Source organism: Delftia sp. PE138 (genome assembly GCF_018320755.1).
GTDB classification, from domain to species: domain Bacteria; phylum Pseudomonadota; class Gammaproteobacteria; order Burkholderiales; family Burkholderiaceae_C; genus Comamonas; species Comamonas tsuruhatensis.
Genome location: NZ_JABEPN010000008.1, coordinates 54,679 through 107,464, shown reverse-complemented (window position 1 = coordinate 107,464; position 52,786 = coordinate 54,679). Strand labels below are relative to the sequence as shown.

Sequence of the window (52,786 nt, the reverse complement as noted above, 5' to 3'; positions counted from 1 at the left end):
GTGACGGGGCTGACTGTCGTGCAGATCGATCGCCGCCTGCCGGAACTATTCCGTAACGGAAAAGCCCGCGTACAGCAGCTGGATGGCGCCGATGTGACCCGTGGCGGCTTCCGCGTCTGGGAGGCTGTATGACCGAGAGCCAGTTCTCTGTTGTGCCTCTGGAGGTCGTTCTAGACCGCCGCCTGACGCTGGAGCAAACGCGCGTCCTGATCGCACTGTTCTCGTTCCGCAACAAGGTCACCAACACCGTCTGGCCTTCGCGCGCTGCCATTGCTGAGCGCACAGGCATGCACCCATCCAACATCAGCAGTGCAACGACTGCATTGGTGAACCTTGGATGGCTGATCAAGGACGGTGTTGGCGGCCATTCCAAGGCCACGCGCTACACCCTTTGCGTTCCTGATTTCAGCGATGGGAAAGTAGCCCAACAGGCTACCGTAGCCGATTCGGCAACCGTAGCCCAATCGGCTACTCAAACGGTAGCCCAACAGGCTACTACCCCCGTAGCCGATCAGGCTACACGCAAAGAACAGTCCATTGAACAATCCAAGGAAGAGAAGAAGAAGCGCGTGACCGCGCCCGCTCTTGCAAAGCCGGATGACGTCACCGACCAGACCTGGGCGGACTGGTTGCAGTTGCGCAAAGGCAAGAAAGCCGCGGTTACCCAAACTGTTCTGGATGCTGCGCGGGACGAGTCCGTGAAGGCCATGCTTCCGCTGGAAAGCTTTCTGCAAATCTGGTGCTTCCGTGGCTCTCAAGGCTTGCAGGCTGATTGGCTCAAGCCCGCTGAACTGCAGAAGTACGGCCAACAAAGCGCGCCGGCCCAGAAGTACGCCGCAGCAGCCGCGACGATTTTTGATGGGGTGTGGGAATGAAAAACCTCGCTTCGATCGCAGCTGGTGCCGTGCACGCGTCCCAGGCTCACGCTACTGGAGAGGACGCTGCAGAAGCCTCTTTGCTCAACGTCAGCCCCGTGATCCGCAAACTGTTCTTGCTGTTGCACGGCTCCTACGGGACGTTGTTCACAAGCAAGTTCTCTACAGGCCAGATGGCCGGAAAGCATGACAAGGGGTCGATCTCCGCAATGCGGGTGTGGGACGCAAAGCTGTCTCGATTCCCTGCTGATGTTGTCGAGTCCGCGGCTAACCGCCTGTCTGCATCGCATCCCAAGCACCCGCCGAATCTCCCGGAATTCGAGGCTCTTTGCGACGCCGCAATGCCGCGCCAGACCTATCCAGAGCAGCAGGCGTGGCCGCGTCTGGCCGCGCCAGTGATTGAGCCCATCAAGGTCGATCTGCAGTCGAAGAACGACGGCAAGGATTGGGCGCGCCGAATCCTCTACCGCGTCGAGCGTGGTGACAAGAGCGTTGACAAGTACTCGGCACGAGAGGCCCGCATCGCTCTTGGTATGGAGGGGAAACAGAAATGGCAATGACCCTTATCCAGTCCCTGCAGGCTGGAGCAGTCCTCCGCTACCGCCGCAGCTTCGGCTTTTACACCGTCCACCAGGGCAAGACCACAGCAGTGGACCAGAACGAAGCAGAGAGAGCAGTCCGCACAGGCCGCGTCAGGCCCGAAGCAAAGGACGCAGACAAGTTCGGGGTTTGGCACTTTTCACTGATCAACAAAGGAGTGGGGCAATGAGCAAGAAAGAAGGGAAATCTGGCGTGCAACTGCCTGAGCCGGATGCATTTATGGATGTTGAGGATCAGCACCTCATGGGGACATCGGGCGAATGGTGCGTGAGCGGTCGTCGCTATGACTACGAAGACCTCGCGCTTTTCAGCCAGAAGACTATTGAGGATCTGCTTCAAAAGCAGCGTCAGGACATCGCCATTGCGCTGGCCGAATACGAAGAACTGCGCGATGCGATGAGAGCGCAATCGGGCTGCAGGGACGGTGGCTGTTTGGTGAAGCGTCCGCAGGGCATGCACACGAACGGCGGCTGCAAGTGCCACCGCGATCAGATTGTTTCCCAGCGAATGATGTACGCCGGCCAGCGCCTGGCTGATGTCGTCCGCGCTTTCGTTCAGGAGGCAGCATGAAGCCCCGCATTCAACGCATGGACGGACGCTGGATGTGCTGGACACCATCAATCCTGTGCAGCCGCATCGTGGGCTGGGGCCGCACTCCACGCGCTGCCTGGCTGGATTGGACGGTTGTGAGGTATGGGCAGAACATCCCGCATACAGCTGGCATCGCGCAAGGAGGCGACCGTGGCTGATCACCTCAACCTTTCCCTCTGGGAACCGCAGCAGGCCCACCGCGCGCTCACACACGTCTGGACCAATGCCAAGGCCGCGCTAATGGCCGGACACCGCCTCACCCTGGAACTGAGGCCAGAGAAGCGCAGCGATGCGCAGAACCGCCGCCTCTGGTCGATGCTCGCCGACATCAGTGCACAGGTGAACTGGCACGGCCACAAGCTGACCAGCGAGGAATGGAAGGACGTGTTCTCAGCCGCGCTCAAGCGCACAAAGGTGGTGCCCGGCCTGGATGGCGGATTCGTCGTCTGTGGGCAGTCCACAAGCAGGATGACCAAAGCCGAGATGTGCGAGCTGCAGACGCTGATGGAGGCGTTTGGCGCGCAACAGAACGTTCAGTTCAAAGCATGGGAGGGCGGGCAGTGAGCGACTATCTAGAACCCATCACAAGCCTGGATGAGTTGAATGACGATGAATGCCTAGCTGGCTATCGCGCTGGCCTCGGGTTCATTGAGGTTGACCACACGCAGAAGAGCCGCAGCTACTGGCACGGCTATAGCAACGGCCGAGCAGATCGCAGACTGGAGCCCATCAGCCCAGCCGCGCACGCGATCGCGCGCCAGATGGTGTCTGAACGCCGGGCGAAAGGGATGCACTGATGACCTTCCGCCGCACACGCTGCGCTCACTGCAGAACACGCTTCGAGCCCAAGCGCTATGGGCAGGTCGTGCATGAGGAATGCGCTGCAGACTGGGCCATTGCCGAGCGCGAGAAGGAAGCGCGCAAAGAAGAGAAGCGCCGCCAGGCCGAAGCCAAAGTCCAGCGCGCGCTCGACCGAAAGAAGCGGGAGCAGCTGAAGACCATTCCGCAGCTGACCAAGGAAGCGCAGCTGGCCTTCAACGCCTACATCCGCGCCAGAGACCAAGCGGATGGCCACGACTGCATCAGCTCTGGCCGCCCACTGGACTGGTCAGGCAACGCTGTGGACGCAGGCCACTACCGCTCAACGGGTGCTGCGCCACATCTTCGGTTCAACGAGGACAACTGCCACGCCCAGAGCAAGCACGACAACCAGTTCCTCGCGGGCAACGCCATCGACTACCGGATCGGGCTGATTGGCCGTATCGGCTTGGCACGCGTAGAGGCCCTGGAAGCCGACAACCAACCCCGCAAATGGACCCGCGAAGAACTGATCGCCATTCGCGCCAAGTACCGAGCAAAAGCCAAGCAAGCAAAGAAGGAGCCCACATGCTGATGAAAGCCTACGTTGACTACAACCTCATCAAAGCCGAGCACGAAGATATCCACGTCAGGCTCCAGAACTGGGCACGGTGGGTCCGAGGTGGCAACACAGCCCTATCGCACCCCATGTGGAGGTTCTTCAAGCAGAAAGAGGCCAGCGAGGCCGCACCGTTGGGGAGCATGCCTGTCAACAGCCTGGATGCCCACACGATAGAAAAGCTTGTCGTGGACTTGCCGGAGAAGCACCGCCATGCCGTCCGTTGGTGGTACGTCTATGCCAGCAACCCCAAGGGCGCAGCGAAGCTTCTTGGCATCACGATGGATGCGCTGAACGAGATGGTCCACGACGCGCGAACGATGCTGAAAAATCGCGCAAAGCCAGTTGCAATCCGAAAATGAGTGTGGTAACGTTGCGGTGACCGTTAGCAATAGCACTAGAACGTCCCGGTATGCGCCGGGATAGGTGCGAGCAACACAAAGCCCTGACCAGAAATGGCCGGGGCTTTTTCGTTTCCGCAGGGCGGCACTAACCCCTCAACTGCCCCTCCTTCGAGTGCTTAGCCCTGCACCCGATACCTCGACGCAACCGCAGGCGCGACCTGCTAATGACCTCGCTAGCCATGTTGGATCAGGCCCGGGTGAGCGGGAAGCCGCAACAGCCGTCCAAGACGAAAGTCTGAAAGCCGACCAAGGTAGTGGAAACAACCAACTGGCAAACCCGGGTTCGCATCCGGGCGTTGAGACCAATTGAAAGAGAGACATGGCCCTGACCATTAAGCAGGAGGCCTTTGCCCTTGCCTACGTGGAAACGGGCAACGCCTCAGAAGCGTACCGGCGCTCATACAACGCCGAGAACATGAAGCCCGCTGTCATCGCGGTGAAGGCCAGCGAGTTACTGGCAAACGGTAATGTCGCGGTAAGGGTGGCTGCGCTCCAGGCGTCTCACGTTGAGCGCCATGAAATCACGGTGAGTGACCTGATCCGGGAGCTTGAAGAGGCCCGGGTCGCTGCAAGCACTTCTGAGAAGCCACAGGCCGCCGCAATGGTGGCCGCAACGATGGGCAAGGCAAAGCTGCTTGGCCTGGTCACTGATCGCCAAGAGCTTTCTGGCAAGGATGGCGGTCCGGTCGAGACCATCACGAGAGTAGAGCTAGTCCCCCTGAAATGACCACTGCGCAGATTGCCATCCCTGAGAAGCTGATTGAGCTGTTCTCGGGGGAGGCAGACGTGCGCGCGTGTGATGGTGGTCGTGGGTCTGGTAAGACGCGCAGCTTCGCGAAGATGGCTGCGGTCAAGGGCTACCAGTACGGCAAGGCTGGTGTCACTGGCATCCTGCTGTGTGCGCGGCAGTTCATGAACTCGCTTGAGGACAGTTCTCTCGAAGAGTGCAAGCGCGCGATTGAGGATGAACCTTGGCTTGCTGCCTACTACGACGTGGGCGACAAGTACATCAAGAGCCGTGACGGTCGGATCACATTCGCCTTCGCTGGCCTGGACCGCAACATCGCGTCGATCAAGTCCAAGGGCCGTCTGCTGCTGTGCTGGGTGGATGAGGCCGAGCCAGTTACGGATGAGGCCTGGACAACGCTGATCCCCACGCTGCGGGAGGAGGGCACGGACTGGAACGCCGAGCTCTGGGTGACATGGAACCCGAAGCGCAAGAGTGCGCCGGTCGAGAAGCGTTTCAAAGGGTCGAGCGATCCGCGCATGAAGTACGTGCGCTGCAACTGGAAAGACAACCCGAAGTTTCCCGCGCTGCTTGAGCGTGTGCGGCTGCGTGACCTGGCTGAACGCCCAGAGCAGTACGCGCACATCTGGGAGGGCGACTACGCCACGGTGATCGAGGGTGCGTACTTCGCATCGCACATCGTCAAGGCGCGCCAGGACAACCGGATTGGCCGTGTGCCAGCTGACCCTCTGATGACGCTACGAGCATTCGTAGACATCGGCGGCACAGGCGCCAGGGCTGATGCATTCGCTATGTGGATTGCCCAGTTCGTCGGCAAAGAGATTCGGGTGCTCGACTACTACGAGCAAGTAGGCCAGCCGCTGTCATCGCACTTGAACTGGATGCGAGAACACGGCTACGACAAGGCTCAGATCTGGCTGCCACATGATGGCGCCACGCAAGACAAGGTGCATGACGTGTCCTACGAGTCCGCGCTACGCCAGGCGGGTTACACGGTAACTGTCGTGCCGAACCAGGGCAAGGGCGCTGCCAAAGCGCGTATTGAGGCTGGAAGGCGCCTATTTGGATCCATGTGGTTCAACGAGGCCACGACTCAGCCAGGCCTTGAGGCGCTGGGCTGGTATCACGAGAAGCGAGACGAGCAGCGCGGCATTGGGCTTGGTCCTGAACACGACTGGTCCAGCCACGGCGCTGATGCATTCGGGCTGATGTGCGTGGCGTACGAAGAGCCACACGCGGCCAACAAGCCCATCCAATACAAGCGAAGGATGCTCGCATGAACGAGACACACACCTATCCCGATGGATCGGCCCGGGTTGGATGCCCGCCGTTCCCCAAGCTCTCTCCTATTGAGCAAGCCTCTGGCAAGCAAGAGCCAGAAGCCCAGACAGAGACCCTCGACAAACCGAAGCGCGCACCGCGACAACCAAAGGCTGAGTGATGGCAAAGATGGACAACGACACGCTGCTGAAGCACCTGCAGTCGAATGAGCAGGATGCCGCCCAGTACGTCGAAGCCATTGGAGACACTCGCCTTGCTTCGATGCGCGAGTACTACCGTGAGCCGTACCCTGGTGATGCAGACCTTGAGGGTTGGTCCCAGATCGTTACGTCTGAGACTCAGGACACGGTTGAGTGGATCTTGCCCGAGCTGCTGGACGTGTTTACGTCCACAGATGAGGCGGTTTCCTTTGAGCCGCGCACAGCCGAGGATGTGACCGGATCGTCCCAGGCCACGGACACCTGCAACTACGTCTTCTACAAGCAGAACAATGGTTTCCTGACGCTGTACACGGCGTTCAAGGACGCGCTGATCGCCCAGAACTGCGCTGTGCAGTGGCGCACGGTGGTTGACCAGGTGCGCGAGAGCCAGGAGCTGCAAGGCGCCCCGGCCGAGATTCTGGCGATGCTTGAGGAGGAAGGCTTCGAGATCGAGGCGGCAGAGCCGATCATGGGCGCCATGGTGCCGCTGTTCAACGTGAAGGTTGCCAAGACTGTCGAGAAGCGCAAGATTTGCGTTGAGGCCTTCCCTCCAGAGCAGTTGATGGTCAAACGCGGCTGGACTTCACCACTGCTGTCCGACTGCCCCTATGTCTCGCGCGTGATGGAAGTCACGCTGTCCGATCTCAAGCAGATGGGCTTCAAGGATGTGGAGGCCTCTGACCTGCGCGCCTCCGAAGACGCCTTGCCTCAGGGTCTGGAAGAGGACTATCGCCTGCAGCGCACTGATGGCCGCTACACCAGCGCAGATGACACCATCGACAACGCAGACGAGAGCCTCGCCACTGGATGGCTGCGCATCGAATACGTGCTGGTGGACTTCGACGGCGACGGCATTGCAGAGCGCCGGCTGATCTATCGCCTGGAAAACAAGTTGCTGTCCAACGAGGAGACCAGCCACGTACAGATCGCCACGACCAGCCCCATCCTGAACACGCACCGTTGGGACGGCATGTCCATCGCTGAGGCAGTGGCGGACCTGCAGCGCCTGAAGACGGATTTGACCCGCAGCATGGTCAACGCTGCGAACCTGGCTGTGAACCCGCGCAAGACCGTCCTGATGGATACCAACGGCACGCCATACGCCGACATCGATGATCTGTTGGACTTCCGCATTGGTGGAATTCTTCGAGTGAAGAAGCCTGATGCGCTTGGCATCGAGCCAGCCCCGTTCAATGGCAACCAGATCCTGCCAGTCCTGTCCTATGTGGACGAGATGGCCGAGAAGCGCACAGGGGTCTCCAAGCAGCAGCAGGGCCTGGACCCGAACAGCCTGCGCCCTGATCGCACGGCTGCCGAAGTGATGATGACGGCCACGGCGGCCAAGCAGCGCGTTAAGCTGATTGCGCGCATCTTCGCTGAGACGCTGGTGAAGCCCATCTTTCAGGGCATCCTGAAGCTGCTCACCGATGGCGACATGGAGCCATTGGCGTTCCGTCTGCGTGGCGAGTTCGTGCGGTACGACCCGAACGAGTGGCGTGACCAGTACGACATGACCATCAATGTCGGCTTGGGCACGGGCGACAAGTCCCAGCAGATCGGCTTCTTCCAGAACCTGCTGCAGTTGCAGATGGGCCTGGCGCAGTCGCCTTATGGGCAACTGATGATCCAGCCTCAGAACATCTACAACACCTACGCCAAGCTGGTGGAGTTGGGTGGGCAGAAGAACGTGGGTGACTTCATTGGAGACCCGCAGGGCAAACAGCTGCCGCCGCCGCAACCCCCGCCACAACTGGCGCTGGAACAGGCCAAGATGCAGCAGCAGGCCCAAGCGACCCAGATGGAGCTGCAGTACAAGGCCCAGGCCGACGAGATGCAGCGCAGGCAGCAGGCTGAGCTGGAGATCATCAGGCAGCAGGCCCAGCAGCAGACGGACACGAACCGGCGTGAGCTTGAGGCGCAGATGCACCGGATGAAGCTCACCCAAGAGGCAGAGTTGAACGCGATGCAGGCTCAGTACGAGGATGCCAGGCACCAGCGCGAGATGGCATTCCAGCAATGGAAGTCCGAGCAGGACATGCAGTTCAGTCGATGGAAGGCTGAGCTTGATGCCGCAACCAAGATCGAGTCTGCGAACATCAGCAGCAAGGCCAAGATCAACAATCCCGCCACACAAGCGGCCACGGACGAGTTGGGCCGGGAGATCCAGCCATGACAGACCAGCAGATTGCAGACATGGGCGAGTACGCAAAGCAGGTGCTGTCGAATCCAGCATTTGATGAGGCGATGAAGCGCCTGCATGAAGTGGCGCATCAGGCGTTCAAGCAAACGGACATCAGGGACGCGGAGGGCCTCAAGCTGGCCCGTCAGTTCGCCGCGGTGACGGATGATTTCGAAGTCATCATCAAACGCATGGTGGAGGGCGGGAAGCTGGCTCGCATCAACTTGGACAAGCATCGAGACGAGGGCGCGGTGAAGAAGCTGGCCCGCAAATTCCGGTAGTCGCCTACCTCATCGGGCGCTGCCCACAAGCCACCCTGGCGACCTCGGGTGGCTTTTTTGTTTTAGGAGCATCAAATGGACGGACAAGCCGATCAGGCCCCGATCTCTAACGATGATCTGGCTGCCTTCTTGCTCGACAACCCGGAAGCAGACCGGGCCGAGAATCAAGAGGAACAACAGCCAAACGCTGAGCCCCCCGATGAGGACAAGGACGAAGCGGAAACCACAGGCGACAGCCCGGATGATGGCGGCGAAGAGCCTGCCGAGGAGCCCGATCCGACAAGCAGTCGTAAATTCAAAGTCACCGTCAAGGGCGAAGACGGTGCGGACCTCGTGCAAGAGGTTGACGAAAAAGAACTCGTGGCGGGCTACCAGCGTCACTCCGACTACACGCGGAAGATGCAGGGCCTGTCGCAGCGAGAAGAGCAGGCGGCAGAGATTGTGCGTACACGGGTGACCGAGGCGCAAAACCACTACGTCCAGCAAGCGCAAATGGCACAGGCGCTTGTGGCCCGGCTCGCTGGGTTGAGGTCTCCCGAGGAAATGTTGGCACTGTCGCACAGCGATCCAGCTGCTTACGTGGCCGAACAGGCTCGCACGCAGCAGATCCAGGGCGTCATCGCACAACTGCAAAACCAGTGGCAGCAGGAGCAATTCCAGCAGCAGCAGGCTCAGCAGGCAGAAATGCAGAAGAGCTTCGCGCGTTGCTGGGGCGTGATCGGCCAAAAAGGCATTGATCGCCCCAAGCTGCAGCACATCTTCGAGACGTTCTCGAAGGAATACGGCGTGTCGCAGGACCGGTTCTCTACCCTGAACGACCCGGCTGTCGTGCTGGCCATGGCTGATGCAGTGGCATACCGGGAGCTACTCAAGAAACGCGATGAGGTGAAGAAAAAGGCTGAGGGCGCCCCTCGCCTGCCTCAGAAGAACGGCGTGCCCCGCAACGAGTCGATGGACAAGCGACGCGTTGATCGGCTGCGTAGTGGCAAGGGATCGCAAGGCGACCTGGCCGCATTCATTGCACAACACAATCTGTAAGGAGCTGCCAAGATGGCCGTCCCAACCAACACCTACACCCGCTACACGGCGGCAAACAACGTCCGCGAAGACCTCGCCGACTTCATTTCGCGACAGGACCCCGAGAGCACGCCTATCGTGTCTGGCGCCGGCCGTGGCAAGGCCACCAACACGCTGCACGAGTGGTCGCGTGACGCCCTGCGCGCCCCCAACGCGGACAACGCGGCACTGGACGGCGACGACGCTGCCGCCTCGGCTAAGACGCCCCCCCAGCGCGTCGGCAACATCTGCCAAATCTTCCAGGACACCGTGTTCATCTCGGGCCGCGTGGAAGCTGTGGACAAGGCCGGCAAGAAGTCCGAAATGGCTTACCAGAAGGCCAAGATGTACAAGGAGCTGCAGCGCGACATCGAGAAGATGGTGGTGTCGAACAACCCCGCTGTGGTGGGTTCTGGCGCCGTCGCGGCCAAGTCTGGGGGCCTGGGTGTTCTGCTGTACACCAACGCCAACCACGGCGCAGGTGGCTCGACTGTGGCCCACACGTCCGGGGCCCCCACGACGGCGCCGACTGCTGGCACTGCGCGCGCTCTGACGGAGACCATCTACAAGACGACGCTGCAGACCACATACACCACGGCCGGCAAGATCCCTCGTGATGTGTTCTTCTCGCCTGCCCACAAGGTCGTGGCATCCAGCTTCGTCGGTATCGCGCAGATCCGCCATGAGGCCAAGGGCGAGAGCCAGGGCACCATCGTGGGCGGCGCCGACGTGTACGTCTCCGACTTCGGCGCGGTCAACCACATGCCGCACTACATGATGGCTGGCGGCACGAACGTGTACGGCCTGGCCCTGTCCGAGCTGGACACTGTGTATCTGCGCTCGTTCCAGAGCAAGCCGCTGGGCCGCACTGGCGACAGCGACAAGGAACAGATCCTGGTTGACGCCACTCTGCGCGTGAAGGCCGAGAAGGCCAACTTCAAGATCGCCGACCTGTCTGGCGGCTGATCCATCCAACTGAGCACAGAGGCCCTTCGGGGCCTTTTTCTTTGGAGTGAACATGAGCTTCGGCCACTTCCAGATTGATGAGGGCGTGAACCCAAATACCGGCGTTCGGACCATCTACCACTTCGAGGGCGATCAAGTTGTGGTGCAGAAGGTATACGACGCTGAGCCCTACATCCTGCGCGCTAAAGAGATGCGAGCCCGCAATGAGGGCAAGCGCTGGGGCGAAGGCAAGGAGGTCGGGGTTCTTCCCCCGTGGGTTTCGCACAAGATCACCGCCATCGAAGACGAGGCAGAGCGCACCAAGGCCACAAAAGCCTTTTTCCGCGAGAACCCCGTTTTCCTGGCCTACGACGCCTTCCTGCAATGAACTACGGCCAACTCAAAGCGGCCATGACGGCCTACACGCATAGGTCGGATGCGGCAGCCATGGCGGATTCGTTCTTACCGATTGCTGAACAGCGCATCTACTTCGGTGAGGCCAATTCGCCCGCGATCCGCGTGTCCTCGATGCTTTCCACGGTCACGATGGCTGATGGCATCAGGCCTGCGGGCTTTCTGGAGGCCAAGAAGGTGTTTGAGCTGGACACGCCATGGATGCCGCTCGAGTTTCGACCGATGGAGTTCATGGATCACGAGTGCCGTGCGTTCTCGTGGGATGGCGAAACCATGGTCCTTTCTCGCGATATGGCATTCCCGCTCCAGCTGACCTACTACGGACAGTTTGCGACGCCTGCATTGGATACGGATACGAATCCAATCCTCACCAAATTCCCGAACGTCTACCTCACGTCCATGCTCGTTGAGTTCGCACGCTGGTCGCGCGATGACGAGATGCTGGTGCGTGAGGCGGGCAACTATGCAAGCGCTGTTTCATCTGCGCAATCTGCTGATCAACGAGCCCAGCACTCTGGCTCCATGCTTGTGATGAGGCCCAGGCCATGACAGTTGAAAACGCACAGTTCATCAATCAGCTCAATACGGCTTGGCCGTTGTCCTCGGACATGGTGAGCGAGGGTGATGACCACATCCGGGTCTCAAAGCTGGCCTCAAAACAAAGCTTCCCGAATGTGGGCGGCGCAGTCAGTGCGTCGCATATCGAACTGTCCTATGTCACGGGCGTCACATCGTCGATACAGGCCCAGATCAACACTAAGGGTGCTATAGCTGGGCAGACATGGTCTGGCACCCACATCTTTCCGAACACAACGACGGTAGGCCCACTCACACCGACCATTCAAGGCTATCTATCGACCGCCACAAGTGACATTCAGGTCCAGATCAACGGCAAGGGCGCGATATCCGGTCAGACGTGGAGTGGCGGACAAAACTTCACCGGCGCGACCGTAACTGTCCCGACCCGTTTGACGGGTGACAACACGCAGAACGCCGCTTCGACGGCTTTTGTGCAAGCTACTGCTACTGCGTTGGACAACGACGTGCAGACTAGGCTGGATGCCAAGGGGAATATCGCTGGCCAGGTTTGGCAGAACGCCCATGACTTCCGGCCTGGTTCCTTGCTTGCGCCAACGCGCGTGACAGGAGATGCAACTGAAAATGTTGCCACAACGGCATTTGTTGCAGCCGCTGCACTTGCCACGGCCCTCCCAGGACAAACGGGGAACGCGCGGAAGTTTGTCACGACAGATGGCACAAATGCATCCTGGGCGTATCCGTTTCCTTCTTATTTGGCCGTCTCTGGGACTTCTGCAACTGCCACTCTAGGTTCTTTGCATGGCCTGCAAAATGCATCTGCCACAACTTTGACGCTTCCAGCATCTCCGGCAAATGGAGATATTGTTGGGATACGCGCAGAGAACCTCAGGATTGATAACGTTATAAACAGAAACGGAAATCTTCTGATGGGTCTCGCTGAAAACATGACCATCGACAACCCATATTTCCCAATAGTTCTCCAGTTCCAAACTGGATATGGCTGGAGGCTTGTGGCATGAGCGTACTTACTCAATTCATTGGTGGCGGCGGCAAAGTGCGTTATCAGGAATTTCTCGCGTCTGGCGTTTTCACGCCATCCGCTCAACTTGTTTCTAAAGGCGGGGTTGTTTATGTCGTCGCTCGTGGCGGTGGCGGCGGTGGCGGCGGCGCACAGTCCAGTGGCGGATCTGGCGGCGGTGGCGGGGGGGGCGAGTACTTCGAGGGCTACGTGACCGTGCCGAGCACATCCAGCATCAGCGTGACCGTTGGCAACGGCGGTGCAGGTGGTGCATCTGGCGCTGTGGGCTCGGATGGCGGAGCGACATCGTTCGGGGCTCTGCTTTCAGTGCTTGGCGGTGGCGGAGGGGGCTTCGGCGTGTCAACTGCGGCCGGGGGGGGCGCGGGCCGCCCTGGCGCCTCTGGCGGCGGGGGGGGCGGCAGTGCAAATGGCAATCAAGGCCCTGGCGGCGGTGGCGGCGGCGCAGCATCTGCCGGGATGCCGACGAACGTATCGGGAGGGGGTATTGGAGGGGCTGGCTCTAAAGGAGGGTCTGGCGCTTACGGTTCCGTCCTAAATACTGGCATCAACTTTGGTTCGAATGGCGGCATCGGAATCAATGGCAACTGCGGCGGCGGTGGCGGCGGCGGAAACAATGCGGTGCTACAGGGTTATGGCTCAAGCGGCGGAGGAAACGGAGCAGCCGCAGGTACTGCCGCTACTGCAGGGCGGGCGAATTCTGGCGGTGGCGGCGGCGGTGCATCTGGGGTTACTGGAGCACAAGTTGGCGCCGCTGGGGGCACGGGCTATCTCATTGTTATCTGGAGCGAATGATGCTCTCATGTGCGCAAATTGATGGGGCAGCAACCCCCGAAATCGTGGTCAACATGATCGTTGTCAGGGAAGAGGACTACGACTGGCTCAGTGACATTTGGGACTCGCTGTGGCCAGGTCAATATCTGGCGCTTGCGGACGATTTGGTGCCTGATGATGGATATATTGGACCGGTCTGGATTAATTGGCTGAAACAGCCAAACGGGAAATGGATCCCCCCAGATGAATCAGGGGCGATTGATGCCAAATAAAACCTTTGCAGATATCGGCAAGGTCGGCATAGTCAAGGATGTCCAGCCTCAGGAAATACCGATAACAGCCTGGTCGGATGGCGCAAACATCCGCTTCAGGGATGGCGGCGTTGAGCGAATGAAGGGCGAGTTGAAGGTTTTCGACACGCCGACGACGATCCCATACTGGCTGCAGCCGTACTATCAAGGCGGAAAGCGCTACTGGATACATGCTGGTCTCAGTGCGGTGTTCGCAGACGATGGTGTTTTGCGTACGCCGATAACTCCGAGCCCGGCGCCATCTGGCGCTGTTGACGACCGGTGGACTGGCGGCGTGCTCAACGGAGTGCTGATTGCCAACAACGGCAAGGATGTGCCGTGGTACTGGGGTGGAACTGGCGTGCTCACAGTCCTGCCAGGATGGCCGGCGACGATGCGAGCCATGAGTGTGCGGCCCTTCAAAAACTTCCTGGTGGCACTCAGTGTTCTCAAAGGTGCGAACCGCTTTAGCCAAATGGTGAAGTGGAGCGACGCAGCAGTGCCGGGAGCGGTCCCCCAAAGCTGGGATGAGACGGACAAAACAAAACTGGCAGGTGAACTGGATTTGGCCGAGGAGCCGTCCTTGCTGGTGGATCAGTTGCCGCTTGGTGATGTGAACATCATCTACAAAGAGAACAGCATGTATGCGATGCGCGCGACTGGCGGATCGGATGTGTTCTCTTTCCAGCGGCTTCCCGGAGCGGTCGGCGCGTTGGCTCGCGGGTGCATGGCTCAGACACCGATGGGCCACGTAGTGTTGACGCATGGCGATGTGATCTTGCACTCTGGCCAAGGCCCTCAGTCGATCATCAGCGGGAAGATGCGGGCATGGCTGTTTCGGCAAATCGACAGCGTGAACCGCTCACGCGCTTTTGTCGTGGCAAACCCCCCCTTCAAGGAAGTTTGGATTTGCTTCCCAGAGCTTGGTAAAGAGTCGTGCACCCTGGCATGTGTCTGGAACTGGGAAGAAAACACATGGTCGATCCGAAGCCTGCGCAATGTCACGTGCGGGGCTATTGGGCAACTTGATCCTGGCACTACTAACACGTGGGAGTCGCAGAACTACGCATGGGCAGATGCCGCCCAGGCCTGGAACGAGGACCCCTTATCCCCAGCCCAGGAGCGCCTGCTATTGGGTTCAACAGCCCCGATCATCAACGCTGTTGAGATTACAGGGACCATCAATGGTACTGCGTATACGAGCGTGGTCGAGAGGACTGGAATAGCGCTTGATGGGCCTGACAAGGTGAAGACTGTGCGTGGTCTAAGGTTCCGCGCGCAAGGCGCTCAAGGAACGCGAATTCAGGTAGAAATCGGTGGTCAGATGAGCGTAGAGGATCAGGTCCAGTGGTCCCCTGCCGTAACTCACACGATAGGCAGCAATCCATACGGGCAGATCGATTCTTTTGCTAACGGGAGATTCATTGCTTTGCGTATCACATCGCTTGACAACCAGCCGTGGCGCTTCCAGTCCTATGACTGGGACTATGCGATCACTGGGAGATATTGATGTACGTGCCCCGCAATGTCCCATCCAACCCGGCAGAGTTGCCGGGCTTTTTGCAGCAAGAGCTACTCAACCTGCAGATGGCGTTGAATGACTATCTAAGGCTGCAGGAGCTGCACAAGGAGCCGGCAAAGATCAGCGTGGGGATGGTGGTCTTGGCGGACGGTGTTGACTGGAACCCCGGTAGTGGCAGCGGCTACTACGGCTACCGCGCAGGCGGGTGGAAATTTCTCGGATAGGAGCAAAGATGCCTCTCTACAAATACCCTGACGGATCTACCGGATCGACGCCCTATCAGCTTGGCGCGGATGGCCAATACATGCGACAAGGCTCAGGCCTTGTAGAGGGGACATGGCAATCGGGCCAACCCGGCTCCGGCTATACCGCCGCGCAGATGTCTTCGATCATGGGAGGTCCTGCGGCCCCGAATGCATTTGCGAACTCTGGCTTTGGTCAACCAACGCAGCCCTCGTTCGGCGGGACGGTGCCAGGCGCCGGCAATGGCTCTGGTGACGGCTTCACGGTGTCGAACGGACAGACTCCTGGATCTTCTGTGGGCGGTGGACAGCAGGGAGGTACTCCCTACTATGCCCAATCCACAAATCCATACCTGCAGCAGCAGGGCAATGCGATGTTGAAGCAGTTGACCGACAACTTCAAGACGAATGTGATGCCGGGCATCTCGTCGCAAGCTGTTGCGTCAGGTGGATATGGTGGTTCTCGCCAGGGCGTCATTGAGGCCAACGCTATGAACGACCTGAACGCACAGGGCGGCAGTGCGCTGGCGAATCTGTATGGCAATGCGTTCGGGCAGCAGTTGCAGTACGACCTGGGCCGCAGGAACAACGATCTCGGGAATCTGCAAGCCAACCAGAACTACAACCTGGGCATGGGCAATTTGGGTCTCGGCTACTACAACGCGGGGAACAACTACAACCTGGGGCAAGGAAATCTGGGGCTGGGATACGCCAACCTGGACCGCAACATCAACAACGACAACAACCAGTGGGCGCTGCAGGGTGCAAACTTGTCCAACAGCGTGTGGAACCAGTTAATGGGCAACAACCAGACTGGCATCAGCGCTGGCACGAACATCCAGAACAACCCGCTCAACTACCTGAACCAATTCGGCAACCTGTTCAACGGTATCGGCTCCGGGTTCGGCACTTCCACTGGCACAACGAACGTGAACGGCAACCCTCTGCTGGGTGCGCTGGGTGGTGCACAGCTGGGCGGCCAGATCGGCAATCTGTGGGGCGGCGGCCTGAAGTCGGGTGGCGGTGGGATCATGGACCAGCTCGGCGGCCTGGGGGTGTTCTAAGTGCACTTCCTGCCAAGCACCATCCCCGACGAGGCGGCTGCTGCCCTGGCGCCCGCATTGCTCAGGACGCACACAGACACCGTCGAGATGTGGCTGGAACGCTGTCGTGCCGACCTCGCTCAGCTATGGGAGCACCAGGGCTACTGGGCGATCAGTGAAGTCATCGACGGCAAGACGTGCCGCGTGCTGCACCTGGTGGCGAGTGCGGGCGTATTCAACAATGAGCTGGTGGACGAGATGGAGGCATGGGGCCGGTCCATTGGGTGCAAGAAAGTGGTTGCTGAGGTGAGGCGGGGCATGACCCGTCGCCGCCCCGGCTATCGGATCAAATCAGTTTCAGTAGAAAAGGACCTCTGACATGCCAGATGCAATTGGATCAATCGGCGGCGCATTGGTTGGCGGCCTGTTCGGCGACAGTGGTGGCGGCCAATCTCAGACCCAGACGCGCGAACCATGGGGGCCAGCTCAGCAAGGTCTGAAAGACGTACTCAATGACGCGACGAAGCTGCGCGAGTACTACAAGCAGAACCCACTGAACCAGTTGCAGCAGACAGGCTATCAGAACCTGTTTGGTGACCTGGACAACTACCGCCAGAGCATTGCGCCATCGAACATGGCACTTGCTAATCGGCTGATGAATAGCAACTACCAACGCGCGCCTGCTGGCTCGGAGATGGGTGGATACCTGCAGCCCGAGCGGAACATGGGCGCCGGAACGTACACCTACGGCGCAGCACCAGCGCCGGGAGGCATGGGGCAATCGGCGGGTGCTGGACAGGGCGGCGCTCTTGCTGGGCTACTCGGCCAGGCTGGACAAGCTCAGACGCCACTTATGCAGGGCGGCGGCCTGTTGGGTGGTGGCGGATTTGCAGGCGCTTTGGGAAGTGGCGGCGTGATGGCAGGCCAAGGCCAGGACATGGCGCAAGGGCAGGGTGTGGCCCAGGGCATGCAGTCGGCCGGCATCCGTCCTAGCCCGCTCATCCCCACAATGATGACGAACCCAGGCACGAACTATGGGCAGATCGACTTCGGAGCACTGAACCCATGGACCAGCGGGGCAATCCCTGAGCCCAAGGGGCCTGAGACAAACACGGGCAATCTGAACGATGACGAGTTGGAGTTCCTGCGCCGACAGTACGCTCAGGACAAGTTCCGGCGCGATCAGTACGGTGATTTCGGCGGTGGAGGTGCGTGATGGCTGGACTACTCGATTTCCTGAGCAGCCCTGAGTCTCAGTTGGGCCTGGGTCTGCTGGCTGCGGCTGGCTCTGGTCAACGCTTCGGGCCAGGCCTGTTGGGTGCTGTGCAAAGCGTGCGCGCACAACAGATGGAAGACATGAAGCGTGGCCTGCTGCAGTCTCAAGTCGATGAGAACAAGGCCCAGGCTGCACAACGCCAAATGGCAGTGGACATGGCTCGTCGTGAAGGCGAACTTGCGCAGAAGTTCTACCAGCCCGCCCAGGCCGCCATGCCTCCCCTGATGGGGGACTCTGCATCCGGTATCTTGCCCAGCCAAGGCCGCGCCGCAACGCCTGGTAGCTTCGATATGCAGGGGTATGCCAACGCGATGATGGGCGTGAATCCAAAGCGCGGTATGGAGCTTCTGGCTGCGATGCAGAAAGAGATTCCTGTGGACAAGATCGACCCAACCAAGTTCACACCCGCATCTCTGGCGAAGTTCGCGCAGAGCCGCAACTATGGGGATCTGGTCCCGCGCAGCAAACTTGAGTTTGTGAACGATATCGCTGTTGATCCATACGATCCTGCGAACATCAACCGCTCCATCCCGAATCCGAACAAGCCGTTCCAAGTGGATGCACAGGGCAATGCAGTGCCCAACAAGGCGTATCAGAACTACGAGATCAGCAAGGCTGCAGCAGGCGCGGCACGCACCAGCAACAACATCAGCGTCAACACGGAGAAGTCGTTCCTGAACGAGATCGCAAAGGGCGCCGGAAGTCAACTTGATGCATCTCTGGCTGGCGCCAAAGGAGCACAATCAACGATTAACACCCTGAATAACCTTGATGCAGCGATCAATAGTGGGAAGGTGATGGCCGGTCCGTTGACTGCTCCAGCGCAGGTTTTGATGCAGGTAGGGACGCAACTTGGCCTGGGCGGGAAAAGCTCCAGGGAAACCTTGGAGAAAACCCGAGCAGCCATGCAAGCGATGGCTCAGTTGGAGCTGGACGCTGCAAGCCAAATGAAGGGACAGGGCCAGATCACGGAGAGTGAACGCGCAATTCTGCGCAAAGCGGCTTCTGGTGACATCAGCATGTCCATCGATGAAATCAAGACGCTCTCTCAAGTCGCTCGCAAGACCTCAGAGAACCGCATCCGCCAGCACAACCAGAACGTTGCGCCGTTGCTCAGCAACCCCAATGCTTCTGCCTTGGCGCCGTTCCTCACCGTCCCATCTCCTGAGGCCGCGCAAGCTCCCGCAGGCGGTGGTGTTGTTGACTTTTCGAGCCTCAAATAATGGATGTACGTCTGCCGGATGGCACCATCATCAGCAATGTCCCAGACGGCACGACAAAGGCCGACTTGGTCACGAAACTGCAGAAGAACGGTATGGCTGTGCCTGCTGAATGGCTGCAGCAGAGCGCGCCTGCTGCGCCCGCACAACCTGTGCAGGAAGTAGGCCAAGCGGTAAACCGAGGCATCTCCGGCATACCGCGGCAAATCGGGTTGACGGGGCGCTATGGTCTTGAGGGCGCGGCCAATGCGCTGCAGGTCTTTACCGAGCCGGTGGCTGGTTTGATGCGGGCCGCTGGCATCAAGACTGCTCCATTGGGAGAGGTGGCAACTAGCTTGGCAGACGCGGTGGGGCTGCCTAAGCCGGAGGGCTCGCTTGAACGGGTGGTTGGTGACGCCTCCCGCCTTCTGGCAGGCGCTGCAACGGGTGGCGGCGCATTGAGCGCTACTGGGGGCCTGCTTGGGAAGGCTGGTTCTGCACTTTCGCCTAACGCGGCTGGCTACACAGGATGGGCGCGCGATGCAATGACAGCCGCAAAGCCAGCTCTTGCTGAGGCAGGGCGTCTGACTATGCCTGCTGCTACATCAGCTATTGGCGCTGGCGGGCTCTCCAGCCTGTCGCGCGAGGGCGGCGGGGATGAGTTGCAGCAAGCATCAGCCGGCCTTGTTGGCGGCCTGGTCGGTGGCTCTATCCCATCTGTTGCACGCGGAGCTGCTGCATTGGGCCGTCGTTTGGCGCCGGTCTCCATGACGCCTCAGCAGTTGGACGCGCAGATCAATGTCATCTTTGAGCGGGCCGGCGGCGACTATTCCACAGTCCCAGAAAAGGCGCGCCAGGCGCTAAGGACCGAGCTTGCCAAGTCTCTACAGGCTGGGAAAGAGGTGCGCCCTGATGCTGTGCGCCGTTTCGCTGACTTTGAAGCCTTGGGCGCAACGCCAACGCGTGGCATGGTCACATTGGACCCTGTACAAATCACGCGAGAAATGAACCTCGCCAAAATGGGGGCCAACAGTGGCAATCAGGAGTTGCAAGGTCTGGCTCAAATCCAGAACCAGAACAATGCCCGGCTTATCCAGGCGCTCAACGAACAGGGGGCCGGTCGTGGCGATCTGAACCGTGCTGGAGAACAGATCGCATCGTCCATTCTTGGCCGCCGCGACAGTCTCCGTTCTGCCGAACAAGCAGCATGGGATGCCGCGAAATCCTCGCCTGGCTACCGTCAGCCGATCTCGCCCAAGGTGATCAGCGACATCAACCAGACGCTAGGTGAAGAAGGATTAATGCCCTTCATGAACCCAACGATTTCCCAATACATGGGAGCGTTTCAGCAAGGCAAGCAACCGTTCACACCACAGGACTACCGCAACCTGCAGTCCATGCTTTCGCGCGAAATCGCTAGGGGCGGCAATGAGGGCGCTGCAGCCAGCGCGGCCGCGCGTGTTCTGAGCCGGTCCGAAGTACAACCTATCACCAACCCGGGAGGTATTGATTTCGGAAACACGGTACTCACTGGCGACATGGCCCAGCGCCTGCGCGCGATGGACGCGGCTCCAGGAGCGGCGATCGATGCGGTGAACCGTGCCAGAGGTGCGACGCGGGCTGCCTATGCCTACGAGGACTCATCGCCACTAGTGCGGGATGCACTGGCTGGCAGTAAATCATCGGATCCCGCCAATCTTGCTCAGCGGTATGTAGTCAACGGGACAACCACGCAAGCCAAGATGCTTGCCAAAGAGGTTGGCCCAGAAGGCGTGCCTGTTATCAGAGATGCCATAGTCTCGCATTTGCGAGACAAGGCCTTGGGCGCTGGCACAGCAGATGAAACTGGGAAGTTCAGTGGCGCAGCTTACAACCGAGCCCTGAAGGCAATCGGCGATGGGAAGCTTTCTCAGTTCTTCTCGACAGATGAGATTGAGTCTTTGAAGCGTATCGGTCGAGTCGCCTCTTACACACAGGCCCAGCCAGTCGGTAGCGCCGTGAACAACAGCAATTCTGGCGCCCTGGTGCTTGGGCGCGGGGCCGATCTTCTTGGCGGGTTCGCCAACAAGCTTCCTTTTGGAGAAGAGGTGATCACGACCCCCTTGAGGAATTTCAACGTGATGCTTAGCCAAGGGAATGCGCAAAACATCCAGCGCGGTCTTCTTGCGCCGGTAGAGCGCGATCCTATGCTCCGTGGCCTACTTACGCCAGCTGCTGCCTATTCAGGCGGCCTACTTGCGCCCCCTCCATGAGCTGATGATGGCCATGATGATCAGGGCGCCAAACCAACCGATAGCGCCTGGTGAGTAGCCGCTATCTCTGATCATCTGATTGATGGTCTCACGCAAATTTTCCATAGTCCTATGCCCGCCTTGAGCGGGCTTTTTGTTGAGAAAACATGGCAGGTGAATACGACCCCACAAGCGGCATGAGCCCGCTTGAATTGCTCGTTGCTGGCATTGGCCAGGGCATGAACAACACCAAGTCTGGGATACAGCAGTCGCTGGGTCAACTGTCGAAGCAGGACATTCGTGATCTGCGCGATCTCGACTCGCCGCTGCTGTCTACCGGTATGGGGCGCGCGGGCTCAGTTCTGGGTAGCACGTTGAGCATGGTCCCCGTCGCATTCGCACCTGGCGCAAACACATTGGCCGGTGCTGGCCTCCTGGGCGCCGGGATGGGGCTCCTGCAGCCCAGCGGGTCCACTGATGAGACCCTGCGCAATGCGGCGGTGTTCGGGCTGCTCGGCCCGGCTAGCCAACTCTCCGGGCGTGCGCTTGGCGGCCTTCTTTCGATGCCGGGCAAAGCCGCCGCTTACTAGCTTGGCGATCAGCAACAGTCCGAGCGCTGCAAATGGCACGAGGAAATAGGACAGATAGGACCACACAGATGAGAACCTCCCTAGAGCCGTCTGGGCCGGCGCAGCGAATCATTGAACTGAAGCTCCCGCTTCCTTACTTGCTTTCTGTGCTGGGCACGATCTCCATGCTGATCGTGACGATGTACTTCAAGGGCGAGAAAGCAGCGGAAGAGATCGTGGCCCTGCGCGGCGACATCCGGGAGTTGCGCGCAGAACTCAAGGTGAAGGACACCACGACCAATGGCCTTTCAGGCGCGCTGACGCTCCTGCAGTTCCGCCTAGAGACTGCTGAGTCCGACATCCGCGTCCTGAAGCAGAGCGACCCCATCCCAAGGAAGACCAAATGAGCGAGTTCCTACCAGCATTCGAGGCCATGATCGTGAATGAGGGCGGCTACAAGCTGACCAACGTGTCCGGCGACAGGGGTGGCATGACCTATGCTGGCATCGCGCGCAATCGCTGGCCGAACTGGAGCGGATGGGATGCCGTCGATGCTGGTGGCCGGCCTGCTGCTGACGCGGTGCGCGCCTTCTACAAGCAAAACTTCTGGGATGTGATGCGGCTGGATGACGTGTCGTCCCAGGTGATTGCGCGGCACCTGTTCGATTTCGGGGTGAATGCCGGAACGGGCACGGCTGTGAAGATTGCCCAGGTGGTGGCTGGAGTCACGCCCGATGGGGCAGTTGGGCCGCTCACCCTGGCGGCGCTCAACATGTCAGACCCCGAGCTTTTCAGCGCGCGGTACACCATTGCCAAGATGGCCCGCTACCGCGACATCGTGACGCGCGACAGGAGCCAGAGCAAGTTCCTGCTGGGCTGGCTGAACCGTACTCTCAAGGAGGCAGCATGAATCCGTTGATCCTGGGGGGCATTGTGGATGCCATCGGCAAGATCGCCGACGACCTTTTCACGTCCGACAAAGAACGGCTTGACGCGCAGATCGAACTACAAAAGGTCAGCATCGAGGCGGCCAAGATCGACGCCAGCCTGGCGACGGGCCAAATGGAGGTCAACAAGGCCGAGGCCACGAATGCAAGCCTGTTCGTCGCTGGCTGGCGCCCTGCCATCGGCTGGGTTGGCGCTGCTGCACTCTTCTACCAATACCTGATCTATCCGTTCTTGGTTTGGGCCTGGGCGCTGATGCAAGCCAAGGGTTGGGTCCCGGTGACGATGAACGCCCCTCCAATGCTGGAGGCTGAGGCACTGTGGGTGATCCTGTCCGGCATGCTGGGCATTGCAAGTCTGCGCACGGTCGAGAAAGTCAAATCTGCAGGGGCGTCCAAGGGGTGAAGGTGGTGGGGGGATTTTTGACACAGACCCCGCACAGGCTTCACAGAATGCGGCTGCCGCACCTGCCACACCCCATGTAGATCAACAACTTGCGGCATCTGCAAGGACTGCGTACAAAACTCGAAATCAGGCGTACGTGCGAACGTACCGAGGGTTCGAATCCCTCCCTCTCCGCCAGAAACATGAAACCCAGTGCTATGTGAATAGCACTGGGTTTTTCTGTTTCCGGCATTGCCTGGCGAGAGTCCGGGCGATTGGGGCCGCCATAAAAAATGCCCGCGTTGGCGGGCCATGCTCAGATCTCGAGGGCCTTGCGGTCCTTGCCTTCGATCCAGCGCGGCGGCTTGCCCCGTCCCGTCCAGGTGGCTCCGGTGGCGGGGTCCCGGTATTTCGGCACGCCAATGTTGGCGGACTTGGATTTGCGGGCGCTGAAGATGTCGTCGTGGGTCAATCCGAACTCATGGACGAGTTCTCGGACCTTGGCGATGACTCCGCCTTTCTCCGCCTTCAGCGTTTCGGCAATCCGTGCCTCAAGCTCGCTCTTTTGCTTGAGCAGGGTTTTGTAATCTGCTGTCATATGTTCCTCATGGATAGTGTGCTACACAATGACGCATTTTATGGAGACAGGGTCGATGTCGCATGTGGGACATCGTCGGTGTTTGCACCTAGGTTTTTCAATATTCCGCCATTGTTCGGGATTGAGCGCGAGGCCTTTGTCTACGCCTCGACAAACTCCCGGTGGCTGCTGAAGTGCAGGATTTCGGAATCCTGCGCTCCGCCCTGTCTTTGAATGACGATGGTGCCATTGGCATGCAGATAGATGCGGATGCCCGGCGTGGTCTCCGAATCCCAGTAGCAGGGGCTTTTGTCGAGGTTTTTCCAGCCGTGCTCTGCGCACAGCGTGCGCTGGCGCATGCTGTTGAGCAATTGCCTGCGCGCGCCTGCGCCTTCGCAGATGCGCATCCACAGCAGCAGGAGCATGTCGTGCGCTTCCTGGCGGGATGAGCAGGGAGGCATGTGCTTCAACTGGCCCAGGAGGGTAAGGAACCGCTGTTCTATGCTGATGTTCAGTGCCATGCCCATCTCCTTTGTGCGTGGATATGCATCAAAGTGTAGGCAGCGCCGAAGGCTGCCGATATAGGGCGGATGACGACAGCGCCGGTGGCTTTTTTTCCTGCCGGTTTGCAGGATGGGCGCCTGGCCGGCTGTCGTGACAAAGGCCAGCGGCGTCAGTGCGATTGCATGCCCATGAGATTGCAGGACATGGCGCATTGCTGGCAGGCTGCCGCGCAGGTCTGGCAATGGTCGTGGGAATGCTTGCCGCATTCGTCGGCGCAGGCCTGGCAGATCCGGGCGCACAGGCGGCAGATGTCTGAGACATGCGGACTTTGGCGCGCCATTGAGGCCACGGCCAGTTCGCAGACCTGCGCGCATTCAAGATCCTGGGCAATGCAGGCGGCCATCATCTGGACGTCTGTTTCCTTCAGGCAGGCGGCGGCACAGGTATTGCAGGCAATGATGCAGGCCTGGCAGGCATCCATGCAGGCCTTGTAGTCGATGGCCGGTGGGGTGGTATTCATGGGAGTTCTCCTGGAATGAGGGAGTGAAGTCGCGCAAGGCGTTCTTCCTTGGCCAGCTATCCGCACCAAAGAAAACGCCCCGCGAACGGGGCTGTGTCAAAGACCGCAAGGGTCGGGATTTACAGGTAGGGCACGCCGTAGTAATCGTTCACGCGGCGTCCATATTCATCGGTGTAGGCCGGTGCCGTGTCGCGCTCATAGCGGGGCGCGTTGTCCAGCTGCTCGCGCGTGAGCGACACCACGTAGCCGTTCATGTCGGGCTCGTACTTGAGGGATTCCCAGGGCAGCGGATAGCGGTCCGTGCCGATGCCCAGAAAGCCGCCGAATTCCATGACGGCGTAGCGCACCTTGCCGGACAGCTTGTCGATCATCAGCGTGTCTATGCTGCCCAGCTTGTCGCCCGCGGGGTTGTAGACATTGGTGCCGCTGACGGTTTCGGAAGAAATGACGCTCGATACGGTGTTGGGTGTGACCATGAGGCTCTCCATTGAGTGGGTTGGTGCTGGCACGCCGACGCTGTGCATCTGGCGGCTGGGCGATGCGGCATGGGAAAAGGCGCGGGAGGCGGCCCCTTCAAAGCCCGTGCATCGCCTAGCGAAGTCGAAGCCTGTGTGCTTCTGGGTTCCAGCTTAGGACCGCAATGAAGTGCTCCGGGTAGTCGGTGCGCCGCGACCGGCGTAGGAGGGTCCTTGGGCGCCGGAGGCCAGGTCCTACGAGCCCTTGTAGTCATGGTCTGCGCAGCTGCGGCCCTTTGCTGACGCGGCAGCGCAGCCTGGGCCGGCGTCGGTCTGGCGGGCACAGGCGTACAACGAAAACTGCAAGAGGGATGCAGCGGATGCAGTCCCGCGTCCACGGTCCATCCCCGAAGGAGATTCCCATGAATGCAAGCAACAAGCCATCCATCCCGCCGGTGTCTGCAGATGCGGTGGAGGACGAAGACCTGGCCGAACAGGCACGACCGGGCCACGGCGTACCTTCCCAGGACCCCGAGGCAGCTGCCCAGTACCAGCTGTCGCCGCAGGATGCGCAGCGCGAGTCACGCTCGGTGTTCATCGGCGGCGGCGTACTGGCCGGAGCCGCTGCCGGCGCTGCCGCCGGTGCGGTCATTGCAGGCCCGGTGGGCGTGGTGGTGGGCGGCACGGTAGGCAGCGTGGCCGGTGCGCTGGGCGGTGCGGCCGCAGGTGCCGTGGCGCCGGCAGAGAGTGCGCAAAAGCCAGTGGAAAAGCCCGTGCCACCCGGCAGCAAGTCTTCCGGGTGATACGGGCAGGCCGTTGCAGGCCATGTGTGGCGCGGCGGGCATGGACGGCGGCGGATGCATCCCGTATACAGGGGCCTGTCCACTTTCCTATCCACCCAGATGGCCAACGTTCTCATAGGCATCGTCGCCGCAATCCATGTCTACATCCTCGTGCTGGAGATGTTTCTCTGGGACCGGCCGGCTGGCAGGAAGGCCTTTGGGCTGACGCCGGAATTTGCGCAGCAGACCAGGACGCTGGCCGCCAACCAGGGGCTTTACAACGGCTTTCTCGCCGCAGGGCTGATCTGGGGGCTGGCGCAGGGCGCCGACGGCCTGGCGTTCAAGTACTTTTTTCTCCTGTGCGTGCTGGTGGCAGGCCTGTATGGCGCCGCCACGGCCAGCCGCAAGATCCTCTGGGTGCAGGCCGTGCCGGCCGCCGTTTCGCTGCTGGCCCTGTACCTGGGGCTGTGAGAACGCCCGGGCACCGGTGGGCGAAACCGCTGCAGCTGCTGCTGGACCGTGGCCCCGGCGTGCGAGGCGCGGGCCGGCATAGCCGACATGGCCGGCGTCAGCCCATCAGCGCCTGTATGGCCTGCAATTGCGCCGCCAGCCCGGGCCGCGCGGCCGGAAAAGTCTCCTCGAAGGCGGCAGTGCCTATCGTGAAGCCCGCTGCGCCGCCGGCCAGCACGGCCGCGATGCGTTCACTGCGATCAATGGAGCCGGCCACGACCACGGGTTTGTCCACCGCATCGCAGACGGCCTTGATCAAGGCCGGCACATCGCCGTGGAAGCGGTAGGCCAGCAGGTCCAGGCCATGCACGCCGTCCAGCCCCGCCATGCGGCGGGCGCTGGCCACAATGTCCTGTACCGGGCCTGAAAGCACGCTCGGATGCCCGCTCACCTTGCCGGGAAACGGGTAGTACGCAATGCCGCTGCCGCGCAGCACGGGCAGCACCGCCTCGGGCCGTGTGCCACCCATGAGCACGTCCACCCCGATGTCGACCGCCGCGCGGGCCGAGGCCACTTCGCTGGCCTCGTCCAGGCTGACAACCTCCAGATAGACCCTGGCGCCGCCCGCCCGGATGTCCCGGGCCAGGGCATGCAGCTCGGGCAGGGGCAGGCCGATGTCCTTGAAGCCCACATGGCGAACGCCCTGGGCCAGCACCTCGCGCAGCCGCTCGCGCGCATCGGCAATGGTCCTGTCCTGCTGTGTGAGCATGAAGATGAAGTCCGGGCGCTGCGTTCGTGCGCTGGCACCGGTACGGGTGGCCTGCACCATGGCTGCCGCCTGGCGCAGCGCGCAGGCCAGGCTGGCGTGGTCGGCGCGGCCCGTGCCCGCGATGTCGAAGGCCGTGCCATGGTCCACCGAGGTGCGCACAAAGGGCAGGCCCACGGTGATGTTCACGCCTTGCTCCACACCCAGGTATTTCACGGGAATCAGCCCCTGGTCATGGAACTGGGCGACCACCACGTCGAACTCGCCCCGGCGCGCCCGCATGAAGACCGTGTCGCCGGGCCAGGGGCCGCTGGCGTCGATGCCTTCGGCGCGCGCGGCGGCAATGGCGGGGATGATCACCGAGCGGTCCTCGTCCCCGAACAGACCGTTTTCACCGGCATGCGGATTGAGCCCTGCCACGGCCACCCGGGGCCGGGGGATGCCGAACGCGCGGCAGGCCTGGTGCGCGAGGCGAATGGCGCGCAGCTCGTTGTCCATGGTCACGGAGGCGATGGCCTGCTGCAGCGGCACATGGATGGAGACCAGCAGCACCCGCAGCTCATCATTGGCGAGCATCATGGCGAAGTCGCGTGTGCCGGAACGCTCGGCCAGCATCTCGGTATGGCCCGGATGCGGGCAGCCTGCCGCGCGCAGCGCTTCCTTGTGGATGGGGGCGGTCACCAGGCCCGAGACGTCGCCAGCCAGGGCCAGGTCGATGCCGCGCTGGATATAGGCATGGCAGGCCGCGCCGGCGCGTGCATCGACGCAGCCCCAGGGCAGGTCCGGCGGCAGGTCCTCGCCGGCCTGCAGCACGAAGAGCGTGGCGGGCGGTACCAGGGCAGGGACCTGGGCCGGTGTCTCGATGGCCCGGATCTGCGGATGGACGCCCAGCCCATCGGCCGCCCGCTGCAGCCGGGCGATGTCGCCGATGACGAGAAACGGCGTGCAGGGCCGCGCAGGGTCCATTGCCAGCTTGACGATGATCTCGGGCCCGATGCCCAATGGATCGCCCATGGTGATGGCCAGGGGCGCGCTGGCCGGGGTGCTGGCCGAGGGGTTGGCGGAGTTGGGGCTGGAGTGCTTCATGGTTCTTGCTGAAACCTCAATCGATGGGCTTACTTTGCATGAAGATGCTCCAGTAATAAATCGATATAGACTCATCATTCAATTGAGCAATGTTCAACTGAAAGTCCGCTGTTCCACCTGTCTAGAGCCGCCATTGCCATGCCCGCACCCGTCCACATGCCACCGCTGTCTGCCCTGCGCGCCTTCGAGGCCACGGTGCGCCATGGCAGTGTCTCCAAGGCCGCGCGCGAGCTGCACCTGACCGATGGCGCCGTGAGCCGTGCCGTGCGCGACATGGAGGAGGCGCTGGGCTTTGCGCTGTTCCAGCGCAGCAACCGCAGCATCATTGCCACGCCCACGGCCCGCGTGCTGGCCGAGGAGGTGGCCCTGGCGCTGGAGCGCCTGCGCGGCGCGCTGGGCCGCGCGCGGCAGGCGGCAGGGCCGGACCGGCCGCTGGTGCTGTCGTGCGAGCCCACGTTTTTGATGCGCTGGCTGATTCCGCGTCTGGGTGGTTTGCAGGAAGCGATCGGCACGCAGCGCGAGCTGCGCCTGGTATCGGCCGGCGGCTCCGTGCCATTTGCGCGCGAGGGCATTGATCTGGCCATACGCCGCGCGGATTTCGACATGGGCGCCGATGTGGTGGCCGAGCCCTTTCTGCAAGAGCGCGTGGGGCCCGTCTGCAGGCCCGCGCTTGCCAAGGCGCTGGCACGCTCAGGGCCGCTGGGCGGGGTGCTGCTGCATACGCAGTCGCGGCCGGACGCATGGCGGCATTGGAGCGAACTGACCGGCGTGCCGCTGCGGGCCGGTCGCGAGGTGCGCTTCGAGCATTTCTACCTGAGCCTGCAGGCCGCCGTGGCCGGGGCCGGCGTCGCCATCGGCCCGCTGGCACTGGTGGCCGATGACCTGGCCAGCGGCACGCTGTGCGCGCCGCGCGGCTTCGTGGCCGATGGCTCGCACTACGTGCTCATGTCGCCCCGGCCGGTGCTGGACGAGGCCAGCTTCGCCCTGGTGCTGGACTGGCTGCGCGCGCAGACCTTGCCGCTGGGCCTGGCGCATGCACAGGCACATGCACAGGCCCCGGCGGCCGGCTGAGCGTCGATCAACCGGGCTCCTGATCATGCTCCGACAGCTCGCGCCAGTGCGTGCGTGTGAAGGCGTAGGCCGTGTCCAGCGCCGGTGACAGGGTGCGCGCGGCCATGCGCGCCATGCCGTAGCGGCCGCATCGGCGGGGATCGGCGGGCAGGGGCACTTCGGCCATGGCGCCGCTGGCGCGCTCCTTGCGGGTGATGGACAGCACGCCGAACAGCAAGGTGTCCGTGGCCAGGGTCACGCCGCGCAGCAGGTCCAGGTCGTTGCAGTGCAGGGTGAACAGCTTGTCGGGCTCGGCGCCTTCGCCCCACAGCTCGGCCAGCTGCCGCGCCATGGCCGTGCTCAACGTGGTGGTGGCCAGCGGGTAGCGGCGGATCTCGTCCATGCCGGGGTTTTGCAGCACGGGGTGGCCCGCGCGGCAGACCAGGCCGGCGGGCAGCTCGCCCAGCAGTTCCATCTCCACGTCATCGGCGGCGCGCAGCACGTAGGCGTCGCCGACGATGGCATCGATGGATTCGTTGCGCAGCAGCTGCAGCAATGCGCTGGTGGCACCCATTTCGGCGCGCACCTTCACGCGCGGATGCGCCTGCGCCATGTGGATCAGAAAGGGCTTGAGCAGCAGCGCCGCGGGCGCGGGCGCCACGCCAATGGCGAGCGCGCCTTCCTGGCCGCCGCGCAGCAGCTCCAGGTCACGCCGCAACTGGGTTTCCTCCAGCCGCATGCGGCGTGCACGCTCGGCCACGAGCTCGCCAAACACTGTCAGCCGGGCGCGCCGCGCGCCCCGGTCGAACAGCTGCGCCCTGAGTTCATCTTCCAGCGCGCGGATGCTGCGGCTGAGCGCCGGCTGGGTGAGATGCACGGCGCGCGCTGCGTCGGAAAAGGTGCCGTGCTCGACGATGGCCAGCAGGTGCCGCAGCTTCTGTGTATCCATGCGGAGTCCTCATGGTTTGTTGGCAAATTTTTCATTTGAATTATAGGTAGGCGCTTCCTAAGATTGCATCCAGGGACATTGAAATGTTCTATAGAGCGGCCACAACCGCCAACTCTTTCATCGGAGCAAAAGGAGACAAACCATGCTCAAGCTGTTCATCGGCATAGGCATCCCGTACATCGCGGTGATCGGCCTGCTTCCCTGGGTCGCGTCCGTCGATCGCTTCGTGTTCGGCGTGCCCTTCATCTACCTGTGGATCTTCATGTGGTTCGTGCTGACGTCGCTGTGCATGCTCGTGTGCTGGCTGATGTTCGACCGCCACGAAGCCGACGACGCGCAGTCCGCCTGAAGGGAGCACCGCCATGACCACCGCAGTCTTTCTGGGCTTCATCGCGCTGTCCCTGTACCTGGCCATCCGCTCGCGCACGGGCAAGGGTGCGCAAAGCGTGCATGACTTCTTCGTCGCCTCCCGCCAGTTCGGCGCCTACCTGGTGTTCTTCCTGGCCGCCGGCGAGATCTACAGCATCGGCACCATGGTCGGCTTTCCGGGCGGCATCTACGCCAAGGGGCCGACCTATGGCGTCTGGTTCCTGGGCTACATCCTGCTGGCCTATCCGCTGGGCTACTTCCTCGGCCCCATGATCTGGAAGGCGGGGCTGCGGCACAACGCCATCACGCTGCCGGACCTGTTCAAGGGCCACTTCGGCAGCCGTGCGCTGGAGCTGATCGTGGCCGGCTCGGCCATCCTGTTCCTGCTGCCCTGGGGCCAGCTGCAGTTCACGGGGCTGGTGGCCGCGCTCAAGGGCCTGGGATGGAATTTCCAGCCGCTGCACCTGCTGCTGATCTCTGCGGGCCTGGCCTTCACCTACATCGCCATCTCGGGGGTGCGCGCCTCGGCCTATATCGCCATCCTCAAGGACATCCTGATGGTGGTGGCCATCATCGCCACGGGCGTGGCCGTGGGCTGGCATGCGGGCGTGGGCGATGTGTTCACCGCCGCCAGTGCCAAGGTCAGCAACCACATGACCGATACGCAGCTGCGCTTTTCCATGAGCACCATGCTGTTCCAGGCGCTGGGCTTCTACATGATGCCGTTCGCCGTGCAGAACTTCTTCACGGCCAAGAGTTCGCACACCATCCGCCGCACCCAGATCGCCATGCCGCTGTACATGCTGATGTACCCCTTCCTGGTGCTGGCCTCGTACTACGCCATCAGCCAGAACCTGCAGCTGGCATCGCCCAACGAGGCCTTCTTCGCGGCTGCCGTGCGACTGCTGCCCGACTGGCTGCTGGGCCTGGTGGCCGCAGGCGCCGCGCTGTCGGGCCTGCTGGTGCTGGCGGGCATCTGCCTGGCCATCGGCCCCATCGTGGCCCGCAACCTGCTGCCCGGCCTGCCCGAGGCCAAGCAAAAGCAGGGCGCCAAGGTGGTGATCGTCATCTACCTGGTGCTGTCCATCGTGATGACGCTGCTCACGCCCAACCTGATGCTGACCCTGATCAACACCACCTACTACGGCGTGACGCAGTTCTTCCCCGGAATGATGGCCATCCTCTTCGGCTGGCGCATCCGGCCCATGGCCGTTGCCCTGGGCATTGCCTGCGGCCAGGCGCTGGCCATTGCGCTGTACATCCAGCAGCCGGATTTCGGCGGCATCAACCTGGGCTTCATCAGCCTGGCGCTGAACCTGCTGGTCACGGCCATCGTCCACTATCTGCCCGGTGCCGCGCGCGTCAAGGCCGCCTGAAAAAGACCACCACCATGAACCACGACGAGAACGCGCGCACGCAGGTTTTTGTGGCGCGCACCATCCTCACCATGAACCCGGCCCAGCCGCAGGCCACCCATGTGGCCGTGCAGGGCGGCCGCATCTTGGCCGTTGGCCAGGAGGCCGACATGGCTGCCTGGCCCGAGGCCGAGCGCATCGACCGCCTGTGCGACAAGGTCCTCCTGCCCGGCCTGATCGAGGCGCACAGCCACCTGATGGAAGGCGCCATGTGGGAGGCCGTGTACCTGGGCTACTTCGATCGGCGCGATCCCGAGGGCCGCCTGTGGCCCGGCCTGCGCACGCTGGACGCCGTGCTGGCGCGCCTGGCCGAGGCCGAGCGTGCCCTGCCCGATGCGCAGGCCACGCTGCTGGCCTGGGGCTTCGATCCCATCCTCTTCGGCAGCAGCCGGCTGTCGGTGCGCGAGCTGGACCGTGTCTCCGCCACGCGGCCCATCGTCATCCTGCACGCCAGCGTGCACCTGATGAATGTGAACTCGGCCATGCTGGCGCTGGCCGGCATCGACGAGGACACCGACATCGACGGCATCCACAAGGACGCCGAGGGCCAGCCCACGGGCGAGCTGCAGGAATTCGCCGCCATGTATCCGGTGCAGAAGGTGATCGGCAGCGCGCTGTCGCTGGCCGCTGCCGAGCAGCGCGAGGCCATCTGGAAGTTCGGCCGCGTGGCCCAGCTCGCGGGTGTGACCACGGCCACCGACCTGGTCAGCGATCTCTCGCCCCAGGGCCTGGCCGCGCTGCGCGAGGTAACGGGCGACGCGGCCTATCCGCTGCGCATCGTCCCGGCCTTCGCGCCGCAGCGCAACCCGGAAGGCGGTGCCGCGCGCGTGCATGCTGCAGCGGCGTCCTCGGCCAGCGACAAGCTGCAGTTCGGCCCCGTCAAGTTCATCGTGGACGGCTCCATCCAGGGCTTCACCGCGCGCCTGCGCGCTCCCGGCTACGCGGGCGGGCAGCCCAACGGCCTGTGGCTGATTCCCCCGTCGCAGCTGCCCGCGCTGTTCGAGCCCTTCCACCTGGCCGGTCTGCAACTGCACATCCACACCAACGGAGACGAGGCCACCGAGGTGGTGCTGGATGTGATCGAGGACCTGCTGGCCAGGCACCCGCGCGCCGACCATCGCCACACCCTGCAGCACTGCCAGCTGGCCAGCAGCGCCCAGCTGCAGCGCGCCGCGCGCCTGGGAATGTGTGTCAACTTCTTCTCCAACCATCTCTATTACTGGGGCGATGCCCACGCCGAGCAGACCGTGGGCATGCAGTGGGCCTCGCGCATGAATGCAGCGGGCACGGCGCGGCGCCTGGGCATGGATTTCGCCATGCATTCCGATGCGCCCATCACCCCCATCCACCCCCTGTTCACCGCATGGTGCGCGGTGCAGCGCGAAACCGCTTCAGGCCGCGTGCTGGGCGAGGCCGAGCGCCTGTCGGTGGACGACGCCCTGCATGCCATCACCATGGGCGCGGCCCGCACCCTGAAACTGGAGCAGCGCGTGGGCAGCATCGAGCCCGGCAAGCTGGCGGACTTCGCCGTGCTGGAGGACGATCCCCGCGCGGTGGCGCCCGCCGCCCTCAAGGACGTGAAGGTCTGGGGCACCGTGCTGGGCGGCCGCATCTTCCCCGCGCCCGGGTCAGCGCCATGAGCACGCCGGCCGCCGCGGCGCAGCGGGCGCCCGTTCCCATGGTCGTCGTGGGCGGCTATCTGGGCGCGGGCAAGACCACCTTGCTCAACCGGCTGCTGGAGCGCGCCGATGGCCTGCGCGTGGCCGTGCTGGTCAACGACTTCGGCGAGATCAACATCGACGCCGCCCTGATCCGCACACGCAGCAGCGACGTGCTGCAGCTGGAAAACGGCTGCATCTGCTGCTCCATCGGAGGCCGGCTGGCCGAGGCCCTGGCCGCCGTGGGCGCGCGGCCCGACCGACCGGACCTGCTGGTCATCGAGGCCAGCGGCGTCTCCGACCCCGTGCGCATCGCCCAGGTCGGCATGCTCGACCCCGCACTGCAGCTCAACGCCATCCTGGTGGCGGTGGATGTCCAGGACGTCGATGAGCAACTGTGCGACCCGCTGGTCGGCGACATGGTCCGCCGCCAGATCTCGGGCGCGACGGCGCTGGTGCTGACCAAGGCCGATCTGGCCGGCGCATGTGCCACCGAAAAGGTGGCCGCGCGCGTGGCCGGTATGGCGCCCGGTGCTGTGGTGCTGGCGGCCCGCCATGGCGAGATACCGCTGGCCGTGTTCATTGATGCGGCTGCCTCGCCACGCCGCCCGCAAGGCCTGCTGCAAGCGGGCGGCTCCTGGAAAAGCCAGGCGGGGAACATGGCCGGCATGGCCGATGTGGGCAGCTTTTCCTACGCAACGCGCCGCTGCTTTGACCGGCAGCGGTTGCGGCAGGCGCTGCGTACGCTGCCTGTCCCCCTGTTGCGGGCCAAGGGCATCGTGCGGCTGGGCGGGCAGGACAGCGTCCAGGAAGTCCACGTGGTGGGTGGGCGCTTGCGCATTGCCAGCCTGCATGGGGCCAGGGTCTCGGAGTCCGTGTTTGTCTTCATTGGCTGTTTCACGGCGATGGGGCGGGAGGCGATACTCCGCTGTCTTGAGGGAGCCCTGGCCGCGCCATGAAGACAACTTTGGCGGTGTCGAAATTTTTGGAATTTTGGATTTCGGGCCAAAAAAACGTATTAGAATTTAGGTCTTCTAGGGGAGTCGCCAAGTTGGTAAAGGCACCGGATTTTGATTCCGGCATGCGAGGGTTCGAGTCCTTCCTCCCCTGCCAGATAGACAAAGGCCCTGACAGTTTTGCTGTCAGGGCTTTTTTGTTTTCGGGCTGCAGGCCAGGCTCAGGCCGCGGCCAAGTGTGAGTCGGCACTTGCCATGGCGGCGTTGAGCGTTGCGCGTATGCCCTGCGCATAGGGCGTCTTGGCGATGGGGCCCAGCAGGGCGTGCAGCGCGGAGTCCTCCATGATCAGCGGATCGGTCAGCAGGTAGTGCATCTCGGCCAGCTCGCGCATGAAGGGGTTGAACAGGCCGGCCAGGCGCAGCGCGGTCTTTCCTGCAACGCGCAGCTTCAACGGCCTGCCGGTCAGGCGTTCGATCTCCGAGACGACGTCGCGCTGCGTGATCGCCCCCGCGCCGGCGAGGTGCCAGACCTTGCCGAAAGCCTGCGGCGTGCCGATCAGGCGCGCCACGACGGGGCCCACATCGGGCACATAGACAAACTCATGCGGCCGGTCCAGCGGGCCGACCATGTCGGCCCGGCCGCCACGGGCCGCCGCCTCGAAGGCTCCGTGCAGCAGGCTGTTGTGCACGCCCGGGCCGTAGAAGTCGGGCAGGCGCAGTACGGCGGCCTCGATGCGGCCCTGTGCGTGGGCCTGCAGCAGCAGGTCTTCCTGCGCCTTGCGCATGCGGCCCTTGAAGGTATGCGGGTTGCGTGGATGGTCTTCCTTCACGGCATGGGCCTGCGCCTTTCCATAGGGATAGACGGTGCCGATCAGTACGATCCGGCGCACGCCGGCGGCAATGGCGCCGTCCAGCGTCCTGCGCATGAGCTCGGGATGCAATGCGAACTGCCAGTAGTTCACGCCCACCAGGTAGACCAGCGTGTCCACGCCGTGGGCGGCAGCCTCGACGGAGCCGTTGCTGTCCGGGTTCCAGGGGACGATCTCGGCCAGCGGGTCGGCGCCGAAGGTCTGGCGCAGGCTGGCTTCGCTGCGGCCGACCACGCGGTAGGTGCGGCCCTGTTGTCTGAGCGCGGCGGCCAGGCTCTGGCCGATGGCGCCTGCGGCGCCGAAGAGTGCAATGGATGGCATGGGCTGGGTCCTGTGGTGACAGCCTCAGTGTCAGCAACCCGCTGCAAAAAGAAAATTGCCTAGAATTCTCTGGTGTCCATGCATAAATGAATGGATGAGTGATGTCGGAACCCCACTGGGAGTGGTATCGCAGTTTTTTGCAGGTGCTGGAGTCCGGGTCGCTGTCAGCGGCGGGCCGGGCCATGGGTGTGGCGCAGCCGACCGTGGGCCGCCACATCGACGGGCTGGAGTCGGCGCTGGGCCTGCAACTGTTCACCCGCTCATCCGATGGCTTCGCGCCCACGGAGGCGGCCTACGAGCTTCAGCCCTATGCAGCCAGCATGGCCGCGACGGCGGCCGCGCTGCGCCGCGTGGCGGCCAGCCATGGCTCGGGCGTGCGCGGCACGGTGCGGCTGACGGCCAGCGAGGTGGTGGGCGTGGAGGTGCTGCCGCCTGTGCTTGCGCAATTGCGCGCGGCACACCCTGAACTGGGCATCGAGCTGGTGCTGTCCAACGCGGTGGATGACCTGCTGCGCCGCGAGGCCGACGTGGCCGTGCGCATGTTCCGGCCTCAGCAGGAGGCGCTGGTGGCACGCCATATCGGCGCCATCGAGCTGGGGCTGCATGCCCATGAAAGCTATCTGTCCGCACGCGGCGTGCCGGAATCGCTGGAGGACCTGGCCGGGCATTCGCTCATCGGCTTCGACCATGAAAGCGCCCTGATCCGAAAGATGCAGCAGCAGTTTCCCATGCTCACGCGCGAAGGCATGGCGCTGCGCTCGGACAGCGACCTGGCCCAGCTGGGCGCCATCCGCGCGGGCTTTGGCATTGGCGTGTGCCAGTCGGCATTGGCGGCCCGGGAGCCGGGCCTGGTGCGGGTGCTGCCCCAGGCGTTTTCATGGAAGCTCGATACCTGGGTGGCCATGCACGAGGACCTGCGCAAGAGCGAGCGCTGCGCCGTGGTCTTCAAGGCCGTGGCCCAGGCGCTGACGGCCTATGCCAGAGGCGGTGCCTGACGCCCGGCACCCAGGGGCACTTGTGCTTCAGCCGGCGTGCAGCAGGCAGGAGCGCGCGAGATGGCGCAGCGTGGACTTTCTGCGCTGGGTGGCGACAAAGGACTGGCAGTTGTGGGCGATGTAGGCGGCCATGACCACGGTCAGGCTGGCGATGGCCCACAGCGGAATGGGCAGCAGGGAATCGAGCAGCACCGCGCACACGGCCAGCATCGACAGGCAGGGCAGCAGCCGCAGCAGGGCGGCTTGCCGGGGGTGCTGATTGCGCAGCAGGGTGAGGACTTGGGTGGCGGTCAGCCTGCGGAATCTGCCGGCTTGCTTGCGAAAAACGTTCACGGCGCGGTAGGGCGTTGATGTGGATCAAAAATTTGTGTGCAAATGTATCATCTTGGTGCATGCCCATCAAGCGATGTGTGGCGCCATGACAAAGGCCCGCGCAGGGCGGGCCTCTTGCGGCAATGCCTGTGCAGGCGTCAGCGCATCTCGATCTCGATGGCGATCAGCACGAAGGCTGCCATCCACAGCGTCTCCACCACCAGCAGTGCAAAGGGTCGCCAGCCGGCCTGGGCCAGTTGCTGGAACGAGGTCTTCAGGCCCAGGGCCGCAATGGCCAGCACCAGGCAGTTGCGCGACAGGTCGCTCAACTGGTGCTGCAGGCCCGGCGGTACCCAGCCCAGCGAGTTGATGGCCACCAGCGCGACGAACACCCACAGGAACCAGGGCACCAGGCCCGGCTTCTTGCCGTGGTGCTGCTCGGCCGCTGCCTCGCGCTGGCGCTTGAACAGGGCCGAGACCATGACCACCACCACGGCCAGCATGGACACGCGGAACAGCTTGACGATGGTGGCGTAGTCGCCCGTGGCCTGGTCGATGGTGTAGCCCGCGCCCACCACCTGGGCCACATCGTGGATGGTGCCGCCGATGAACAGGCCCGCCAGCTCGGGCGGCAGATGCAAGGCGCGCGCCACCAGCGGATACAGCACCATGGCGGCCGTGGACAGCACGGTGACCGTGACCACCACGGTGAGCGTGAAGCGGTCGCTGTCCTTGTCGCGCGGCAGCACCGACGAGATGGCCAGCGCCGCCGAGGCGCCGCAGATGGCCACCGCGCCGCCCGACAGCACGCCCTGCGGGCGCGTCAGGCCCAGGCGCCGGCCCAGCAGCGTGCCGCACAGCAGCGTGGTGACCACGGCCGCGATGACGATCAGCGCCGTGGTCCAGCCCAGGCCCGCGATCTGCGTGGCCGTGATGCGCGCACCCAGCAGGCCCACGCCCAGGCGCAGCACGCCGCGCGCGCAGAACTCGATGCCCGGCTTGGCGCGCGCGTCCTGGCTCAGGAAGTGGAAGGCCACGCCGAAGAACAGCGCGAACAGCAGCTGCGGCCCGCCATGCAGCGTGGAGACGAAGGTCGCCGCCAGCGCGATCACGCCCGACAGGCCCGTGCCGGGCAGGAGCCTGAGCCACTGCAGCATGCGCGGCACGGGCGCCTGCGCAGCCACCTGTGCTTGGACCTGGCTCATGACTGCTCCTTGCCGCCCGCCGCGCTGGCCAGCACGGCCAGCGCGCAGGACGCAATGCGGCTGGCCACCGAGTCCGAACGGCTGGTCAGCACGATGGGCACGCGCATGCCCAGCACCAGGCCCGCGCATTCGGCGTCGGCCATGTAGACCAGCTGCTTGTAGATCATGTTGCCGGCCTCCAGGCTGGGCACCAGCAGCACGTCGGGCTGTCCCGCCACGTCGGAGACGATGCCCTTGTGGTGCGCCGAGCGCAGCGAGATGGCGTTGTCATAGGCCAGCGGCCCGTCGAGGATGGCGCCGCTGATCTGCCCCCGGTCGGCCATCTTGCACAGCGCGGCCGCGTCGATGGTGCCGGGAATGGCGGGGTTGACCGTCTCCACCGCCGAGAGCACGGCCACGCGCGGCCGGGCAATGCCGATGGCACGGGCCAGGTCGATGGCGTTCTGCGCAATGTCGCGCTTGTCCATCAGCGTGGGGAAGATGTTGACCACGCAATCGGTCATCAGCAGCGGGCGCTCGAAGCCCGGCAGGTCCATCACGAACACATGGCTGGCGCGGCGGCTGCCGCGCAGGCCGGCCTCGCGCGCCACGGCAGCGCCCAGCAACTCGTCGCTGTGCAGGCTGCCCTTCATCAGCGCGCGCGCCTGGCCGCTGCCGCACAGCGCCGCCGCCTGGGCAGCCGCCGCGCGTGGATCGTCGGCTGTGGAGTGGATGGACGCGCCCGCCAGGTCCAGCCCGGCCGCCTGGGCCGCCGCTCGGATGCGTGCCTCGGGGCCGACCAGCAGCGGCGTGATCAGGCCCGCCTGCGCGGCCTGCATGGCGGCCTGCAGCGAGCCTGCATCGCAGGGATAGGCCACGGCCACAGGAATGGGGCCTTGCGCCTTGGCCTGGTCGAGCAAGTGCTGGAGATGGGGACGGGGCGTGGCGGGCGCATCGTCGGCGGCCACGGCAAGTGAAAGTGGGGGGACCATGAAAGCTCCTGCGGGAAAGTACAGGGCCCGGCGCGAGCAACGCAGGGAATCTGGGAATCGGCTTTCGAGGGCCTTGCGCTTCACCCAGGCGCATGAAACCGGCGCGGCCCATCCCAGGGACACCGAGGAAGGGCCGCCCCGCACCGAGGGTGTCGTCCCCCTCCCCCGCGCAGCGGGTAGAGAGGGGGAAGGCGCGCCAGCGCCTCAGGGGGTTAGACAAAGTCCTTGTACTTTTCGAGGAAGCGCACGGGCTTGGAGAGCGCATCGCGGCGGAACGGGTCACCCAGTTCGCGCGTGCACATCACCTCGATCACGCAGGTCTTGCCGTGGTTCATCTGCAGGTCGATGGCCTTCTTCAGCGCCGGGCCCACGTCCTCGATCTGGTCGACCACGATGCTCTCGGCGCCCATGGCGCTGGCAATGGCTGCGAAGCTCTCGCTTTCCAGCTCGCCGGCCACGAAGCGGCGGTTGTAGAAGTCCACCTGGTTCTTCTTCTCGGCGCCCCACTGGCGGTTGTGGAAGACCACGGCCGTGACGGGAATGTCATGGCGCACGGCGGTCATGATCTCCACCATGCTCATGCCCCAGGCGCCGTCGCCGGCGTAGGCGATGGCCGGGCGGTCGGGCGCCGCGCACTTGGCACCGATGATGGTGGGCAGGGCATAGCCGCAGTTGCCGAAGCTCATGGGCGCGAAGAAGCTGCGCGGCTCGTCGAAGCGCAGGTAGCTGTTGGCCACGGAGTTGATGTTGCCGATGTCGGTGGAGACCATCACGCGCGGCGGCATGGCCTTTTCCAGCTCGCGCAGCACCTGACGCGGATGCAGGTACTGGCCGCCCGTGGGCGTGCGCTCGCCCTTGGCCTCTTCGATCATGTCCAGGCTGTAGGGGTCGCGCTCATGCGTCCACTCGTCCAGCTCCTTCTCCCAGGCCGCCTTCTCGGTGGCGATGGTGTCGGCGCGCGCGGCCTTGGTGGCGTCGCAGGCCAGGGTCTGGCCCTGCAGGCGGCGGCCCAGCTCGCGTGCCACGGCCTTGGCGTCGCCGTGGATGCCCACCGAGATCTTCTTGACCAGGCCCAGGTTGGTGTGGTCGGCCTCGACCTGGATGATCTTGGCGTTCTTGGGCCAGTAGTCCATGCCGTGCTGGGGCAGGGTGCCGAAGGGGCCCATGCGCGAGCCCAGCGCGATCACCACGTCGGCCTGGGCGATGAGCTTCATCGCGGCCTTGGAGCCCTGGTAGCCCAGCGGGCCGGCCCACAGCGGGTGCTTGGCGGGGAAGGCGTCATTGCGCAGATAGCCCGTGACCACGGGGGCGCCCAGGCGCTCGGCCAGCTGCCTGCACTCCTCGACCGCATCGCCCATGACCACGCCGCCGCCGGCCAGGATCACGGGGAACTTGGCCGTGGCCAGCAGTTCCGTGGCGGCCTGCAGGCTGTTTTCGCCGCCCGAGCCGCGCTCCACGCGCATGGGCTTGGGGATTTCGCACTGCACTTCGCCATAGAAGTAGTCGCGCGGAATGTTCAGCTGGGTAGGGCCCATCTCGGAGATGGCGCGGTCAAAGCAGCGGGCCGTGAACTCGGCCATGCGCTTGGGGTTGCAGACATGGCCCTGGTACTTGGTGAACTCCTGGAACATGGGCAGCTGGTTGGCTTCCTGGAAGCCCCCCAGGCCCATGCCCATGGTGCCGGTCTCGGGCGTGATCATGACCACGGGGCTGTGGGCCCAGTAGGCGGCAGCAATGGCGGTCACGCAGTTGCTGATGCCGGGGCCGTTCTGGCCGATCACCACGCCGTGGCGGCCCGAGACGCGCGCATAGCCGTCGGCCATGTGGGCCGCGCCCTGCTCGTGCACCACGGGGATCAGGCGGATGCCGGCGGGCGCGAAGATGTCCATGGCATCCATGAAGGCCGAGCCCATGATGCCGAACATCTCCGTGACGCCGTTGGCCACGCAGGTCTCCACAAAGGCTTCGGAAGGGGTCATCTTCTGGACGCCTTCGACCACCGTACGATTGTTGGCTGCAGTCATGTTGTCTCCTTGAAAATGGAACTTTAAGTTCCGAAAAAAGAAATTACGGCGCAAGTCTAGGTGTGATTTCGCCTGGATGTCAAACAAATTTCTTTTTTCGGAACAAATTGACTCGAAAAATTGAAAATCATATGATGGCCAACACCATGAACACCCGAGACCCTGTCCCTGCCCGTATCGATGGCGATACCCCCAACCTGCGGCTGTTCGCGCTGCTGGAGGCCATTGCGCAGAAGAACGAGCCCTTCACGCTGCAGACCATGGTCGAGGAGACAGGCCTGCCCAAGCCCACCATGCACCGCATGCTCCAGCAGCTCGAAGGCGCGGGCATCCTGCAGCGCGAGGGCAATGGCCGGCACTACGGCACGGGCCGGCGCCTGATGCGGCTGGCCGAAAGCGTGCTGCTCAACAACACCACGCATGGCGCGCGCCACGCGGTGCTGGCGCAACTGGTGCGCGACATCGGCGAGAGCTGCAACATCACCGCCTTCTCGGGCAGCGAGGTGCTCTACCTGGACCGGGTGGAAACGCCCGCGCCGCTGCGCTTTTATCTGCACCCAGGCTCGCGCGTGCCGGCCCATTGCTCGGCCACGGGCAAGCTGTTCCTGAGCCAGATGGCGCCCGCGCAGCGCAGGCGGCTGCTGTCGGCCGTGCCGCTGGAAGGCTTCACGGCCAACACGCTGACGGCCTTTGACGCGCTGGACGCCGAACTGGACCAGGTGCGCGCCCAGGGCCATGCCTTCGACAACGAGGAATTCCTGCCCGGCCTGCTGTGCCTGGGCGTGCTCGTGCCCTCCATCCAGGGCGGCCCCTCCAACATGGGGCTGGCCGTGCAGGCGCCCATCATGCGTTTCCCGCGCGAACGTGCGCTGTCCTTTCTTCCCCAACTGCGCGCGGCGGCCGAGGCGATTGCGCGCATCAACGACGAAGTCCCCCCGGGAGCCCCTGACGATGACTGAGCTGACCCTGATGCATCCCACGCGCACGCTTGGCGTGCGCGAGACCTTCGGCCTGGACACCGACATGCAGGTACCGGCCTTTGCCGAGCGCAGCGAGCATGTGCCGGCCGTGGACCCGGCCTACCGCTTCAACCCGCAGGCCACGCTGGCCATCCTGGCGGGCTTTGCGCACAACCGGCGCGTGGTCATCCAGGGGCTGCACGGCACGGGCAAGTCCACCCATATCGAGCAGGTGGCGGCGCGGCTGAACTGGCCCTGCGTGCGCGTCAACCTCGACGGCCACATCAGCCGGCTGGACCTGGTGGGCAAGGATGCCATCGTGCTGCAGGAGGGCCGCCAGGTCACGCAGTTCCAGGAAGGCATCCTGCCCTGGGCGCTGCAGCGGCCCGTGGCCCTGGTCTTCGATGAATACGACGCGGGCCGGCCCGATGTGATGTTCGTCATCCAGCGCGTGCTCGAACGCGAGGGCAGCTTCACCCTGCTGGACCAAAAGCGCGTGCTCCAGCCGCATGCGCAGTTCCGCCTCTTCGCCACCATGAACACCCTGGGCCAGGGCAACCTCAGCGGCCTGTACCACGGCACGCAGATGCTCAACCACGCCCAGCTCGACCGCTGGAACCTGGTCACCAGCCTGGACTACCTGGCACCGGCCGAGGAAGCCGCCATCGTGCTGGCGCGCGTGCCGCAGTTGGCCACGCCGCAGGGGCGCGAGCAGGTGGCCGCCATGGTGGCGCTGGCCGCGCTCACGCGCAAGGGCTTTGCCGTGGGCGACCTGTCGCTGCTGATGTCGCCGCGCACCGTCATCACCTGGGCCGAGAACGCGCAGATCTTCCATGACCTGCGGCTGGCCTTCGAGCTGTCCTTCCTCAACAAGTGCGAGCCGGCCGAGCGGGCCATCGTGGCCGAGTACTTCCAGCGCTGCTTCGGCCAGGAACTGGCGCTGCGCGACGAGCCCGCCCATGCCTGCTGAGGCATCCCCCTCGCTGGCGCGCATGGAGGCCTGGGGCGGCGCGCTGCTGCGCGCCATGGCGGGCGATGCCTCGCTGCAATGGAGCGGGCAGACGCTGTACCGGGGCACGGCGCCCGTGGTGCTGGCAGCGGCCCACCAATCCGATGTGCCGGCCCGATTGGCCGACCAGCGCGGCCTGCTCGACGGTGCCAGCCTGCGCCTGCGCCTGAGCGATGCCGCGCTGCACGCGCGCCACCTGCCCGGCGACCCGGTCGAGCGGCTGGTGTTCGAACTGCTGGAGCAGTTGCGCGTGGAAAGCCTGGCGCCCGAGGAATGGCCCGGTGCACGCGCCAACCTGCATGCGCGCTTTGTGCACTGGAGCCAGGCCTTTGCCGATTCGGGCCTGACCGAAAGCAGCCTGGGCATCCTGCTGTTCACCGTGGCGCTGACCGCCTGGAGCCGCCTGGGCGGACATGAGCCGCCCGATGCCCTGGCCGACCTGGCCGAGGCCACGCGCGCCGGCCTGTCCGCGCAACTGGGCGCGCAGTGGGCCCTGCTGCGCCGCCACCGGCAGGACCAGCAGGCCTTCATTGCGCCGGCCCTGGCCATCAGCCGCTGGGTGGGCCAGGCCGTGCGGTCAGCCCAGGAAGAGGCGCCGCGCGGCGCTGGCGGGCCGCGCCGGCGGGGCAGCTTCGCGCTGCCGCTGCACTTTGAATCGCAAAGCCTGGATGCGCCGCCCGTGGCGCTCAGCGGCGACAGCCGCGCCTGGGCCGGCTCGGCCCACAGCTACCGCGTGTTCACGCGCGCCTATGACCGCGAGGCGCAGGCGGCCGAGCTGATCCGCGCCGCGCAACTGGCCGAGTTCCGCGAGCAGATGGATGAGGAACTGGCGCGCAGCGGCTTGCATGCGGGCCGGCTGGCCCGCCACCTGCAGCAGCGCCTGGCCGTGCCGCGCCACGACGGCTGGCAGTTCGGCCTGGAGGATGGGCACCTGGATGCAAGCCGGCTGGCGCAACTGGTCAGCGATCCGCAGCAGCGCGCCATCTTCAGGAACGAGCTGCCGCGCCCCGTCAGCGATGCGGCCGTGGCCATCCTGCTGGACTGCTCGGGCTCGATGAAGGCGCATGCGCGCCCGCTGTCCCTGCTGGTGGACCTGCTGGGCCGCGCGCTGTCCATGGCCGGCGTGCCGGTGGACGTGCTGGGCTTTTCCACCCAGGCCTGGAACGGCGGCCGCGCCCGCCGCGACTGGCAGCGCGCGGGCCAGCCCCACATCCCGGGCCGGCTCAACGAGCGGCTGCACATCGTCTTCAAGGATGCCGCCAGACCCTGGCGCCACGCCCGCCACGGCATTGCCGCGCTGCGCAGGCCCGACCTCTTTCGCGAGGGCGTGGACGGCGAGGCCGTGGAATGGGCCTGCGAGCGGCTGCTGGCGCGGCCCGCGCAGCGCCGCATCCTGCTCGTCATCTCGGACGGCTGCCCCATGGACACGGCCACGCACCAGGCCAACGACGAGCACTATCTGGACCAGCACCTGCGCCAGGTCATCGCCCGGCACGAGCGCGCGGGCGATGTGCAGATCCGCGCGCTGGGCGTGGGCCTGGACCTGGGCGTGTTCTACCGGCGCAGGCTGGCCGTGGACCTGCGCGAGCAGATCGATGAGGCCTTGCTGATGGACGTGGCGGAGTTGATCTGCCGGCCGTGATGCCGGCCTGCTAGCGGCGTCGCTCAGCGACCATTCCGTCCGGGCAGGGCGGCAGATCTAGCGGATCTGCGCGACAAAGTCGCTCACCAACTGCGCAAACTCCGCGGGCATTTCCACGGCACTCAAATGCGCGGCGGGCAGCGACACCAGCTGCGCGCCCGGAATCTGCGCCTGCATGTCTTCGGACAGGGAAGGTGGCGTGGCCTCGTCGCGGCTGCCTGCAATGACCAGCGCGGGGCAGGCGATGCGCCGGTTGCTCTCGCGCAGATCGATGCCGCCCACGGCCGCACAGGCCGCCGCATAGGGCGCGGCCGCCGTGGCCTCCAGCCCGGTGCGCAAGGCTGCCACTCGGGCGGCCTGCCCGGCGCGGAATTCGGGCGTGAACCAGCGCTGCATGGCGCCATCGGCAATCGCGGCCACGCCCTGGGCGCGCACCGTGGCAATGCGCGCCTGCCAGCCTGCGCGCGCGGCCTCGTCGTAGTAGCTGGCCGAATTGGCGACGGTGATGCTGCGCACCAGCGCCGGATGGCGCGCTGCCAGGGCCTGGGCCGTCATGCCGCCCATGGACAGGCCCACGAAGTGCACCGGCCCCTGGCCCAGCGCCTCGATCACGCCGGCTGCGTCGTCGGCCAGGTCGTTCATGTCGAAGGCCTCGCCGATGGCGGGCGAGCGGCCATGGCCCCGGTGGTCGTAGCGCACCACGGTGAAGCGGTCTTGCAGGGCCTGGGCCACGCCGTCCCACATCTGGAGGTCACAACCGAGCGCGTGGCTCAGAACGAGGGCCGGGCCTTGGCCCTGCTGCACAACATGGAGTTTCGACATGGCGGTCACTGCTTGGGGAAAAGGTGATTATGGGATGGCCGGTGCAGGCTGGCGGATACGGATACCACGCATATCCGGCATCCGGCCAAGGCGCGGCGATGGCGGCGCTCAGGCCACCCTGTCCCAGAACTGCAGCTGTGCCGACCCCGGCGCGATCAGTTCCAGATAGTCCTGGCAGGCCGGATCGAACGGTCCCTGGCCCCACTTGCTGCACAGCTGGTGGGCGCGGCCGGCGCTGTCGGCCAGCACCACGTCGGCATACAGGCCGGGGTCGTGGGCGCTGCGCATCACGCCATGGGCCGTGAAGCCGGGCTCATTCCGGTACAGGCCATCGGCCATGCGGTGCGCGGCGGTGGCCAAGGCATGGGAATCGGCGCCGGGGCGCAGCCGGAACAACGAGAACTCCATGCCCTGCGGCAGCCCACGTTCCCCGCCGTGGCTGAACACGCTGGCGCCCAGCAAGGGAGGATGCTCCACGCGCATCAGCCCGAAGTAGGCCGCGCAGGCAGCCGACCGGCCGGCCTGCGCCAGGGCGGCACGGGCAGCCTCCTGTGATTGCCAGGTGACGACATCCGCATAGCGCCCCTGGCCCAGCTGGACCAGATGGCGTGACAGGCATCCGCCCTGCACATCCAGGAACTGGTGCTGCATGGCGCTGGCGGCTTGCAGCAGGGTGTTTTCCGTCACACCGGGCAGCAGGCTGAACGCTGCCCATTCGATGACTTGCATGGCATTTCTCCGTGGATTGAACATGCCGCCCATGGTCCCTGCATCGCTGCCATTCAATGGCTGTCAATTGCGCCATGATGCCGGCCATGAAACCGCGCACGCTGCCCGCCCGTCTGTCCCGGCTTGACGCCCTTTCCCAGCGCCTGTCCGATGGCGCCGTGCACGGCGTGGCGGCGCTGTCCGAGGAACTGGGCGTCAGCCAGCGCACGCTGGCGCGCGACCTGTCGTTGCTCAGGCAGCAGGGCTGGGAGCTGGACAGCTCCTCGGGCAGGGGCGGCGGTGTCCGCGTGGTCCATCGCTGGCCCTCCGGCCGCGTGACCCTGCGGGGTGACGACGCGCTGGAGCTGCTGATGTCCCTGGCGCTGTCGGAAGCCCTGGGCCTGTCGCTGGCGGGGCGTCATGGCGAACTGCGCCGCCAGTTCGCGCGCTGCTTTGCGCCGGCCGATCGCGCAGATATCGCGCAACTGCGCCAGCGCATCCGCGTGGCCTCGCCGGTGTCCGTCGAAGTCCAGGCTTCGCTGCGCGAGCGTGCGCAGGGCGTGGAGGCGCGCGCCAGCGTCTACCAAGCATTTGCACAGCAATGGATGCTGGCCTTGACCTACCTGGACGGACGCCAGCGCCGCAGCGAGCGCGTGGTGGAGCCGCAATGTCTGCTGCTGGCCTGGCCGTTCTGGTACCTGCTGGCCTGGGACTGCGAGCGCGAGGGCGTGCGCACCTTCCGGCTGGACCGCATCGTGCAGGCGCGTCGCGGCGGACAGCGCTTTCAGGTGCGCGACCCGGCCCGGTTTTGGGCCGCCTGCGACGAGGTCGGCGTGGCCCTGTGACGGCCTGCCCCCATAATCCCCAGCCATGCAAGCCCTGCGCAACTCCGTCCCACTGGCCCGCCTGGTCATGGCGTGGTTCGCGCTGACGCTGGGCCTGGCCATTGCATCGCCCCTGGTGCACCCCCAGGCCATGGAGCTGGTCTGCACGGCTGGCGGCAGCGTCAGGCTGGTCGTGGTCAATGGTGAAGAAGGACAGGCGGTGTCTGCCCAGCATTCGCTGGACTGCCCTCTGTGCCTGGCGGGGACGCCGCCGCCGGCGCATGTCCCTCCCTCCTGGGCGCAACTGCAGCCGATGGGCCGCGCGCTGCAGCCCATCGTCTCTGCCCGCATTGCCTCCCTGGTCGGCGCGCCGCTGCCGCCGCGCGGGCCTCCCTTGTTGCTGTTGATCGCCTGAGCCCTTGGCTGCTTGCAGCGCTGTCCCGCGCTGTCTGGCCGCTGGCCTGTCTCAGAACATTGCCGCACCGGCCGGGCGCAGCCTTGGCGGCGCGGCTTCGCCAAGATTCCACGCAGGGATGCCATGTTCCGTTTCGATTGCCATGCGGCGCCGCAGCGCGCCGCCGATTTTTCTTCGACCCGCCCATCCGTTGCTTGCGTCGCCCTGTCTCGCCGTGCCTGCCTTGGCGGCGGCCTGGCCGCACTGGCGCTGCTGGCCGGCTGCAAGCCCGCCGCCGTACCGTTCAAGGGCATAGACCTGACCGGCGCCCAGTACGGCCGGGACTTCCGCCTGCGCGATGCCGATGGCCGCGAGCGCACGCTGGCCGACTTCAAGGGCCAGGCCCTGATGGTCTTTTTCGGCTTCACCCAATGCCCCGATGTCTGCCCCACGGCGCTGACGCGCGCCCTGGAAATACGCCAGCTGCTGGGGCCCGATGGCCAGCGCCTGGCCGTGGCCTTCATCACTATCGACCCCGAGCGCGATACGCCCGAGGTGCTCAAGGCCTATGTGGGCGCCTTCGATCCCGGCTTTGTCGCGCTGCGCGGTGACGAGGCGCAGACGGCCGAGGTCGCCAGGGAATTCAAGGTCTTCTACAAGAAGGTGCCCACGGGTGCGTCCTACACCATGGACCACTCGGCCATCACCTATGTCTTCGATCCCGAGGGCCGGCTGCGCGTGGCGTTCCGCCATGAGCAGGACGCACAGGACTGCGCGGCCGACCTGCGGCAGATCCTGCAGGCTGCATGACGGCTCTGCACTTTCTCAGGTGGCCGGCGCAACAGGCCTTTGCGCAGCGGCCCCCGCCCTGGCCCAGGCAGCGACCATTCTTGCGGAGGTGAAGGTACGCCAGCGGCGCGAGCGCCGTTGCCATCGGTCAAAACCTTGTCTGGATCGTCCCGTCCTTGTGCTAAAAATGTGCGGCTCCATCCACCCGGACGCTCATCCAGCCAGACGGAAAGGGACACCCGGCGCCATGAAGACGCTTCTTTCTGACAAGGTGCTGCGGCGCCTGGTGCTTGGCAACCTGCTGGTCGCCGGCCTGCTGGGCCTGGCCACCTGGCTGAGCCTGCGCGCCAACCACCAGGCCGACCTGGACCTGGGCGTGGCTGTCACCCAGAACCAGGCCCGCAGCCTGAGCCTGGAGCTGACGGCCGAGATGCGGCTGGTGGACAACGCACTGGCCACCGTGGCAGGCCGCTACCGCAGCCGGGGCCTGGACGGCGACGATGTGGCGGCCCTCGCCCTCTATGAAATCCTGCAGGAGCAGCGTGCCCTGCTGCCCTTCGTCACCGCGCTGCGCGTGACCGACGCCAAGGGCCAGGTGCTGCTGACGGCCAACGAGGAAGAGCCCCCGTTTTCCGTGGCCGACCGCAGCTACTTCGAGCGCGCGCGCCACTCCGACCGCATGGTGATCTCCGATCCGCTGGTCAGCCATTCCTTCAACAAATGGGCCATCGTGATGGCACGCCGGCTGCAGTCCGGGGACGGGGATTTCAAGGGCATCGTCTATGCCGTGGTCTCGGCCACGCATTTCCAGTCGCTGTTTCGTCGCCAGGCCTTCGGGCCCGACAGCGCCATTGCGCTGCGCTCGGACAAGGACCTGCTGGTGGCCCGCTACTCGGCGGCCGATCCGTGGTCGGTGGCCGGCATTGGCGGCTCTGCGGTCTCCAGCGAGTACCACCATGCCCTGGCCGGCAACCGGGACAGCGGCTGGTACATCACGCCCACGGTGATGGACGACGTGGAGCGCATCACGGCCTACCAGCGGCTGGCCGGCTATCCCCTGACCGTCTTCACGGGCCTGGGCACACAAAGCTACCTGGCCGCATGGCGTGCATCGGCCTGGCGCGCCTGGGCACTCACGGGTCTCAGCATGGCACTGATCGCGCTGGGCTCGGTCAGCCTCTACCTGCTGCAGCAGCGCGAGCGCGTGGCGCGCATCCGGCTTGCCGAGCTGCTGCGCCAGCAGGAACTGTTCATGGACAACGACCTCATCGGCATCGCCCGCCTGCGCGAGCGCCGGCTGCTGTGGACCAACCAGGCCCTGCAGCGCATGCTCAAGCGCCCGGCCGGCGAGCTGCAGGGCACCTCGGCGCGCATCCTCTACCCGGATGAGGAAACCTATGAACGCTCCGGCGAGCTGGCCTATGGCGCACTGCGCTCCAGCGGCAAATGCCATGCCCAGATGCAGCTGAAGACCAGCGATGGCAGCCTGCTCTGGGTCGATGTCAGCGGCGCAGGCCTGGCCGACGGCGAATCGATCTGGGTCTTCGTGGACATAGACGCGCTCAAGCGTGACGAGCAAGCCGCGCAGCACCAGGCGCTGCACGACGTGCTGACCGGCCTGGCCAACCGCCGCGCACTGCAGGCCCGGCTGCAGCGCCAACTGGCCCAGGCCTGCGGACCGGGGCAACTGGCCGTCTGCTTCATGGACCTGGACGGCTTCAAGCAGATCAACGATACCGAAGGCCACGATGCCGGCGACGAAGTGCTGCGCATCGTCGCCCGCCGCCTCACCACCCAGGCCCGCGAAACCGACTGCGTGGCCCGCATGGGTGGAGACGAATTCGTGCTGCTGCTGGGCGAACTGGCCTCGGCCAACGACGCCCTTCAGGCCATGCAGCGCTGCCTGGCCTCCATCTGCCAGCCCATCCGCCTGGAAAACGGTGCCACCGTCCAGGTCGGCGCCAGCATCGGCATCGCCCTCAATGCCGCCCGGGAAAACACCACCCAGCTGCTGCAGCGCGCCGACGAGGCCATGTATGCGGCCAAGCGCGCGGGCAAGGGCAGGGTGGTGGTGGCGGAGGAGTAGAGGCGCCAGGCCAGTCTTGCAATCAGCCAGTGCGATGTTTGCGCGGCGCCATGCCCAGCGTGGCCAGCAGCCCCCTGCAGCCGTCCTCCACCAAGTCCAGCACGTCCTCGAAACCCCGGTCGCCGCCGTAGTAGGGGTCGGGCACTTCGCGCGCGGTGTGCTCGGTGCAGAAGTCCGTCAGCCGCTGTACGCGGTGCCATTCGGACTCGGGGCAGATCCTGCGCGCGGCAGATTCGTTGGCGCCATCCATCACCAGCACCTGGTCGAATGCCGTGAAGTCCTCGGCCCGCAGCTGCCGCGCGCGCTGCTGCGAAAGGTCATAGCCGCGCCGCGCGGCATGGGCCTGGGAGCGGCGGTCGGGTGCCTCGCCCACGTGGTAGCCGTGCGTGCCTGCGGAGTCCACTTCGATGCGGCCCGCCAGGCCCGCGTCGGCCACCATTTTCTCGAGCACGCCGTGGGCCGTGGGGCTGCGGCAGATGTTGCCGGTGCAGACCATGAGGATTCTTTTCCTCTTGGTGGCTGGCCTGCGGTCAGCTGACTGTTCCCGAATCTGTTCCATAAATCTCCCTGTGGGTAACGGGCTTCACGACATCTGGATGGCCTGCGATGCCCAGGCGCTCGCCGGCATTTTCCACGCCCCGCACCTGATCTTCCGGGCCGCCTATGCTGCGCCCATGGTGGAACTGCTTTGTTTCTGGATGGCCCGGGTGGGTGCGGCCCTGCTGGAGTTGCGGTTGCTGCGCAGCAGCGACGGCGGCTTCAGGGTGATGGTCATCACGGCGGCCATCGTGGTCATCGTGTGCCTGGCGTTGCTGTCCTTTCACGCCTGAGCCCGCAGTCCCGGGTACCGTCGTGCCGGTTGTCAGGGGTCCGCGCCATGGGCAGCTGACGAACCCAGTGCAGCGCCACCTCGCATTCCAGTGCGGATGCTTAGATCACGGCGCAGGCGAGGCGTCAAACATGGGCGGCCGCTTTCCCGGCTCGGCACGCCCGAATGTCTCGGGCACGCAAAAGTGGACGACATGCTCCAGACATAAACGCTCGCCAGTCATTAATTGGCCGTGGATTTCTATTGATTAAATCAATTGAAATCCCTGAAATTTCCAGGATATATTTTTGACGTGCCTTCTCGAGACAATGGATTGGAATAGTTGCTTCATTGATTCTGTTTTTATCTTCATTCAGCCACTGAAGGAAAGATTGATGAGAATAAGACCTTTAGTTGCCAGCGTATGCCTTTCCTTCTCAGGCCTTGGATCTGCATGGGCAGATACCCAGTACACCTATGCGGGCGTCAACTACAACGATGCCCATGCGCCTTACACCACCGCCATGGGCATCAGCGGCTCAATGGTCCTGCCTGCGTCCCTGCCGGCCAGCCAGACGGACATCGTCATCGGTCCGGGAACGTCCTACCCGATCAGCAGTTGGTCGTTCAGCGACGGCGTGAATACCTATACGCAGGCCAATGCACAGATCCTGGCTGGTATTTCGATCGGTGATCCGCCGCGCTTCAAGGTTTCTACCGATGGCAGCGGCAATATCACTGCCTGGAACCTGGCGATGGTTTCACCTGCTGCGCCCCATGTCCCAGGCCAGCCGGTGGACGTTTTCAATATCGCCTCAGGCTCGGGGGACATCGCTGGTGACCATTCGGACACCACATGCGTCTTGTTGAATGGCAATGTGTGCAGGCAGGTGCTTGCTGGTGGTACAGGATTCACTTTTTCGCCTGCCCAAGGCAGTTGGAGCATGCAACCCTACATTCCCCCGCAGCCCGGCCCGGTGGCGGTGCCGCTGCTGGGGTGGCCTGCGCTGCTGGCGCTGATGGGCGGCGTGGCAGGTCTTGCAGCGTGGCAACGGCGCAGGGATGGTGTGGGAAGCTAGGCACGCAGGACCTTCCTGCGCGGCTGTGCTCCGCACGAATCTCAATGCAGCGCCACCATCAACTGCCCGTTCTCATTGCGCACCGCATGCACGCGCACGGAGTGCTCGGGCGCTTCCAGGCATTCGCCGGTGGACAGGTCGAAGTGGTGCTTGTAGATAGGCGAGGCGACGACGACGCGCTCGCCCAGGCTGCCGACCAGGCCGCGCGCGAGCACGCTGGCGCCGCAGCGCGGGTCCACGTTGTCTATGGCGTAGAAGCGGTCGTCGCCGATGCGAAAGACCGCCACATGGCGGCCCTGGACGAGGGCGCAGACGCCCGTGTCGGGGACGATGTCCTGGGTGGCGCAAACGGGCAGCCAGTGTTCTTGGGAGGCATGTGCCATGGCGGGT

At 64.2% G+C, this 52,786-nt stretch carries 62 protein-coding genes and 1 tRNA gene (1 of these 63 cut by a window edge); 48 read left to right on the top strand and 15 right to left on the bottom strand.

Translation table 11 applies throughout. The features are described 5' to 3' along the window. The 30 genes from HFGMBDPB_RS23580 to HFGMBDPB_RS23435 form a co-directional block, all read left to right on the top strand. Positions 1-132, top strand: partial view of a hypothetical protein gene (locus tag HFGMBDPB_RS23580; RefSeq protein ID WP_212646402.1) — the final stretch only. Its footprint begins 174 nt before the window's first position; only the last 132 of its 306 coding nucleotides appear in the window; the start codon falls outside the window, past its left edge; its stop codon occupies positions 130-132. After that, the gene (locus HFGMBDPB_RS23575; protein WP_212646401.1) at positions 129-875 is read left to right on the top strand and encodes a helix-turn-helix domain-containing protein; all 747 of its coding nucleotides are present in this window, start codon (positions 129-131) and stop codon (positions 873-875) included. Before HFGMBDPB_RS23580 ends, HFGMBDPB_RS23575 begins: the two co-directional genes overlap by 4 nt. Beyond that, positions 872-1,435 carry a hypothetical protein gene (locus HFGMBDPB_RS23570; protein ID WP_212646400.1) on the top strand — a complete coding sequence of 188 codons (564 nt, stop codon included), beginning with the start codon at positions 872-874 and terminating at the stop codon, positions 1,433-1,435. The genes HFGMBDPB_RS23575 and HFGMBDPB_RS23570 overlap by 4 nt, the downstream gene beginning before the upstream one ends. Next, positions 1,426-1,644 carry a hypothetical protein gene (locus HFGMBDPB_RS23565; RefSeq protein ID WP_249343658.1) on the top strand — a complete coding sequence of 73 codons (219 nt, stop codon included), beginning with the start codon at positions 1,426-1,428 and terminating at the stop codon, positions 1,642-1,644. Before HFGMBDPB_RS23570 ends, HFGMBDPB_RS23565 begins: the two co-directional genes overlap by 10 nt. Beyond that, on the top strand, positions 1,641-2,045 hold the full coding sequence (locus tag HFGMBDPB_RS23560) for a hypothetical protein (protein ID WP_249343656.1): 405 nt from the start codon (positions 1,641-1,643) through the stop codon (positions 2,043-2,045). Before HFGMBDPB_RS23565 ends, HFGMBDPB_RS23560 begins: the two co-directional genes overlap by 4 nt. Before the next feature lie 171 nt (positions 2,046-2,216). Then, positions 2,217-2,630, top strand: a complete 414-nt coding sequence (locus tag HFGMBDPB_RS23555; protein ID WP_212646399.1) for a recombination protein NinB — start codon at positions 2,217-2,219, stop codon at positions 2,628-2,630. A 232-nt stretch (positions 2,631-2,862) separates the two neighbouring features. Further along, the gene (locus HFGMBDPB_RS23550; RefSeq protein ID WP_212646398.1) at positions 2,863-3,459 is read left to right on the top strand and encodes a recombination protein NinG; all 597 of its coding nucleotides are present in this window, start codon (positions 2,863-2,865) and stop codon (positions 3,457-3,459) included. Further along, on the top strand, positions 3,453-3,845 hold the full coding sequence (locus tag HFGMBDPB_RS23545; protein ID WP_212646397.1) for a hypothetical protein: 393 nt from the start codon (positions 3,453-3,455) through the stop codon (positions 3,843-3,845). Before HFGMBDPB_RS23550 ends, HFGMBDPB_RS23545 begins: the two co-directional genes overlap by 7 nt. A gap of 361 nt (positions 3,846-4,206) precedes the next feature. Next, positions 4,207-4,614, top strand: coding sequence for a terminase small subunit (locus HFGMBDPB_RS23540; protein WP_212646396.1), 408 nt, complete (start codon positions 4,207-4,209; stop codon positions 4,612-4,614). Beyond that, on the top strand, positions 4,611-5,915 hold the full coding sequence (locus HFGMBDPB_RS23535; protein WP_212646395.1) for a PBSX family phage terminase large subunit: 1,305 nt from the start codon (positions 4,611-4,613) through the stop codon (positions 5,913-5,915). Before HFGMBDPB_RS23540 ends, HFGMBDPB_RS23535 begins: the two co-directional genes overlap by 4 nt. Positions 5,916-6,075: 160 nt before the next feature. After that, entirely contained in the window at positions 6,076-8,289 is a 2,214-nt protein-coding gene (locus HFGMBDPB_RS23530; protein ID WP_212646394.1) for a portal protein, read from the top strand. After that, complete coding sequence (locus HFGMBDPB_RS23525) at positions 8,286-8,576, top strand: hypothetical protein (RefSeq protein WP_212646393.1); 291 nt, start codon at positions 8,286-8,288, stop codon at positions 8,574-8,576. The genes HFGMBDPB_RS23530 and HFGMBDPB_RS23525 overlap by 4 nt, the downstream gene beginning before the upstream one ends. Before the next feature lie 75 nt (positions 8,577-8,651). Next, a complete protein-coding gene (locus tag HFGMBDPB_RS23520; protein WP_212646392.1) occupies positions 8,652-9,614 on the top strand; it encodes a hypothetical protein in 963 nt (320 codons plus the stop codon). A 12-nt stretch (positions 9,615-9,626) separates the two neighbouring features. Continuing rightward, positions 9,627-10,598, top strand: coding sequence for an SU10 major capsid protein (locus HFGMBDPB_RS23515; protein ID WP_212646391.1), 972 nt, complete (start codon positions 9,627-9,629; stop codon positions 10,596-10,598). Between the two features lie 52 nt (positions 10,599-10,650). Then, on the top strand, positions 10,651-10,965 hold the full coding sequence (locus HFGMBDPB_RS23510; protein WP_212646390.1) for a hypothetical protein: 315 nt from the start codon (positions 10,651-10,653) through the stop codon (positions 10,963-10,965). Beyond that, positions 10,962-11,540: a phage adaptor protein gene (locus HFGMBDPB_RS23505; RefSeq protein WP_212646389.1), complete on the top strand. Its 579-nt coding sequence runs from the start codon at positions 10,962-10,964 to the stop codon at positions 11,538-11,540. Before HFGMBDPB_RS23510 ends, HFGMBDPB_RS23505 begins: the two co-directional genes overlap by 4 nt. Next, on the top strand, positions 11,537-12,550 hold the full coding sequence (locus HFGMBDPB_RS23500; protein ID WP_212646388.1) for a hypothetical protein: 1,014 nt from the start codon (positions 11,537-11,539) through the stop codon (positions 12,548-12,550). The genes HFGMBDPB_RS23505 and HFGMBDPB_RS23500 overlap by 4 nt, the downstream gene beginning before the upstream one ends. Then, on the top strand, positions 12,547-13,362 hold the full coding sequence (locus HFGMBDPB_RS29975; protein ID WP_349305394.1) for a glycine-rich domain-containing protein: 816 nt from the start codon (positions 12,547-12,549) through the stop codon (positions 13,360-13,362). The genes HFGMBDPB_RS23500 and HFGMBDPB_RS29975 overlap by 4 nt, the downstream gene beginning before the upstream one ends. Further along, positions 13,359-13,613, top strand: coding sequence for a hypothetical protein (locus tag HFGMBDPB_RS23495; protein ID WP_212646387.1), 255 nt, complete (start codon positions 13,359-13,361; stop codon positions 13,611-13,613). Before HFGMBDPB_RS29975 ends, HFGMBDPB_RS23495 begins: the two co-directional genes overlap by 4 nt. Continuing rightward, on the top strand, positions 13,603-15,141 hold the full coding sequence (locus tag HFGMBDPB_RS23490; RefSeq protein WP_212646386.1) for a hypothetical protein: 1,539 nt from the start codon (positions 13,603-13,605) through the stop codon (positions 15,139-15,141). Before HFGMBDPB_RS23495 ends, HFGMBDPB_RS23490 begins: the two co-directional genes overlap by 11 nt. Further along, on the top strand, positions 15,141-15,377 hold the full coding sequence (locus HFGMBDPB_RS23485; RefSeq protein WP_212646385.1) for a hypothetical protein: 237 nt from the start codon (positions 15,141-15,143) through the stop codon (positions 15,375-15,377). Before HFGMBDPB_RS23490 ends, HFGMBDPB_RS23485 begins: the two co-directional genes overlap by 1 nt. Positions 15,378-15,385: 8 nt before the next feature. Further along, positions 15,386-16,459, top strand: coding sequence for a hypothetical protein (locus HFGMBDPB_RS23480; RefSeq protein ID WP_212646384.1), 1,074 nt, complete (start codon positions 15,386-15,388; stop codon positions 16,457-16,459). Continuing rightward, positions 16,460-16,816: a hypothetical protein gene (locus HFGMBDPB_RS23475; RefSeq protein WP_212646383.1), complete on the top strand. Its 357-nt coding sequence runs from the start codon at positions 16,460-16,462 to the stop codon at positions 16,814-16,816. It begins immediately after the preceding gene. 1 nt (position 16,817) lies between these two features. Then, on the top strand, positions 16,818-17,654 hold the full coding sequence (locus HFGMBDPB_RS23465) for a hypothetical protein (RefSeq protein ID WP_249343652.1): 837 nt from the start codon (positions 16,818-16,820) through the stop codon (positions 17,652-17,654). Continuing rightward, positions 17,654-18,937: a hypothetical protein gene (locus tag HFGMBDPB_RS23460; protein ID WP_212646380.1), complete on the top strand. Its 1,284-nt coding sequence runs from the start codon at positions 17,654-17,656 to the stop codon at positions 18,935-18,937. The genes HFGMBDPB_RS23465 and HFGMBDPB_RS23460 overlap by 1 nt, the downstream gene beginning before the upstream one ends. Beyond that, complete coding sequence (locus tag HFGMBDPB_RS23455) at positions 18,937-21,165, top strand: hypothetical protein (RefSeq protein ID WP_212646379.1); 2,229 nt, start codon at positions 18,937-18,939, stop codon at positions 21,163-21,165. The genes HFGMBDPB_RS23460 and HFGMBDPB_RS23455 overlap by 1 nt, the downstream gene beginning before the upstream one ends. 146 nt (positions 21,166-21,311) lie before the next feature. Then, complete coding sequence (locus tag HFGMBDPB_RS23450; RefSeq protein WP_212646378.1) at positions 21,312-21,734, top strand: hypothetical protein; 423 nt, start codon at positions 21,312-21,314, stop codon at positions 21,732-21,734. 68 nt (positions 21,735-21,802) lie between these two features. Then, on the top strand, positions 21,803-22,120 hold the full coding sequence (locus tag HFGMBDPB_RS23445) for a hypothetical protein (RefSeq protein ID WP_212646377.1): 318 nt from the start codon (positions 21,803-21,805) through the stop codon (positions 22,118-22,120). Beyond that, entirely contained in the window at positions 22,117-22,623 is a 507-nt protein-coding gene (locus tag HFGMBDPB_RS23440; RefSeq protein WP_212646376.1) for a glycoside hydrolase family 108 protein, read from the top strand. Before HFGMBDPB_RS23445 ends, HFGMBDPB_RS23440 begins: the two co-directional genes overlap by 4 nt. Beyond that, complete coding sequence (locus HFGMBDPB_RS23435; RefSeq protein ID WP_212646375.1) at positions 22,620-23,063, top strand: holin family protein; 444 nt, start codon at positions 22,620-22,622, stop codon at positions 23,061-23,063. Before HFGMBDPB_RS23440 ends, HFGMBDPB_RS23435 begins: the two co-directional genes overlap by 4 nt. Before the next feature lie 295 nt (positions 23,064-23,358). On the opposite strand, the gene HFGMBDPB_RS23430 is transcribed toward HFGMBDPB_RS23435, so the two are convergent. From HFGMBDPB_RS23430 to HFGMBDPB_RS23415, 4 genes are all read right to left on the bottom strand, one after another. Next, positions 23,359-23,640 carry an H-NS histone family protein gene (locus HFGMBDPB_RS23430; protein ID WP_016450095.1) on the bottom strand — a complete coding sequence of 94 codons (282 nt, stop codon included), beginning with the start codon at positions 23,638-23,640 and terminating at the stop codon, positions 23,359-23,361. A gap of 140 nt (positions 23,641-23,780) precedes the next feature. Further along, positions 23,781-24,335, bottom strand: coding sequence for a hypothetical protein (locus HFGMBDPB_RS29835; protein WP_239009492.1), 555 nt, complete (start codon positions 24,333-24,335; stop codon positions 23,781-23,783). Next, positions 24,293-24,643 carry a four-helix bundle copper-binding protein gene (locus HFGMBDPB_RS23420; RefSeq protein ID WP_016450093.1) on the bottom strand — a complete coding sequence of 117 codons (351 nt, stop codon included), beginning with the start codon at positions 24,641-24,643 and terminating at the stop codon, positions 24,293-24,295. Before HFGMBDPB_RS23420 ends, HFGMBDPB_RS29835 begins: the two co-directional genes overlap by 43 nt. A 119-nt stretch (positions 24,644-24,762) precedes the next feature. Then, positions 24,763-25,119: a PRC-barrel domain-containing protein gene (locus tag HFGMBDPB_RS23415; RefSeq protein ID WP_016450092.1), complete on the bottom strand. Its 357-nt coding sequence runs from the start codon at positions 25,117-25,119 to the stop codon at positions 24,763-24,765. A 401-nt stretch (positions 25,120-25,520) separates the two neighbouring features. On the opposite strand from HFGMBDPB_RS23415, the gene HFGMBDPB_RS23410 reads away from it, so the two are divergent. Both HFGMBDPB_RS23410 and HFGMBDPB_RS23405 read left to right on the top strand, forming a co-directional pair. After that, entirely contained in the window at positions 25,521-25,901 is a 381-nt protein-coding gene (locus tag HFGMBDPB_RS23410) for a hypothetical protein (RefSeq protein WP_016450091.1), read from the top strand. A 99-nt stretch (positions 25,902-26,000) separates the two neighbouring features. Then, the gene (locus tag HFGMBDPB_RS23405; protein WP_017407778.1) at positions 26,001-26,351 is read left to right on the top strand and encodes a DUF1304 domain-containing protein; all 351 of its coding nucleotides are present in this window, start codon (positions 26,001-26,003) and stop codon (positions 26,349-26,351) included. A 97-nt stretch (positions 26,352-26,448) separates the two neighbouring features. Here the strand turns inward: HFGMBDPB_RS23405 and pdxA are convergent, their stop codons facing one another. Next, the gene (gene pdxA / locus HFGMBDPB_RS23400) at positions 26,449-28,182 is read right to left on the bottom strand and encodes a 4-hydroxythreonine-4-phosphate dehydrogenase PdxA (RefSeq protein ID WP_212646374.1); all 1,734 of its coding nucleotides are present in this window, start codon (positions 28,180-28,182) and stop codon (positions 26,449-26,451) included. A 138-nt stretch (positions 28,183-28,320) separates the two neighbouring features. Between pdxA and HFGMBDPB_RS23395 the strand changes: the two genes are divergently transcribed. Further along, positions 28,321-29,253, top strand: coding sequence for a LysR family transcriptional regulator (locus HFGMBDPB_RS23395; protein WP_212646373.1), 933 nt, complete (start codon positions 28,321-28,323; stop codon positions 29,251-29,253). A 7-nt stretch (positions 29,254-29,260) separates the two neighbouring features. Here HFGMBDPB_RS23395 and HFGMBDPB_RS23390 read toward each other — a convergent pair whose 3' ends face one another. Then, complete coding sequence (locus HFGMBDPB_RS23390) at positions 29,261-30,181, bottom strand: LysR family transcriptional regulator (protein WP_047219220.1); 921 nt, start codon at positions 30,179-30,181, stop codon at positions 29,261-29,263. A gap of 142 nt (positions 30,182-30,323) precedes the next feature. On the opposite strand from HFGMBDPB_RS23390, the gene HFGMBDPB_RS23385 reads away from it, so the two are divergent. The 5 genes from HFGMBDPB_RS23385 to HFGMBDPB_RS23365 all read left to right on the top strand — a co-directional run bounded on the left by HFGMBDPB_RS23385 (position 30,324) and on the right by HFGMBDPB_RS23365 (position 34,736). After that, on the top strand, positions 30,324-30,530 hold the full coding sequence (locus HFGMBDPB_RS23385; protein WP_016450086.1) for a DUF3311 domain-containing protein: 207 nt from the start codon (positions 30,324-30,326) through the stop codon (positions 30,528-30,530). A gap of 13 nt (positions 30,531-30,543) precedes the next feature. Continuing rightward, positions 30,544-31,926, top strand: a complete 1,383-nt coding sequence (locus HFGMBDPB_RS23380) for a sodium:solute symporter family protein (RefSeq protein WP_016450085.1) — start codon at positions 30,544-30,546, stop codon at positions 31,924-31,926. Between the two features lie 14 nt (positions 31,927-31,940). Then, positions 31,941-33,605 carry an amidohydrolase gene (locus HFGMBDPB_RS23375; RefSeq protein WP_212646372.1) on the top strand — a complete coding sequence of 555 codons (1,665 nt, stop codon included), beginning with the start codon at positions 31,941-31,943 and terminating at the stop codon, positions 33,603-33,605. Beyond that, on the top strand, positions 33,602-34,582 hold the full coding sequence (locus HFGMBDPB_RS23370; RefSeq protein WP_212646371.1) for a CobW family GTP-binding protein: 981 nt from the start codon (positions 33,602-33,604) through the stop codon (positions 34,580-34,582). The genes HFGMBDPB_RS23375 and HFGMBDPB_RS23370 overlap by 4 nt, the downstream gene beginning before the upstream one ends. Before the next feature lie 77 nt (positions 34,583-34,659). Then, positions 34,660-34,736, top strand: a tRNA-Gln gene (locus tag HFGMBDPB_RS23365). A 64-nt stretch (positions 34,737-34,800) separates the two neighbouring features. Here the strand turns inward: HFGMBDPB_RS23365 and HFGMBDPB_RS23360 are convergent. Further along, positions 34,801-35,769 carry an NAD-dependent epimerase/dehydratase family protein gene (locus HFGMBDPB_RS23360; RefSeq protein ID WP_212646370.1) on the bottom strand — a complete coding sequence of 323 codons (969 nt, stop codon included), beginning with the start codon at positions 35,767-35,769 and terminating at the stop codon, positions 34,801-34,803. Between the two features lie 101 nt (positions 35,770-35,870). Between HFGMBDPB_RS23360 and HFGMBDPB_RS23355 the strand changes: the two genes are divergently transcribed. Next, positions 35,871-36,764, top strand: coding sequence for a LysR family transcriptional regulator (locus tag HFGMBDPB_RS23355; protein ID WP_016450081.1), 894 nt, complete (start codon positions 35,871-35,873; stop codon positions 36,762-36,764). Positions 36,765-36,791: 27 nt separating this feature from the next. Here the strand turns inward: HFGMBDPB_RS23355 and HFGMBDPB_RS23350 are convergent, their stop codons facing one another. The 4 genes from HFGMBDPB_RS23350 to xsc form a co-directional block, all read right to left on the bottom strand. Further along, positions 36,792-37,097, bottom strand: a complete 306-nt coding sequence (locus tag HFGMBDPB_RS23350; protein WP_016454302.1) for a hypothetical protein — start codon at positions 37,095-37,097, stop codon at positions 36,792-36,794. Positions 37,098-37,234: 137 nt separating this feature from the next. Next, on the bottom strand, positions 37,235-38,281 hold the full coding sequence (locus HFGMBDPB_RS23345; protein WP_016450079.1) for a YeiH family protein: 1,047 nt from the start codon (positions 38,279-38,281) through the stop codon (positions 37,235-37,237). Then, positions 38,278-39,252, bottom strand: coding sequence for a bifunctional enoyl-CoA hydratase/phosphate acetyltransferase (locus tag HFGMBDPB_RS23340; RefSeq protein ID WP_016450078.1), 975 nt, complete (start codon positions 39,250-39,252; stop codon positions 38,278-38,280). Before HFGMBDPB_RS23340 ends, HFGMBDPB_RS23345 begins: the two co-directional genes overlap by 4 nt. Positions 39,253-39,464: 212 nt before the next feature. Beyond that, positions 39,465-41,276: a sulfoacetaldehyde acetyltransferase gene (gene xsc, locus HFGMBDPB_RS23335; RefSeq protein ID WP_017407835.1), complete on the bottom strand. Its 1,812-nt coding sequence runs from the start codon at positions 41,274-41,276 to the stop codon at positions 39,465-39,467. 131 nt (positions 41,277-41,407) lie between these two features. On the opposite strand from xsc, the gene HFGMBDPB_RS23330 reads away from it, so the two are divergent. From HFGMBDPB_RS23330 to HFGMBDPB_RS23320, 3 genes are read left to right on the top strand one after another with little or no spacing between them, the layout of a single operon-like run. Beyond that, positions 41,408-42,235, top strand: a complete 828-nt coding sequence (locus tag HFGMBDPB_RS23330) for an IclR family transcriptional regulator (protein ID WP_016450076.1) — start codon at positions 41,408-41,410, stop codon at positions 42,233-42,235. Further along, positions 42,228-43,205, top strand: coding sequence for an AAA family ATPase (locus tag HFGMBDPB_RS23325; protein WP_013803829.1), 978 nt, complete (start codon positions 42,228-42,230; stop codon positions 43,203-43,205). Before HFGMBDPB_RS23330 ends, HFGMBDPB_RS23325 begins: the two co-directional genes overlap by 8 nt. Continuing rightward, the gene (locus tag HFGMBDPB_RS23320; protein WP_212646369.1) at positions 43,195-44,886 is read left to right on the top strand and encodes a cobaltochelatase CobT-related protein; all 1,692 of its coding nucleotides are present in this window, start codon (positions 43,195-43,197) and stop codon (positions 44,884-44,886) included. Before HFGMBDPB_RS23325 ends, HFGMBDPB_RS23320 begins: the two co-directional genes overlap by 11 nt. Positions 44,887-44,943: 57 nt before the next feature. Here HFGMBDPB_RS23320 and pcaD read toward each other — a convergent pair whose 3' ends face one another. Next, the gene (pcaD, locus tag HFGMBDPB_RS23315) at positions 44,944-45,708 is read right to left on the bottom strand and encodes a 3-oxoadipate enol-lactonase (protein WP_160853341.1); all 765 of its coding nucleotides are present in this window, start codon (positions 45,706-45,708) and stop codon (positions 44,944-44,946) included. 108 nt (positions 45,709-45,816) lie between these two features. Then, the gene (locus HFGMBDPB_RS23310; protein ID WP_046240915.1) at positions 45,817-46,437 is read right to left on the bottom strand and encodes a hypothetical protein; all 621 of its coding nucleotides are present in this window, start codon (positions 46,435-46,437) and stop codon (positions 45,817-45,819) included. Between the two features lie 86 nt (positions 46,438-46,523). Here HFGMBDPB_RS23310 and HFGMBDPB_RS23305 point away from each other — a divergent pair, with 86 nt between their 5' ends. From HFGMBDPB_RS23305 to HFGMBDPB_RS23290, 4 genes are all read left to right on the top strand, one after another. Then, positions 46,524-47,261, top strand: a complete 738-nt coding sequence (locus HFGMBDPB_RS23305; protein WP_223275176.1) for a helix-turn-helix transcriptional regulator — start codon at positions 46,524-46,526, stop codon at positions 47,259-47,261. 25 nt (positions 47,262-47,286) lie between these two features. Further along, positions 47,287-47,655 (top strand): DUF2946 family protein, encoded by a 369-nt coding sequence (locus HFGMBDPB_RS23300; protein ID WP_212646368.1) that lies wholly within the window; start codon positions 47,287-47,289, stop codon positions 47,653-47,655. A 123-nt stretch (positions 47,656-47,778) separates the two neighbouring features. Further along, positions 47,779-48,444 (top strand): SCO family protein, encoded by a 666-nt coding sequence (locus HFGMBDPB_RS23295; RefSeq protein WP_212646367.1) that lies wholly within the window; start codon positions 47,779-47,781, stop codon positions 48,442-48,444. Positions 48,445-48,670: 226 nt separating this feature from the next. Next, positions 48,671-50,509 (top strand): sensor domain-containing diguanylate cyclase, encoded by a 1,839-nt coding sequence (locus HFGMBDPB_RS23290; protein ID WP_016450069.1) that lies wholly within the window; start codon positions 48,671-48,673, stop codon positions 50,507-50,509. Between the two features lie 22 nt (positions 50,510-50,531). On the opposite strand, the gene HFGMBDPB_RS23285 is transcribed toward HFGMBDPB_RS23290, so the two are convergent. Then, positions 50,532-51,068 (bottom strand): low molecular weight protein-tyrosine-phosphatase, encoded by a 537-nt coding sequence (locus HFGMBDPB_RS23285; RefSeq protein ID WP_458796212.1) that lies wholly within the window; start codon positions 51,066-51,068, stop codon positions 50,532-50,534. Between the two features lie 10 nt (positions 51,069-51,078). Between HFGMBDPB_RS23285 and HFGMBDPB_RS23280 the strand changes: the two genes are divergently transcribed. After that, positions 51,079-51,339 carry a hypothetical protein gene (locus HFGMBDPB_RS23280; RefSeq protein WP_272205756.1) on the top strand — a complete coding sequence of 87 codons (261 nt, stop codon included), beginning with the start codon at positions 51,079-51,081 and terminating at the stop codon, positions 51,337-51,339. A 286-nt stretch (positions 51,340-51,625) separates the two neighbouring features. Then, positions 51,626-52,396: a hypothetical protein gene (locus HFGMBDPB_RS23275; protein WP_249343650.1), complete on the top strand. Its 771-nt coding sequence runs from the start codon at positions 51,626-51,628 to the stop codon at positions 52,394-52,396. A gap of 41 nt (positions 52,397-52,437) precedes the next feature. On the opposite strand, the gene nirD is transcribed toward HFGMBDPB_RS23275, so the two are convergent. Beyond that, complete coding sequence (gene nirD / locus HFGMBDPB_RS23270) at positions 52,438-52,779, bottom strand: nitrite reductase small subunit NirD (protein WP_016454319.1); 342 nt, start codon at positions 52,777-52,779, stop codon at positions 52,438-52,440. Between the last annotated feature and the right edge of the window lie 7 nt (positions 52,780-52,786).

Coding starts and splice junctions, on each gene's coding strand:
- HFGMBDPB_RS23575 (WP_212646401.1), top strand. CDS start 129: ATGACCGAGAGCCAGTTCTCTGTTGTGCCTCTGGAGGTCGTTCTAGAC.
- HFGMBDPB_RS23570 (WP_212646400.1), top strand. CDS start 872: ATGAAAAACCTCGCTTCGATCGCAGCTGGTGCCGTGCACGCGTCCCAG.
- HFGMBDPB_RS23565 (WP_249343658.1), top strand. CDS start 1,426: ATGGCAATGACCCTTATCCAGTCCCTGCAGGCTGGAGCAGTCCTCCGC.
- HFGMBDPB_RS23560 (WP_249343656.1), top strand. CDS start 1,641: ATGAGCAAGAAAGAAGGGAAATCTGGCGTGCAACTGCCTGAGCCGGAT.
- HFGMBDPB_RS23550 (WP_212646398.1), top strand. CDS start 2,863: ATGACCTTCCGCCGCACACGCTGCGCTCACTGCAGAACACGCTTCGAG.
- HFGMBDPB_RS23545 (WP_212646397.1), top strand. CDS start 3,453: ATGCTGATGAAAGCCTACGTTGACTACAACCTCATCAAAGCCGAGCAC.
- HFGMBDPB_RS23540 (WP_212646396.1), top strand. CDS start 4,207: ATGGCCCTGACCATTAAGCAGGAGGCCTTTGCCCTTGCCTACGTGGAA.
- HFGMBDPB_RS23535 (WP_212646395.1), top strand. CDS start 4,611: ATGACCACTGCGCAGATTGCCATCCCTGAGAAGCTGATTGAGCTGTTC.
- HFGMBDPB_RS23530 (WP_212646394.1), top strand. CDS start 6,076: ATGGCAAAGATGGACAACGACACGCTGCTGAAGCACCTGCAGTCGAAT.
- HFGMBDPB_RS23525 (WP_212646393.1), top strand. CDS start 8,286: ATGACAGACCAGCAGATTGCAGACATGGGCGAGTACGCAAAGCAGGTG.
- HFGMBDPB_RS23520 (WP_212646392.1), top strand. CDS start 8,652: ATGGACGGACAAGCCGATCAGGCCCCGATCTCTAACGATGATCTGGCT.
- HFGMBDPB_RS23515 (WP_212646391.1), top strand. CDS start 9,627: ATGGCCGTCCCAACCAACACCTACACCCGCTACACGGCGGCAAACAAC.
- HFGMBDPB_RS23510 (WP_212646390.1), top strand. CDS start 10,651: ATGAGCTTCGGCCACTTCCAGATTGATGAGGGCGTGAACCCAAATACC.
- HFGMBDPB_RS23505 (WP_212646389.1), top strand. CDS start 10,962: ATGAACTACGGCCAACTCAAAGCGGCCATGACGGCCTACACGCATAGG.
- HFGMBDPB_RS23500 (WP_212646388.1), top strand. CDS start 11,537: ATGACAGTTGAAAACGCACAGTTCATCAATCAGCTCAATACGGCTTGG.
- HFGMBDPB_RS29975 (WP_349305394.1), top strand. CDS start 12,547: ATGAGCGTACTTACTCAATTCATTGGTGGCGGCGGCAAAGTGCGTTAT.
- HFGMBDPB_RS23495 (WP_212646387.1), top strand. CDS start 13,359: ATGATGCTCTCATGTGCGCAAATTGATGGGGCAGCAACCCCCGAAATC.
- HFGMBDPB_RS23490 (WP_212646386.1), top strand. CDS start 13,603: ATGCCAAATAAAACCTTTGCAGATATCGGCAAGGTCGGCATAGTCAAG.
- HFGMBDPB_RS23485 (WP_212646385.1), top strand. CDS start 15,141: ATGTACGTGCCCCGCAATGTCCCATCCAACCCGGCAGAGTTGCCGGGC.
- HFGMBDPB_RS23480 (WP_212646384.1), top strand. CDS start 15,386: ATGCCTCTCTACAAATACCCTGACGGATCTACCGGATCGACGCCCTAT.
- HFGMBDPB_RS23465 (WP_249343652.1), top strand. CDS start 16,818: ATGCCAGATGCAATTGGATCAATCGGCGGCGCATTGGTTGGCGGCCTG.
- HFGMBDPB_RS23460 (WP_212646380.1), top strand. CDS start 17,654: ATGGCTGGACTACTCGATTTCCTGAGCAGCCCTGAGTCTCAGTTGGGC.
- HFGMBDPB_RS23455 (WP_212646379.1), top strand. CDS start 18,937: ATGGATGTACGTCTGCCGGATGGCACCATCATCAGCAATGTCCCAGAC.
- HFGMBDPB_RS23450 (WP_212646378.1), top strand. CDS start 21,312: ATGGCAGGTGAATACGACCCCACAAGCGGCATGAGCCCGCTTGAATTG.
- HFGMBDPB_RS23445 (WP_212646377.1), top strand. CDS start 21,803: ATGAGAACCTCCCTAGAGCCGTCTGGGCCGGCGCAGCGAATCATTGAA.
- HFGMBDPB_RS23440 (WP_212646376.1), top strand. CDS start 22,117: ATGAGCGAGTTCCTACCAGCATTCGAGGCCATGATCGTGAATGAGGGC.
- HFGMBDPB_RS23435 (WP_212646375.1), top strand. CDS start 22,620: ATGAATCCGTTGATCCTGGGGGGCATTGTGGATGCCATCGGCAAGATC.
- HFGMBDPB_RS23430 (WP_016450095.1), bottom strand. CDS start 23,640: ATGACAGCAGATTACAAAACCCTGCTCAAGCAAAAGAGCGAGCTTGAG.
- HFGMBDPB_RS29835 (WP_239009492.1), bottom strand. CDS start 24,335: ATGCGCCATGTCCTGCAATCTCATGGGCATGCAATCGCACTGACGCCG.
- HFGMBDPB_RS23420 (WP_016450093.1), bottom strand. CDS start 24,643: ATGAATACCACCCCACCGGCCATCGACTACAAGGCCTGCATGGATGCC.
- HFGMBDPB_RS23415 (WP_016450092.1), bottom strand. CDS start 25,119: ATGGTCACACCCAACACCGTATCGAGCGTCATTTCTTCCGAAACCGTC.
- HFGMBDPB_RS23410 (WP_016450091.1), top strand. CDS start 25,521: ATGAATGCAAGCAACAAGCCATCCATCCCGCCGGTGTCTGCAGATGCG.
- HFGMBDPB_RS23405 (WP_017407778.1), top strand. CDS start 26,001: ATGGCCAACGTTCTCATAGGCATCGTCGCCGCAATCCATGTCTACATC.
- pdxA (WP_212646374.1), bottom strand. CDS start 28,182: ATGAAGCACTCCAGCCCCAACTCCGCCAACCCCTCGGCCAGCACCCCG.
- HFGMBDPB_RS23395 (WP_212646373.1), top strand. CDS start 28,321: ATGCCCGCACCCGTCCACATGCCACCGCTGTCTGCCCTGCGCGCCTTC.
- HFGMBDPB_RS23390 (WP_047219220.1), bottom strand. CDS start 30,181: ATGGATACACAGAAGCTGCGGCACCTGCTGGCCATCGTCGAGCACGGC.
- HFGMBDPB_RS23385 (WP_016450086.1), top strand. CDS start 30,324: ATGCTCAAGCTGTTCATCGGCATAGGCATCCCGTACATCGCGGTGATC.
- HFGMBDPB_RS23380 (WP_016450085.1), top strand. CDS start 30,544: ATGACCACCGCAGTCTTTCTGGGCTTCATCGCGCTGTCCCTGTACCTG.
- HFGMBDPB_RS23375 (WP_212646372.1), top strand. CDS start 31,941: ATGAACCACGACGAGAACGCGCGCACGCAGGTTTTTGTGGCGCGCACC.
- HFGMBDPB_RS23370 (WP_212646371.1), top strand. CDS start 33,602: ATGAGCACGCCGGCCGCCGCGGCGCAGCGGGCGCCCGTTCCCATGGTC.
- HFGMBDPB_RS23360 (WP_212646370.1), bottom strand. CDS start 35,769: ATGCCATCCATTGCACTCTTCGGCGCCGCAGGCGCCATCGGCCAGAGC.
- HFGMBDPB_RS23355 (WP_016450081.1), top strand. CDS start 35,871: ATGTCGGAACCCCACTGGGAGTGGTATCGCAGTTTTTTGCAGGTGCTG.
- HFGMBDPB_RS23345 (WP_016450079.1), bottom strand. CDS start 38,281: ATGAGCCAGGTCCAAGCACAGGTGGCTGCGCAGGCGCCCGTGCCGCGC.
- HFGMBDPB_RS23340 (WP_016450078.1), bottom strand. CDS start 39,252: ATGGTCCCCCCACTTTCACTTGCCGTGGCCGCCGACGATGCGCCCGCC.
- xsc (WP_017407835.1), bottom strand. CDS start 41,276: ATGACTGCAGCCAACAATCGTACGGTGGTCGAAGGCGTCCAGAAGATG.
- HFGMBDPB_RS23330 (WP_016450076.1), top strand. CDS start 41,408: ATGATGGCCAACACCATGAACACCCGAGACCCTGTCCCTGCCCGTATC.
- HFGMBDPB_RS23325 (WP_013803829.1), top strand. CDS start 42,228: ATGACTGAGCTGACCCTGATGCATCCCACGCGCACGCTTGGCGTGCGC.
- HFGMBDPB_RS23320 (WP_212646369.1), top strand. CDS start 43,195: ATGCCTGCTGAGGCATCCCCCTCGCTGGCGCGCATGGAGGCCTGGGGC.
- pcaD (WP_160853341.1), bottom strand. CDS start 45,708: ATGTCGAAACTCCATGTTGTGCAGCAGGGCCAAGGCCCGGCCCTCGTT.
- HFGMBDPB_RS23310 (WP_046240915.1), bottom strand. CDS start 46,437: ATGCAAGTCATCGAATGGGCAGCGTTCAGCCTGCTGCCCGGTGTGACG.
- HFGMBDPB_RS23305 (WP_223275176.1), top strand. CDS start 46,524: ATGAAACCGCGCACGCTGCCCGCCCGTCTGTCCCGGCTTGACGCCCTT.
- HFGMBDPB_RS23300 (WP_212646368.1), top strand. CDS start 47,287: ATGCAAGCCCTGCGCAACTCCGTCCCACTGGCCCGCCTGGTCATGGCG.
- HFGMBDPB_RS23295 (WP_212646367.1), top strand. CDS start 47,779: ATGTTCCGTTTCGATTGCCATGCGGCGCCGCAGCGCGCCGCCGATTTT.
- HFGMBDPB_RS23290 (WP_016450069.1), top strand. CDS start 48,671: ATGAAGACGCTTCTTTCTGACAAGGTGCTGCGGCGCCTGGTGCTTGGC.
- HFGMBDPB_RS23285 (WP_458796212.1), bottom strand. CDS start 51,068: ATGGAACAGATTCGGGAACAGTCAGCTGACCGCAGGCCAGCCACCAAG.
- nirD (WP_016454319.1), bottom strand. CDS start 52,779: ATGGCACATGCCTCCCAAGAACACTGGCTGCCCGTTTGCGCCACCCAG.